This window comes from Streptomyces naganishii JCM 4654, assembly GCF_014650575.1.
Taxonomy (GTDB): Bacteria; Actinomycetota; Actinomycetes; order Streptomycetales; family Streptomycetaceae; genus Streptomyces; species Streptomyces naganishii.
Window position 1 is genome coordinate 112,855 of sequence record NZ_BMVF01000015.1, and the last position, 55,125, is coordinate 167,979.

Here is a 55,125-nt window from a genome sequence, read left to right on the forward strand (position 1 = left end):
GAACCCCGTTCACCCTTCGGTGAACGGGGTTCGGGCTGGACGTGGGGGTCGGCCTCTACTCGGAGAGGACTGCCTCCGCGTCCAGGGTGGTCGCCACGGCCTGGATCACCGCGGCTATCTTGAAGGCTTCCTGGACGGTCTCGCGTTCGACGCCCGCCTTGCGGAGGACCTGCTCGTGGGAGTCGAGGCACATCCCGCAGCCGTTGATGGCGGAGACCGCGAAGGACCACAGCTCGAAGTCGGCCTTGTCGACGCCGGGGTTGCCGATGACGTTCATCCGCAGGCCCGCGCGCAGGGTGCCGTACTCATGGTCGGACAGCAGGTGCCGCGTGCGGTAGAAGACGTTGTTCATCGCCATGATCGCGGCGGCGGACTTGGCCGCCGTGTACGCCTCCGGCGACAGGTTCGCCTTCGCCTCCGGCTCCAGCTCGCGCAGCACGATCGGCGAGCGCGCGGCGATCGCCGTGGCCAGGACCGTGCCCCACAGCTGCTGGGCCGGCAGGTCGCTGTTGCCGATGACCGAGCCCAGGTTGAGCTTGAGGTCCTTGGCGTAGTCGGGCAGCGAGGACTTCAGAGTGTCGAGAGACATCTCGTCACTCACCGGCCAGCAGCGCGACCGGGTCCAGGGTCTCGTCGCCCTTGCTCCAGTTGCAGGGGCACAGCTCGTCCGTCTGGAGGGCGTCCAGGACCCGCAGGACCTCCTTGGGGTTACGGCCGACGGAACCGGCGGTCACCATGGAGAACTGGATCTCGTTGTTCTGGTCGACGATGAAGACCGCGCGCTTGGCGAAGCCCTCCTCGTCCTCGATGCCGAGGTCGCGCATCAGCTCGTGCTTGGAGTCCGCCATCATCGGGAACGGCAGCTCACGCAGGTCGTCGTGGTCCTTGCGCCAGGCGTGGTGCACGAACTCCGAGTCGCCCGAGAAGCCGAGCACCTGGGCGTCACGGTCGGCGAACTCGTCGTTCAGCTTGCCGAAGGCGGCGATCTCCGTCGGGCACACGAAGGTGAAGTCCTTGGGCCACGCGAAGACGACCTTCCACTTGCCCTCGTAGGTCTTGTGGTCGATCTTCTCGAACTCCTTGCCCTTCTCCAGCGAGACGCAGGCGGTCAGTTCGAACTCGGGGAACTTGTCACCAACAGTGAGCACACGCTCTCCTTGCAGCGAGGAAACGCCGATTTTGTCGGCGTTTCCCATGGGTTGGACTCTGTCGATGTTGGCACAGGGTGCATTGATTGCGGAAATAGCTACACTCGGTCGAGTTGATCGGAGGTGGCTATCAGTGACACTGGGTAATAAGCGCAGGCAGCCGAGTCTCGCACAGCTGCGCGCCTTCGCCGCGGTCGCCGAGCACCTGCACTTCCGCGACGCCGCCGCGGCCATCGGCGTGAGTCAGCCGGCCCTCTCCGGCGCCGTCTCCGCCCTGGAGGAGGCACTGGGTGTCACCCTCCTGGAGCGTACGACGCGCAAGGTGCTGCTCTCACCCGCGGGCGAGCGCATCGCCGTGCGGACCAAGGCGGTGCTCGCCGAGGTCGGCGCCCTGCTGGAGGAGGCCGAGGCCGTCAGCGCGCCGTTCACCGGCGTACTGCGGCTCGGGGTCATCCCCACCGTGGCGCCCTACCTGCTGCCCACGGTGCTGCGCCTCGTCCACGACCGCTATCCCGACCTCGACCTCCAGGTCCACGAGGAGCAGACCGCCAGCCTCCTGGAGGGCCTCGCCGCCGGCCGCCTCGACCTGCTGCTGCTCGCCGTACCGCTCGGCGTCCCCGGGGTCGTCGAGCTCCCCCTGTTCGACGAGGACTTCGTGCTCGTCACTCCGCTGGACCACTGGCTCGGCGGCCGCGACGGCATACCGCGCGAGGCCCTCAAGGAACTAAACCTGCTCCTCCTGGACGAGGGTCACTGCCTGCGCGACCAGGCCCTCGACATCTGCCGCGAGGCCGGCCGCGAGGACGCCCCGGTCACCACGACCGCGGCCGGGCTGTCCACCCTGGTCCAGCTGGTCGCCGGGGGCCTCGGCTGCACCCTGCTGCCCCGCACCGCCCTCACGGTGGAGACCTCCCGGAGCACCCGCCTGCTCACCGCCCGCTTCGCCGACCCCGCCCCGTCCCGCCGCATCGCCCTGGCCATGCGCGCAGGCGCCGCCCGAGCCGCCGAATACCAGGAACTGGCCGCAGCCCTCCGAGAAGACCTGAAAGAACTCCCGGTGAGAGTCGTGCACGGCCCCCCGCCCGACAACCACCCCAGATGACCGGCATACGCCCCCCTGGGAGTGCGGGGGAGCAGAAACAAGGCTGGGGGTGCAGGGGGCGGAGCCCCCGTCGGGGTTCGGGGCGGAGCCCCGTGGCGGGGCCTTGTGTCCCACCGAGTCGGGCGGGCGGGTGCGAGACGGGGGGCGCAGCCCCCCCGCGTGGGGTCCGGGGCGGAGCCCTGCGGGGGGACCTCCCGTCCCACCGAGACGGGCGGGCGGGTGGGCGAACAGCCGGCGCCCGCCTACTCCGTCCGCAACCCCTCAGGCCGCATCAACCGCACCAACGGCGGCAGACTGAGCAACGTCACCGTGAGAACGACCCCCGCCCCGATCCCGGCCATGGTCACCACACTCACCCAGTCCACCCCCACCGGCGTATCCGTCATCTTCAACAGCACCGCACCCAGCGCCAGCCCCACCGCCGACGCCAGCGCCAGCCCCAGCGCGATCGGAATCGCCGTCTGCCACAGCACCGACAGCCCCAGCGTCCGCCTCCGCGTACCGAACGCCACCAGCGACGACAGCAGCTTCCTGCGCTCCCGCAACTGCTCCAGCTGCGACACCAGCAGACTCGCCCCGATCAGCGCCAGCACGCACGCGGCGCCCACGTACAGCCCGGTCCGGATCGACGTGAACTTCTTCGACTGCTCGGTCGAGACCCATAGCGCGGCGTTGGCCATCGGATCCACCGCGGCCGCCGTGTTGCGCACGTACTCGTGCACGTCCGGCACCGACTCGTCCAGCGACAGGTACACCGTGCCGGAGACCGCCGCCGCGATCCTCGGCGGCACCGCGCCCGGCGTCATCAGGAACCCGCCGCGCGTGGCCCCGGCCGGGTCCTTCACCGAACGGGCCGGCTTCAGGGTACGCGGCACGGCCCAGGTGATCCGCGGGCTCTTCCCGACGTCGTAGGACGTGCTGACGTACAGCCTGCGGCCGGGCTTGGCCAGCTTCGCGGTGTCGGTGTCGCCGTCGGCGCCGCTGACGACGAAGGCGTCGCCGTCGCGGCAGGAGGACAGGCTCGCCACCTCGCGCAGGGCCGCGCAGTCGCCGATCGTGACCTGGGCGGAGAGGGCGGGACCGTTGTCGGTGTTCCACGGCCCGTCGCCGACGTCGGCCGAGGCCAGCGCGACGGCCTTGCGTACGCCTTTGGTGGTGGAGAACCTCTCGGCGGCCGGTGCGAGCGCCACCCCGCGCGGAACGTCCACCTCCATCTGGGCCCGCGTCAGGTCGTTGCCGGGCCGCCTGGTGTAGTCGCCCTGGACGCCGGCGAACAGCATCTGCAGCGCGATCGCACCGGCCACCGCGACCGCGATGCCGTTGACCATGCGGGCCGCCGTGCCGCTGCTCAACTGCAGCCGACGCACCGCCAGTTGCCAGGCCACCGCGCCCGCACCGAGCCGGGCGACGACCGTTTCCACGATCCACGGCAGCAGCGCGGTCACGCCGACCAGCAGCAGCATCACACCGCCGATGACCAGGTACTGGTTGAAGTTCCCGTTGGCACGGCCCTGCCCGATCATCGGGTAGAGCATCGCCAGTCCGGCCAGCGGCAGCAGCACCCGCCACCACAGCCGGCGCCGGGCGGGCTTGGCGGTCCGCACCACACCCAGCGGCTCGATGACCACCCCGCGCAGCGCGAACAGCGTGACCAGCACGGCCGCCGCGGGCACCGCGAGGGCGACCAGCGCGGCCAGCGCCGGCGTGGGGTTGAGGTAGCTGGGGAAGACGCTGATGCCGAGGATCTCGACCGAGCCCGCCAGTTCACGGCCCAGCAGGAAGAAGCCGGTGCCGAAGACCAGGCCGAGCAGCGAGCCCGCGAGGGCCTCGCCGGCCGCGATCCGGCGGGTCATCCGGCTGTCGGAGCCGACCAGCCGCAGCGCGGCGAGCCGGCGGTCGCGCCGCTCGCCGCCGAAGCGCACGGCGGCGGCGATGAACACCGCGACCGGCATCAGCAGCACCACGAACACGACCAGCACCAGCAGGATCAGCACCGGGTCCGGCCGGTCGGAGCTGGGATGCGGATCGCCGAAGGCGCTGATCCGGCCGACCTGCCAGCCGTTCATGCGCTGCTCCAGGCCCTTCGCCCCCGCGTAGTAGGCGAGTTCCTGCGAGCCGATGAGCCCGGTCTCGCCGATGGTGCCCACGACCTTGTACGGCAGCCGCTCGCGCAGCAGCTTCCCGGAGCCGGAGTCGAGCAGCTTCTTCAGCGCCGGGGAGACCACCATCTCGCCGGGCGCCGGGTACGTGGTCAGGCCCGGCGCGACCGGCGCGCGCGGCCCCTCCGGCTCCACCAGCCGGCCGCGTACGTCCTTGTCCTGGTACGTCGTGTCGATGTCCGCGATCAGCAGCGTGTCGTCGCCCTTGGGGCGGGGGTGCTGCTCGTAGGTGTAGTCCAGGCGCGCCTGGTCCCGGTGGTGCCGTACCGAGAGCGCGCTGGGCAGCGCGGTGGTCAGCAGCAGCAGCGCCACGCCGAGACCGACGCCCACCGCCGTCAGCAGCACCCTGATCCAGCCCTCGCGTCCGCCGGTGAACGCGAACTTGGCCCCCATGCCCAGATCCCGGGCCCTCCCCCAAGCTCTCGACTGCGCTCGAGCAGGGAGGTGCCCCCCTCGGGCCCTCATACGATCCGCTCCATGTCCCGGGACTTGCCGTCCCGTACGACGATCTCGCGGTCGGAGTAGGCGGCCACCCGTGCCTCGTGCGTGACGAGGACGACGGCGGCGCCGGCCGAGCGGGCGGCCTCGGTGAGCAGTTCCATCACGCGCTCGCCGTTGAGGGAGTCCAGCGCGCCGGTCGGCTCGTCGGCGAACAGCACGCGCGGCCCGGTGACCAGCGCACGCGCCACCGCGACCCGCTGCCCCTGGCCGCCGGAGACCTCGCCCGGCCGCTTGCCGCGCAGGTCGTCGACCTCCAGGCGCTCCATCCAGGCCAGGGCGGCCCGTTCGGCCTCCTTGCGGGAGGTGCCGTTCAGGCGCAGCGGCAGGGCCACGTTCTCCACGCACGTCAGCTCGGGCACGAGCTGGCCGAACTGGAAGACGAAGCCGAACTCCGAGCGCCGCAGCGCGCTGCGCTGGGCGTCGTTCATGGCCGACAGCTCGCGGCCGTCGTAGGTGATCGAACCGGAGTCGGGGGTGACGATGCCGGCCAGGCAGTGCAGCAGGGTCGACTTGCCGGAGCCGGAGGGGCCCATCACGGCGACCATCTCGCCGGGGTGGATGGAGAACTCGGCGCCGTCCAGCGCGGTGGTCGGGCCGTAGGCCTTGCGCAGGTTCTCGGCGGCCAGCAGGGAGCCGGGGGGAGGGGTCACCGGGTCACCGCCTCACGGAGCTTCTCCAGGCGCGCGGCGGTCAGTTCGAGCCACCGCAGGTCGGCCTCGAGGTGGAAGAGGGCGTGGTCGCAGATCAACTGGTCCGCGAGGTCGCCCCGGCGCTTGCGGTCGGTGAGGATCCGCATGCTGCGCAGGTGCTCGGCGCGCTGGGTGTCGAGGACGTCGGCGGCGTCGCGGTGCGTGAGCAGCGCGAGGACGACCTTGGTGTAGAGCGTGGACTGGAGGTACGGCTCGGGCTTCTCCGGCGTGGCGAGCCAGCGCTCGACGTCGGTGATGCCGGCCTCGGTGATCGCGTACCGCTTGCGCTCCGGACCGCCGCCCGCCTCGATCCCGTCGACCTCGACGAGACCGTTCTTCAGCAGCCGCGACATCGTCGAGTAGACCTGGCCGTAGTGCAGCGGCCGGTCGTGACCGAACTTCTCGTCGAAGGCCCGCTTCAGGTCGTAACCGTGGCGTGGCCCCGACTCCAGGAGTCCCAGAAGGGTGTGACCGATGGACATGCCGAGCACTCTACACATCGTGTATACGCGGTATGTATACGCCGAGTGTTCAGTTCATGGCGGCCCGTGCCACCCCGCAGGTGACGGCCGTTTGTCACGGTTGTGCTACGGAGCTCACCGCGGCCGTGCGCCGGGCTCATCGCGGCCGTGTCGCCCGGCTCATCGCGGCCGTGTCGCCCGGCTCACCGCGGCCCGGGCGGGCTTCCCGGGGGGCTTGCCGGCGGGCGGCCCCGGCGGGGCAGGGGGCCGGTCTCGCGGGGCAGGCGGCCGGCTTCCGCCAGGGCGCGGCGCAGGAGGAACTCGATCTGGGCGTTGGCCGAGCGCAGTTCGTCCGAGGCCCAGCGCGCCACGGCCTCGTACACCGACGGGTCCAGCCGCAGCAGCACCTGCTTGCGCTGCTGCGGCCGGCGCCGCGGGGTGGCCCCGTCGTCCTCGGGCCCCTCGGGGGAGTCCGTCACTGGTAGAGCGTCCCCGTGTTGAGGACCGGCTGCGGCGCGCGGTCCCCGCACAGCACCACCATCAGGTTCGACACCATCGCCGCCTTGCGCTCCTCGTCCAGTTCCACGATGTCCCGCTCGGCGATCCGGGCGAGGGCCGCCTCGACCATGCCGACCGCGCCGTCCACGATCTGCCGCCGGGCCGCGACGACCGCGCCGGCCTGCTGGCGCTGGAGCATCGCGGAGGCGATCTCGGGAGCGTACGCGAGGTGGGTGAACCGCGACTCGATGATCCGCACCCCGGCCGCGTCCACGCGCGCGTGCAGCTCGACGGCGAGCTTCTCGGTGATCTCCTCGGCGTTGCCGCGCAGCGACAGGCCGGCCTCGTCGTGGGCGTCGTAGGGGTACTCGATGGCGATGTGACGCACGGCCGCCTCGGTCTGCGTGGCGACGAACTCCAGGTAGTTGTCAACCTCGAAGGTGGCCTGCGCGGTGTCGTTGACCTTCCACACGACCACCGCGGCCAGCTCGATCGGGTTGCCGTAGGCGTCGTTGACCTTCAGGACCGCCGTCTCGTGGTTGCGCACGCGCGTGGAGATCTTCGTGCGCGAGGTGAACGGGTTCACCCAGCGCAGCCCGTCCTCGCGGATCGTGCCCCGGTAGCGCCCGAAGAGCTGCACCACGCGCGCCTCGCCCGGCGCCACCATGTTGAGCCCGGCCATCGCGAGCAGCGCGGCGATGCCCACCAGCACGCCGAGGACGATCAGGGCGGCCTTGGGCCCGGCGGCGGTGAGGGTCGAGCCGCCCGCGACCAGGGCCACCGCGATCAGCAGTCCGAGCAGTCCGAGCAGCAGCGCGAGCCCGCCCCCGATGCTGCGGGCCGCGAACTCCCGCACCCGTGGCGCGGGCATCTCGGGTACGTCGGGCGAGTCCTGGTGCGAGGCGTGGTGCGGGTCCTGCTGCGAGTCGTGCCGCGAGTCGTGCCGCGGGTGCGGTGCGTCGTGTGCGGACATGGCGGTCCCCCCCGTTCCGGGCCGCGCGTCCCTGCCGTGCGGCCCATAGCTTGTGTCTAGCCAAGTGATAACACTTTTTCGGGCCGTGGCAACCCCGTGCCCCTCTCGTACGTCGGTTCCGGTGGAGTGGGTGCCCATTGTCACGTCCGCAAAGAGCGGATCGGGGGCCCTTTGTCACAGAGGGCGGTGTTAGTTTTCTGAGCTGACCCGAGCCACGTAGCCGAGTGACAGACGAGACAGCCGACACAGGCCGACACAGGCCGAGACAAGCCGAGACCGAAGCGGAGCGGACGGACGCATGGGACGAGCGGAAGAGAGACGAGCGCGACAGCGCGGCGGCCGCCGCACGGCGCCCAGGCGCTCGTCCGGGACACCGTCGGTCGGTGCCGGGGACGGCGCCGCGGGCGCGACCCCCGGCGGCCGCGCCGCGGCCCGGCGGGCGGCGGCCCGGCCGGCCAAGGCCCGCAAGAGCGGCATACGCGCGCTGTTCACCTGGAAGAAGATCCTCGGCACGTTCTTCGCCGTGTGCCTGCTCGGCATAGGCGCGTTCATCGTGCTCTACCTGATGGTGGACATCCCCCAGGGCAACGCGGTCGCGCAGCGCGAGAGCAACGTCTACAAGTACAGCGACGGCTCCGTCCTCGCCCGCGCCGGCACGGTCAACCGCGAGAGCGTCTCCCTGGACCAGGTGCCCAAGGACGTCCAGCACTGCTTCGTCGCGGCCGAGAACAAGACCTTCTACCACGACTCCGGAGTCGACCTGAAGGGCACGGCCCGCGGCCTGCTCAACACCCTCAGGGGCAGGGGCACCCAGGGCGGTTCGACGATCACCCAGCAGTACGTCAAGAACTACTACCTCGACCAGAACCAGACCGTCACGCGCAAGCTGAAGGAACTGGTCATCTCGTTGAAGGTGGACCAGAAGTACACCAAGGACCAGATACTCGCCGGCTACATCAACACCAGCTACTACGGCCGCGGCGCCTACGGCATCCAGGCCGCCGCGCAGGCCTACTACCGCGTCGACGCGCGGAAGCTGACGGTGGAGCAGGGCGCGTACCTCGCCGCGCTGCTCCAGGCGCCCAGCCAGTACGACTGGGCGGTGGCCTCCACGACCGGCAAGCAGCTCGTCAAGGCCCGCTGGAACTACGTCCTGGACAACATGGTCAAGCAGAACTGGCTCGACGCCGGCAAGCGCCGGACCATGACGTTCCCCGTCCCGAAGGACCCCAGGGGCACGCCGGGCCTTGAGGGCCAGAAGGGCTACCTGATCGACCTCGCCAACAAGCAGCTCGAGCAGAAGCTGATGAAGGACGAGGGAATCTCCCAGTCCCAGGCCGAGGCCGAGGTCGTGGGCCGGGGCTGGACCATCACGCTGAACATCGACAAGAAGAAGCAGGCCGCGCTGGAGAAGGCGGTCAAGGCGCAGCTGACCAGCAAGCTGGACCCGAAGAGGCGCAAGGTGGACGGCGACGTCCAGGCCGGCGCGGTCTCCGTCGACCCCAAGACCGGCAAGATCGTCGCTCTGTACGGCGGCCAGGACTACTTCAAGCACTACACCAGCAACGCCACCCGCACCGACTTCCAGCCCGCCTCCACCTTCAAGCCGGTGATCCTCGCCGCCGCCCTGGAGAGCGGCGCCAGGACCCAGGACGGCCTGCCGATCAACGCCAACACCATCTACGACGGCACCAGCGGCCGCCAGGTCGTCGACCACGGCTCCAAGGTCGGCTTCGGCCCGCCCAACGAGGACGACAGGGACTACGGGCCCATCACCGTCCAGACGGCGATGAACCAGTCCGTCAACTCCGTCTTCGCGCAGATGGGCGTCGACGTGGGCATGCAGAAGGTGATGAGCACCGCCGGCGACCTCGGCATGGACACCAAGGGCATGCAGGCCGTGCCCGCCCAGACGCTGGGCTCCATGGGCGCCAGCCCGCTGGAGATGGCCGGGATCTACGCCACCTTCGACAACCACGGCAAGAAGGTCACCCCGACCATCGTCGCCAAGGCCGAGGGCAAGAGCCGCTCGGTCACCATGGCCGACGCCATCGGCGACCAGGTCATCAGCCGCCAGGCCGCCGACACGGTCACCTCCGTGCTGACCGGCGTCGTCGACGACGGCACGGCCCGGACGTCGGTCGCCGCCAACGCGGCCCGCGACGGCCAGCAGGTCGCGGGCAAGACGGGAACCTCCGACGAGAACAGGTCCGCCTGGTTCACCGGCTACACCCCCGACCTGGTCACCTCCGTCGGCCTCTTCGGCGAGCAGCCCCAGCCCCCGTACCGGCATGTGAGCCTGACCGGCGCCACGGGACTCCTGCCGCCGCCAGGACGCGTCAACGGCGGCGGCTACCCGGCGCAGATTTGGGCGGCCTACACCTTCGGCGTCACGGACAGGGCCGAGTTCGAGCTGGACACCAACCAGGGCGCGGCCGTGCAGCCGCCGGCCTCCCAGTCGCCGTCGCAGTCGCCGAGCCAGTCGCCGTCCAAGTCGGCGTCCAGCTCACCGCCGCCCTCCAAGTCGCCCAGCCAGTCGCCCTCGAAGTCCCCGAGCCAGTCCCCGTCCAACTCGCCCAGCCAGTCCCCCTCGCAGTCGCCGAGCAGGACACCCTCGGGCGGCCCGAGCATCGAGAACCCGCTCAACCCGGGCGGCCGGCAACAGCTCGACAGCAGGCAGCCGGCTCAGTAGAGCCTGCACGCACACGGCGAAGGGGCGCCCGGTCCGACCGGGCGCCCCTTCGCCGTACGCGCCGTACGCGCCGTACGCGCCCCGTGCGCCGTCAGCGCCGTTCGTGCCCTCGCGCCGTCACCGGCTCAGCCCCGCTTCAGCCCCGGTTCAGCTCGAACCAGACCACCTTGCCGGTGCTCAGCCGGGTCGCGCCCCAGCGCCGGGCCAGCCTGTTCACCAGGTACAGCCCGCGGCCGCCCTCGTCCGTGGCCCGCGCCTGGCGCAGCCGCGGCAGCTGCCCCACGTCGTCGCCGACCTCGCAGCGCAGCACGTCCGTGCGCAGCAGCCGCAGCGTGACCGGACGCGTCGCGTACCGCACCGCGTTGGTGACGACCTCGCTGACCAGCAGCTCGACCGAGTCCGTGAGCTCCTCCAGACCCCACCGGTCCAGCGCCCGCCGGGCCAGCCGGCGGGCCCGTCCCGGCGCGGAGTCCTCCGGGTCCAGGATCCAGTACGCCACATCGCTCGGCGCGATCCCGTCGAACCGGGCGGCGAGCAGCGCGATGTCGTCGTCCCGGTCGCCCGGACCGAGCATGTCCAGCACGTCGTCGCACAGCGCTTCCAGGGGCGGCGGATGGTCCGGGCCGGTGAGCTGCGCGGTCGCCGCGAGCTTCTCGCGCAGCTGCTCTATCCCGGTCCACACGTCCCGCAGGCGCGACTCGACCAGGCCGTCGGTGTAGAGCAGCAGGGTCGCGCCGGCCGGCGCGTCCAGCTCCACCGCCTCGAAATCGACCCCGCCCACGCCGATCGGCGCGCCCGGCGGCACCCGCAGCACCTCGGCCTCCCCGCCCAGGTGCAGCAGGACGGGCGGCGGATGGCCGGCGTTGGCGATGGTGATGCGGTGCGACACCGGATCGTAGACCGCGTACAGGCAGGTCGCCATCCGGTCGGTGCCCAGGCGCTGCGCCTGCTCGTCCAGGTGGTGCAGCACCTCCTGCGGCGGCAGGTCGAGTCCGGCGAGGGTCTGCGCGGTCGTGCGCAGCTGGCCCATGATCGCCGCCGAGGTCATGGAGTGGCCCATGACGTCGCCGACGACCAGGGCGACCCGGCTGCCGGGCAGCGGGATCGCGTCGTACCAGTCGCCGCCCACCCGCGCGGTCTCGGCGGCGGGCAGATAGCGGGACGCCAGCCGGACGCCCGTGGGGCGGGGCAGCGTCTCCGGCAGCATGGTGCGCTGCAGTTCGTCGGCGATGTAGGCCTCGCGGCCGTACAGCACCGCCTTGTCGATGCCGAGCGCGCTGTGCGTGGCGAGCTGGGCGGCGACCAGCAGGTCGTCGGGCTCGAACGCGAGGCGCTCGGGGCGGCGCAGGAACAGCGCGGCGCCGATCACGCGGCGCCGGCCGCGCAGCGGGGCGAGGATCGTGCGCTGCCCGGGGGGTACGGACAACTCCGAGTCCTCGCCGAGCAGTTCGTCCAGCGCGACGCGGGCCGGCTCGGTGTCGGTGAACACCGGCCGCACGCCGCGCAGCACCTCTCCGAGCGCGCTGCCGGGCCGTACCTCGCACAGCTCGTTGGTCACCACGGACAGCTCGGCCGGCTGCTCCGGGACCGGCGGGGGCACGTAGACGCCCTCGGTGTCCCGCTCGTCCGGTATCCGGTCGGTGCGGCGCAGCCGCAGCACCAGCGGGCCCACCGGACGCTCGTCGCCCACCGGCAGCGGCTCGCGCAGATACACCAGGATCGCGTCGGAGAAGGTGGGCACGGTGGCCCGGCACAGCCCCATGACGATCTCGTCGAGGTCCATGCCGCGCGCGATACGGCGCGTCGCCGCGCCCACGAACCTCAGCCGGTCCCCGTCCCGCCGCATCGGCATGGGCCGCCCGAACGGGACCCCCTGGCCGGTCCGGCGCTCCTGCCCGCCCGGCGGCGGCGCCTGGGCCGCGCCCCGGCGCTGCTGCTCCCCGGCGCCGGCCTTCAGGCCGGAACGGTCCTTGCGCCGCTCGGGCCGCTGTACCGGTGCCTGCGACTCCGTCCCCTCTCGCGCCTCGCGGCCGGCGCGCAGGGCCCGCTCGGCGGGCGCGGCCGCCGAGCGGGGCGCTTCGGCGGCGGTGCGGGGCGCTTCGGCGGCCGTGCGCGTTGCGTCGGCGGCCGTGCGGGGTGCGTCGGCGGCGGCCGCGCGGGCGGCCTCCGGGCCCGCCTGCGCCGGCGTGTCCGCGTCCCCGGTCTCCGGGTCCCGGCCGGCGCCCTGGGGCCCGGCCGCCCGCGCCGCCGCGTCCGGCTGGGCCGGGATGGCCTCCGGCACGGGCCGCGGCCGGTGCGCGCCCGGCTCGGCGGAACCGGACTGGGCGTGCTCGGCCCCGGCGACGACCGCACCGCTTCCCGGGTCGGCCGGTGGCCGGGGCACGGCCGGGCACGGCGGTGTGTCGCCCTGACGCGACTGCAGCGGTAATGCGGGCGCCCCGGGAGCCTGAGGAGGCTCGGAGGCACGCAGGAGCGCCCCACGGGCGTCCGCGGGGTCGGCGCCCGAGTGGGGGCGATCGAAGGAGGTCGGCTGCTCCGTCACGCGTGTCGAATCCATCCGTCCGGGGCTGCGCGGCGTGCGCGCAGTTGGTCCCGCCGAAGACCCGATACCCGGAATACGTGCCCCAGGAACGGATTTACGGCGTGGTCAGAGGCTGTTCCTGTGCCACCGGCGAACCGTCTGCGGCCCGCACGGGTCGTGCCCTGGTACCCCTCGCTCACGTCCTGCCGCCCCTCGGTGACGTTCGGTCAGACTCGGCGCCCACTCCTGGAGTTGCCCCTGAGACCTGCCCCTGCGCGCCCTTGCGGAGGACGATCCTACGTTTCTTGCCCGGGGGCGCATCAAGGGTCTCATGAGGACACGTGCGCGGGCGTATGGTCCCAGTCCTGTGGCAGTGACGGTACCGCCCAGGCGGGGTCCGGGCGCCAGTGCTGCCAGCCGTCCGAGAACGGGGCCCGCCAGGCACGGATCGCCCGCACCGCCTCCTGGCCGGCCGCCCGCACCCGTCCGGCGAGGCGCTCGTCCACCAGGCCGTCCCGCTGGGCCTGCGCGAACTCGTCCTCGTCGTGCCAGCGCCAACTGCGGTCGGGGTCGACAGAGATGTCCAGAAAGTGATCCTCGGAGTCCACTCCGCCCGCCCAACGCACCAGCGGTTCCTCGAGATTGACGTACCAGTTCCTGAACTGCCAGCCCGGCTCCCAGAACAGCCACACCGACCACGGCTCGCCGGGCCGGGCCAGCTTCAGCACTCCCGTGCCGGACCAGCGGTCGCGCCGCACCGTGCGCGGTTTGGTGTAGCGCGAGGCGAGCGGCTCCGCGTGCACGGGCGTGCCGTCGGCGAGCACGGGCCGCACGCACTCGGTGCCGGGCGCCATCCACACGGCCAGCAACTCGGCGTCGTCCCGTACGACGGTGACGGGGCGCGCGATGTGGAAGCGCGTGCCGCCGTTCTCCCGGTAACGCCACAGGATCTGCGTCCCGGGCGCCCAGTGGTCCGCCGTACCGCCCGCCCTCACGTCTCTCGCCGCTCCGTCGACCGCCATGCACAGATATTAGGTGCCCAGGGCATACGACGTCGTGGCGCACCCCCGCGATTCACACCCGGGACACGAACTGTCACGGGTGGGTCATCCGCAGCACGTCCAGCGCCTCGTCCAGCTGCTCCGCCGTGAGGGCGCCGCGCTCGACGTAACCGCTCTCCTCGACCACCTGACGGATCGTCTTCTGCTCGGCGAGGGCCTTCTTGGCGACCTTGGCGGCCTCCTCGTAGCCGATGTACTTGTTGAGCGGGGTGACCACGGACGGGGAGGACTCGGCGTACTCGCGGGCCCGCTCCCGGTGGGCGACGATCCCGTCGACCGTCCGGTCCGCGAGCAGCCGGGAGACGTTGGCCAGCAGGCGGATGGACTCCAGGACGTTCTTGGCGATGACCGGCAGCATGACGTTGAGCTCGAAGTTGCCGGCGGCGCCGGCCGCGGCGACGGTCGCGTCATTGCCGACGACCTGGGCGGCGACCATCAGCACGGCCTCGGGGATGACGGGGTTGACCTTGCCCGGCATGATCGACGAACCGGGCTGGAGGTCGGGCAGCGCGATCTCGGCGAGCCCGGTGCGGGGCCCGGACGACATCCACCGCAGATCGTTGGCGATCTTCGTCAGGCTCACCGCGATCGTCCGCAGCTGCCCGCTGGTCTCCACGATGCCGTCCCGCGCGCCCTGTGCCTCGAAGTGGTCGCGGGCCTCGGTGAGCGGCAGCCCCGTGACGCGGGCGACCTCCTCGATCACGGCGGCGGAGAAGCCGGGCGGGGTGTTGATGCCGGTGCCCACGGCCGTCCCGCCGAGGGGGAGTTCGGCCAGGCGGGGCAGGGACGCGTTGAGCCGCTCGACGCCGTAGCGCACCTGGGCCGCGTAACCGGCGAACTCCTGGCCCAGGGTGACGGGGGTGGCGTCCATCAGATGCGTACGGCCGGACTTCACCACGTCCTTGAACTCCTCCGCCTTGCGGGCGAGGGCGCCGGCGAGGTGGTCGAGGGCGGGGATCAGGTCCCGGGTGACGGCGGCCGTGGCGGCGATGTGGATGGAGGAGGGAAAGACGTCGTTGGAGGACTGGGAGGCGTTCACATGGTCGTTGGGGTGCACGTCACGGCCGAGCCGCTCGCCGGCGAGGGTGGCGACGACCTCGTTGGCGTTCATGTTGGACGAGGTGCCGGAACCGGTCTGGAACACGTCCACCGGGAAATGCTCGTCCCACCTGCCCTCGGCGACCTCGGCCGCCGCCTCCTGGATCGCGGCGGCGACGTCCTTGTCCAGCACACCGAGCTCGGCGTTGACCTTGGCCGCCGCGCCCTTGATCCGCGCGAGCGCCTCGATGTGGGCGCGCTCGATCCGCTGCCCGGACACGGGGAAGTTCTCCACCGCCCGCTGCGTCTGCGCACGCCACTTGGCGTCGGCGGGGACCCGGACCTCACCCATGGAGTCGTGCTCGATGCGGTATTCGCTCATACCGGGTACAGCGTGCGGGGGTCGGCGGATGTTCCGGAACTGGGCCGAACGGGTGGTGGGAGCCCGCGGCCCACGGCCGACTCCCGGCCGGAGCCGGGCAGTGTTCGGCGCGGCTTCATCCACAGGACACGAAGACCTCGGGAGCGCCCCCTACCCTCCTACTGCCCGAAGCAACGACGACTGCCTCAGCAGTAGACACTCCCCGCGCTGCCCCAACCGCTCCCGCAGGAGGTCCACCGTGTCCTTGCTGTCCCGCATGAAGCGCTCACGCCGCGCGCTCTCCCTGGCCGCCCTCCCCGCCGCCCTGGCCGGGCTGTGGGCCGCCGCCCCGGCCGCACAGGCCGCCGCTCTCCCCACCCCCGACCACGTGGTCGTGGTCGTATTCGAGAACCACGCCTACGAGCAGGTCGTCGGCAGCACCAGCGCCCCGTACCTCAACAACACCCTGGTGGCCGGCGGCGGCAACCTCACCCAGTCGTACGCCATCACCCACCCCAGCCAGCCGAACTACCTGGACCTGTTCTCCGGCAACAACCAGGGCGTCACCACCGACAACTGCTACACGCCGCAGTTCAGCAGCGCCGCGAACCTCGGCTCCGAACTCATCGCCGCCGGCCGGACGTGGGGCAGCTACAACGAGGGCCTGCCCTCCCAGGGCTCCACGGTGTGCACCAACTCCGCCACCAAGTACGCCCGGAAGCACAACCCGTGGTTCGCCTTCGGCAACGTGCCGCTGAACACGGCGCACACCTTCGCGCAGTTCCCGGCGGACTACACCACCCTGCCCAAGGTCTCGTTCGTCATCCCGAACCTGTGCGACGACATGCACGACTGCTCGATCAGCACGGGTGACACCTGGCTGCAGAACAACCTCGGCGCCTACGCCACCTGGGCCAAGACGCACAACAGCGTCCTGGCCGTCACCTTCGACGAGGACGACAGCTCGCACGGCAACCACATCGCCACCGTCTTCTACGGCGCGCACGTCGCCCCGGGCAGCTCCACCTCGACCCACTACACCCACTACGACACCCTGCGCACCCTCGAGGACCTGGCCGGGCTGACCACCCACGCGGGAGCCGCGGCCAACGCCTCCGACATCACCGGCATCTGGAACTGACCCTCGCCCCACCTCGACAGCAGCAGACCCCCCGGCGACGCCGAGGGGTCTGTGAGTCTCCTGAGGACGGCTCAGGACAGCCCGGGCCCACGCACCGGGATCGACGTGAACGTCGGCTGCGGGGCCGGGTCCTGGAAGAAGTCGTTGCCCTTGTCGTCGACGACGATGAATGCCGGGAAGTCCTCCACCTCGATCTTCCAGACCGCCTCCATGCCCAGCTCCTCGTACTCGAGGACCTCGACCTTCTTGATGCAGTCCTGGGCGAGCCGGGCCGCCGGGCCGCCGATCGAGCCCAGGTAGAAGCCGCCGTGCGCGTCGCAAGCGTCGGTGACCTGCTTGCTGCGGTTGCCCTTGGCCAGCATCACCTTGGAGCCGCCCGCCGCCTGGAACTGCTCCACGTAGGAGTCCATCCGGCCGGCCGTGGTCGGGCCGAAGGAGCCCGACGCGTAGCCCTCGGGCGTCTTGGCCGGGCCGGCGTAGTACACCGGGTGGTCCTTGAGATACTGCGGCATGTCCTCGCCCGCGTCGAGCCGTTCCTTGATCTTCGCGTGGGCGATGTCGCGGGCCACGACCAGCGGACCGGTCAGGGACAGACGGGTCTTGACCGGGTACTTGGTGAGCTCGGCCAGGATCGACTCCATCGGCTGGTTCAGGTCGATCCTGACGACGTCGCCGTCCGACTCCAGGTGCTCGTCGGTCGTCTCCGGCAGGAACCGCGCGGGGTCGGTCTCCAGCTGCTCCAGGAAGACGCCCTCCGCCGTGATCTTGGCGACCGCCTGGCGGTCCGCCGAGCAGGAGACGGCGATGGCGACCGGGCAGGACGCGCCGTGCCGGGGCAGGCGCACCACGCGCACGTCGTGGCAGAAGTACTTGCCGCCGAACTGCGCGCCGATGCCGATCCGCTGCGTCAGCTCGAAGACCTTCTCCTCCAGCTCCTTGTCCCGGAAGCCGTGGCCGAGCGGCGAGCCCTCGGCGGGCAGGTTGTCCAGGTAGTGCGCGGAGGCGTACTTGGCGGTCTTCAGCGCGTACTCGGCGGAGGTGCCGCCGACGACGATCGCAAGGTGGTACGGCGGGCAGGCGGCCGTGCCCAGCGAACGGATCTTCTCCTCCAGGAACTTCATCATGGAGGCCTCGTTCAGCACCGCCTTCGTCTCCTGGTAGAGGAAGGACTTGTTGGCGCTGCCGCCGCCCTTGGCCATGAACAGGAACTTGTACGCGCCGCCGTCGGTGGCGTACAGCTCGATCTGGGCGGGGAGGTTGGAGCCGGTGTTCTTCTCCTCCCACATGGTCAGCGGCGCCATCTGCGAGTACCGCAGGTTCAGCTTGGTGTAGGCGTCGTAGATGCCGCGGGAGAGGGCCTTCTCGTCCTCACCTTCGGTGAGGACGTTCTGCCCGCGCTTGCCCATGACGATGGCGGTGCCGGTGTCCTGGCACATGGGCAGCACGCCGGCCGCCGCGATGTTCGCGTTCTTCAGCAGGTCCAGGGCGACGAACTTGTCGTTCGAGCTGGCCTCCGGGTCGTCGATGATCCGGCGCAGCTGGGCGAGGTGGGCGGGGCGCAGGTAGTGCTGGATGTCGTGGACGGCCTCCTCGGCGAGCTTGCGCAGCGCCCCGGGCTCGACCTTGAGGAACGTACGTCCGCCGGGCCCCTCGACGGTGGAGACGCCCTCGGACGTCACCAGCCGGTACGGGGTGGTGTCCTCACCCTGGGGGAGCAGATCGGTGTACGCGAATTCAGGCATCTCAGCCCATTCCTCACTCGGCAGACGACTGCCCGCCTCCATTGGCGGGCACCGACCAGCGTAGAACCTGCTGCGGGCGGCGGACCTGTGAGGTCCCGCTCACCCGGCGGCCGGGCGTCCGCCCGCCGGCGGCGGGCCGGTTGGCGGGCTCGTCCCGCACCGGTCCGTCCACACCCCTAGTCGCGATCTATCGCGTTTCGGTACGCTGCTGCCGTGGACCTTCAGAAGCAGCAGACCGGACAGCGTCCGGCCGCCCCCGCGGGCGTCGCCGAGCTGCGCGCCTCCGACGCCGACCGTGACCGTATCGCCGACATCCTGCGCGAGGCGCTCGCCGAGGGCCGGCTGACGGCCGACGAGCACGCCGAGCGCGTCGAGGGGGTGCTGAACGCCAAGACGGTCGGTCAGCTGGAGGTCTTCATCCAGGACCTGCCCGCCGGCCGGCGCGGCCCCGCCGCCACCCAGGCCTACGCCCCGAACCGGCCGGCCGCCGGCGCGATACCCCACGAGGCCGACGAGAACGTGGTGGCGGTGTTCAGCGCCGCCACCCGCAGGGGCCGCTGGCGCGCGGGCCGCCGGCTGCACGCGTACTCGGTCTTCGGCAGCGTCGAGATCGACCTCAGCGAGGCGATCTTCGAGTACCAGCAGGTCGTCATCAAGGCCGTCTCCGTCTTCGGCGACATCCAGATCCGCGTCCCGGAGAACGTGTCGCTGCGCGGCACCGGCGGCGGCGTCCTCGGCAACTTCGAGGTGGAGCCGCTGGACGCGGAGGACACCGACGCGCCCGTGGTCTACGTCGACGGCTGGGCGGTGCTGGGCAACGTGGAGGCGCGGCCCAAGCGCGGCAAGCTCGTGGCGGACATCCTCGACCGCGTGCAGCGCAAGGTCGACAAGCGTTTGCGCAAACACCTCTGACCCGTCCGGCGGTTCGGGACTCAGTGCATAGGCGCGCGCACAGCGGGTAGGCCTTGCTGCATCGTCTGTCTCTCGCTCGCGAAGCCGTCGTCAGGAGAAGACCGTGCTGCAACCGCCGCATTCGTCCCTGCAGGTCGCTGCCGTCCCGGCCCAGCGGGTGCCAGTGCGGGACAGGGACCAAGACGCCCCCTGGCACACCGAGGCGGTGTGCCGGCGCGACGAGGCCGGCCTGTTCTTCGCACCCTCGAAGGAGCCCACCGCCGCACGGCTGTCCCGCGAGGAGGCGGCCAAGCGGGTCTGCGCCCGCTGTCCGGTGATGGTCGAGTGCCGCGAGCACGCGCTGCTCCAGCCCGAGCCGTACGGCGTCTGGGGCGGGCTGACCGCCGCCGAGCGCCGCGTGGTCCTCGCCCGGCGGCGCCGCCGCGACGTGGAGCTGAAGAAGGCCGCCGGCGCGGGGCGCATAGCCCAGGCGGGCTGAGCGGGCCGGTAGCGGGAGCCGCGTGCGTACGCGGCTCCCGCGCACGTACGCGGCTCCCGGGTACGCACGCGGCGAGCGTGCGCATACGTGGCGAGCGCGCACGTACGCGCTCCGTGCCCTGAAATACGCGCTTCCCGCACGGAAACGGGGCGTCCCTTCCGCACAAGGGACGCCCCGTCGCCGTGGCGGGCCGGCAGCGGGCTACTTCGCCCGGTCGAAGTCGATCGCGCTGTACGCGCGCAGCTTCCTCAGCCGGTGTTCGGAGTCGATCCGGCGGACCGTGCCGGACTTGGACCGCATGACGATCGAGTCGGTGGTCGCCGTCTCCGAGCGGTAGCGCACCCCGCGCAGCAGCTCGCCGTCGGTGATGCCGGTGGCGACGAAGAAGACGTTCTCGCCGGAGACCAGGTCGTCCGTGTTCAGCACCCGGTCCAGGTCGTGCCCTGCGTCGATCGCCCGCTGCCGTTCCTCGTCGTCCTTGGGCCACAGCTTGCCCTGGATGGTGCCGCCCAGGCACTTCACGGCACAGGCCGAGATGATGCCCTCCGGGGTGCCGCCGATGCCGAGCAGCAGGTCGACGCCCGTGCCCTCGCGCAGCGCGTAGATCGAACCGGCGACATCGCCGTCGGAGATCAGCTTGATGCGGGCGCCGGCCTCGCGGATCTCCTTGATGATCCCTTCGTGGCGCGGCCGGTCCAGGATGACGACGGTGACGTCCTCGGGCGTGGAGCGCTTGGCCTTGGCGACGCGCTTGATGTTCACCGACACCGGCGCGTTGATGTCGACGAAGTCGGCCGCGTCCGGGCCGGTGACCAGCTTGTCCATGTAGAACACGGCGGACGGGTCGAACATCGCGCCGCGCTCGGCGGCGGCCAGCACGGCGATGGCGTTCGGCATGCCCTTGGCGGTCAGGGTGGTGCCGTCGATCGGGTCGACGGCGATGTCGACCTCGGCGCCGGTGCCGTCGCCCACGCGCTCCCCGTTGAAGAGCATCGGGGCCTCGTCCTTCTCGCCCTCGCCGATGACGACCACGCCGTTCATCGACACGGTGGAGACGAGGGTGCGCATGGCGCGCACGGCGGCGCCGTCGGCGCCGTTCTTGTCACCGCGCCCGACCCAGCGGCCGGCGGCCATCGCGGCGGCCTCGGTCACCCGGACGAGCTCCAGGGCGAGGTTGCGGTCGGGGGCCTCGGAGGGGACATCGAGCTCGGACGGCAAGTGATGATGCTCGGTCATCGGAGCGCACCTTTCTGATACGACGACGGCCGGATGAGGGTCTTGGCCATGACTCTATCGCCGGGCAGACAAAATGAGCAGGGGACCCCACGGATGAGCGGGCCGGACACCTGCGACGATAGGGGGCGTGGCAGGTTCGAACGGCAAGCAGAAGACAGTGCGCGGCATGCTCCTCTCCCTGGGCGTGACCGCGCTCGCGGCGGGGTCCGCGTACCTCTTCATCCCGCACGACGATCACGCTCCCGACCTCAAGCGGGTCGACTACCGGGTCGAACTGCTCACGGCCCGGCGCGCGGCGGCGTACCCGGTCGCGGCGCCCCAGGGGCTGCCGGACACCTGGAAGGCCACCTCGGTCCGCTACCAGGCCGACCAGAACGACCGCTGGCACCTGGGTTTCCAGGATCCCGAGGGTCAGTACGTGGCGGTCGAGCAGTCCACTCAGGACCGCGCGGACTTCATCGACGACGCCAGCCAGGGCGCCCAGGCGACGAAGGTGACCCAGAAGATCGACGGGAAGACCTGGACCCGGTACACCGGCGGCCGCTACGACGCCCTGGTGCTGAAGGGCCCCAAGGGCTCCACCACGGTGGTGGCGGGGACGGCGTCCTTCGACCGCCTGACGGCGATGGCGCAGGCACTGAAGACGTCCTGACGCCCCCTCGACCGGCCGCGTGGGCGGGGGCCGCCTCCCGGCCTCCCGACGGCACCCGGCCGACTCGGAAGGCCTCCACGGCTGCCGGGACGCCTCCGCGACTGCCGGAGGGCCCTCCGCGGCTCCCGGGAAGCCTCTGCTCCCGGGAAGCTTCCGCGGGCTCCCGGGGAGCCCCCGCGGCGCGCTACTGGGCGGCCTCCGGGCCGTCCTCGCCCTCCTCCGCCGCCAGCGCCGCGTCCAGGCGGGCGCGGGCGCCCTCCAGCCACCGCCGGCACACCCCGGCCAGCTCCTCGCCCCGCTCCCACAGGGCGAGGGACTCCTCCAGGCTCGTACCGCCCGCCTCCAGGCGCCGGACGACCTCGATCAGCTCGTCGCGCGCCTGCTCGTAGCCCAGCGTCTCTTCCGCCGGTGCCGCCTTGCTCGTCATCCGCCCACCCTATGTGTCGACCCGAACCGTGAACTCGCCCTCGGCGACCCGCGCGCGCAGCGCCTCGTCCGCCGTCACCTCGGCCGGGTCGCGCACCACGTGCCCGTCGGCCTTCTGCAGCACCGCGTACCCCCGGCGCAGCGTCGCGGCGGGGGAGAGGGCCACCACGCGCGCGTGCGTGTGCGCCACCTCGGAGTCGGCGCGGTCCAGGTGGTGCCGCAGGGTGCGCCGGGCGCGGTCGAGCAGCGAGGCCACCTGGTCGGCCCGCTCGTCGACCATGCGGTGCGGGTCCTCCATGCAGGGCCGGGCCAGCGCGTGGGCCAGGCCCCGCTCCTCCCGCTCGACGTGGGCCCGCACGCACCGGCGCGCCCGGTCGCGCAGCTGCCGTACCCGCTCGTACTCCTCGCCGACGTCCGGCACGACCTTCTTGGCGGCGTCGGTCGGGGTGGAGGCGCGCAGGTCGGCGACGTAGTCCAGGAGCGGGGTGTCCGGCTCGTGGCCGATCGCGGAGACGACGGGCGTACGGCAGGCGGCGACCGCGCGGACGAGCTGCTCGTCGGAGAACGGCAGCAGGTCCTCCACGCTGCCGCCGCCGCGCGCGACGACGATCACGTCCACCTCCTCCAGCTCGTCGAGCTCCTTGACGGCCTGGACGACCTGCGCGACCGCGTGCACGCCCTGCACCGGGACGTTGCGCACCTCGAAGCGGACGGCGGGCCAGCGGTGCCGCGCGTTCTCCAGGACGTCGCGCTCGGCGGCCGAGGCGCGGCCGCACACCAGGCCGACGAGCTGCGGCAGGAAGGGCAGCGGCTTCTTGCGCTCGGGTGCGAACAGGCCCTCCGCGGCGAGGGTCTTCTTCAGCTGCTCCAGGCGGGCCAGCAGCTCGCCGACGCCCACCGGCCTTATCTCGGCGGCCCGCAGCGACAGCTGCCCGCGCGGGGCGTACCACTCCGGCTTGGCGTGCACCAGGACCCGGGCGCCCTCGCCGACGACGTCGGCGATCGCGTCGAACACCTGGCGGTAGCAGGTGACGCTGACCGAGATGTCGTACGACGGGTCGCGCAGCGTCAGGAAGACCACGCCCGCGCCGGGCCGCCGCGACAGCTGGGTGATCTGCCCCTCGACCCACACCGCGCCGAGCCGGTCGATCCACCCGCCGATCAGCCGTGAGACCTCGCCGACGGGCAGGGGGGTCTCGGGGGACGTGGTGAGAGCCATGTCCGCGAGCGTAGCCCCCGGCACCGACAACGCCCCAGCGGCGCGGGCCCGTGATCACCGCATCCGTGGGGGATCTTCGGCGCCCCGGAGGCGGCCTTACGATGGGTGCCATGACTGCTTCGTCTGGCCGCCGTGTCCTGCTCGCCGCCCCCCGGGGCTACTGCGCGGGTGTGGACCGCGCCGTGATCGCCGTCGAGAAGGCCCTGGAGCAGTACGGGGCCCCGATCTATGTCCGGCACGAGATCGTCCACAACAAGTACGTCGTACAGACCCTGGAGAAGAAGGGCGCCGTCTTCGTCGAGCGGACGGAGGAGGTGCCGCCGGGCAACATCGTGATGTTCTCCGCGCACGGCGTGGCGCCCGTCGTCCACGAGGAGGCCGAGCGCGGCCGCCTCACCACCATCGACGCGACCTGCCCGCTGGTCACCAAGGTGCACAAGGAGGCGGTCCGGTTCGCCAAGGAGGACTACGACATCCTCCTGATCGGGCACGAGGGCCACGAGGAGGTCATCGGCACCACCGGCGAGGCCCCCGAGCACATCCAGCTCGTCGACGGCCCCGAGGACGTGGCGAACGTCGAGGTGCGCGACCCGTCCAAGGTGGTGTGGCTGTCGCAGACCACGCTGTCGGTCGACGAGACCATGGAGACGGTCGACGCGCTCAAGGACAAGTTCCCGCAGCTGATCTCCCCGCCGAGCGACGACATCTGCTACGCCACGCAGAACCGCCAGCTCGCCGTGAAGCAGATGGGCGCCCAGGCCGACCTGGTGATCGTGGTCGGCTCCCGCAACTCCTCCAACTCCAAGCGGCTGGTGGAGGTCGCGAAGATCGCCGGCGCGGCCCAGGCGTACCTGGTCGACTTCGCCGACGAGATCGACGAGGCCTGGCTGGAGGGCGTGACCACGGTCGGCGTGACCTCGGGCGCGTCGGTGCCGGAGGTGCTGGTCGAGCAGGTACTGGAGTGGCTGTCGGCGCGCGGCTTCGAGGACGTGGAGATCGTCAAGGCCGCGGAGGAGTCCATCACCTTCTCGCTGCCCAAGGAGCTCCGCCGCGACCTGCGCGACGAGGCGACGGCGCTGGCGGCCGAGCGCGGGGGGTCGGGTACGGCGGGGGAGTGACCCTCTGCCGGGTGCCGGGTGCCGGGTGCCGGGTGCCGGGTGCCCGCGGGCCTGGGCCTGGGGGCCGCAGGGCGCCGGATCCGGGGGCGGGACGTGACTGTCAGTCGTAGGCCGTAACGTGGAGCCATGCAGATCTTCGGCGTGGACATCGGCGGTTCGGGCATCAAGGGCGCCCCTGTGGACCTGGACAAGGGCGACCTGGCCCAGGAGCGCTGCAAGGTGCTCACCCCGCAGCCGGCGACGCCCGACGGGGTGGCCGAGGGTGTCCGGCAGGTCGTGGAGCACTTCGGCTGGAAGGGACCGGTCGGCCTGACCTTCCCGGGCGTGGTCACCGGCGGCGCCACGATCCGCACGGCGGCCAACGTCGACAAGAGCTGGGTCGACACCGACGCGCGCGTGCTGTTCGGCGAGCGGCTGGGCGGCCTGCCGGTGACGGCGGTCAACGACGCGGACGCGGCCGGCGTCGCCGAGATGCACTTCGGCGCCGGCCGGGACCGGCGGGGCACGGTGGTCCTGCTGACCTTCGGCACCGGCATCGGCAGCGCGGTCTTCACCGACGGCCGCCTGGTCGCCAACACCGAGCTGGGCCACCTGGAGCTGGACGGCCACGAGGCGGAGAAGCGCGCCTCCAGCAAGGCCAAGGACGACCACGAGCTCACCTGGGAGCAATGGGCCCGCCGGGTGCAGAAGTACCTGGCGCACGTGGAGATGCTCTTCAGCCCCGAGCTGTTCATCATCGGCGGCGGCGTCAGCCGCAAGGCCCACAAGTTCCTGCCGCTGATCGAGGGCGTGAGGGCTGAGATCGTCCCCGCCCAGCTTCAGAACAACGCGGGGATCGTGGGGGCGGCGATGAGAGCGGCGGAGCTGCGCTGAGCCGGCGGCCCGGGTCACCCGCCGTCCGGGCTCACCCCCTGGCTCAGGCCGTGGTGCGCCCGCCGCGCCCGGTGCGGCGTTCCCGCAGGCCGCCTCCACCCCGTACGCCCCCTACGCCCCGTACGTCCCGCTCAAGCGCCGGTCGCCGTACCACGGCCGTCCGCCGTCGCAGGGCCCCCCGGCGCACCAGCGCGGTGACCCCCGCGAGCAGCGTCCCCCCGTACAGCCAGACCGCCTGGGTGGCCAGCGCGGTCACCAGGCCCATCGCCGTGCCGAGGATCCCCCCGTCCCCGTCCGCCACCGGCAGTGCGCCGACGGCGAACCCGATCGGCACCACCACGGGCGCGGTCAGCAGGTCGCCCCTGCGCACCCACAGGGCGGTCAGCACGGACACCGGCAGGAACAGCACGCCGTAGACGGCCGGCGAGCCGTCGAAAAGCAGCAGGTCGAGACAGCCGACCGCGAGCATCACCGCCGCGCACACCACCCCGCTGCCGAGTCCGGTCAGCCGCGGCCCCGCCGGAGGTGCGGTCGGGGGGCCCGTCCGGGGGCGCTGCGGCCTGCCCCGGGCCCCCTGTGAGGGCACCGGGCGCCCAGCGCGTCGCGGTCCGTGCTGCTGATGTCGCGTCCTGCGTTCCTCCACTGGACCAACCTAGGTCTGCTTATGTGTTGAATAGGCCGTTTGACACGCCGTGCGACCAGACCTGGCCAAGCGTTCGAACCGTCGCGGGGACGGGGTGCGACACGCCGTAGACTGGTGGATCGGCCGCCCGGCCCCCCAGTCTCCTCATGTACGGGAAGTCGCAACGTGTCGCTCACGATCGGAATCGTCGGCCTGCCGAACGTCGGCAAGTCGACCCTGTTCAACGCCCTGACCAAGAACGACGTGCTCGCGGCCAACTACCCGTTCGCCACGATCGAGCCCAACGTCGGCGTCGTCGGCGTGCCCGACGGCCGGCTCGCCCAGCTCGCCTCGATCTTCAAGTCGGAGCGGATCCTCCCGGCCACGGTCGACTTCGTCGACATCGCCGGCATCGTGCGCGGCGCCAGCGAGGGCGAGGGCCTGGGCAACAAGTTCCTGGCCAACATCCGCGAGTCGGACGCCATCTGCCAGGTCATCCGCGCCTTCAAGGACGAGAACGTCGTGCACGTCGACGGCAAGGTCTCGCCCAAGGACGACATCGAGACGATCAACACCGAGCTGATCCTCGCCGACCTCCAGACCATCGAGAAGGTCCTGCCGCGCCTGCAGAAGGAGTCGCGGATCAAGAAGGACGTGGCCCCGAAGGTCAAGGCCGTCGAGGAGGCCAAGGAGATCCTGGAGAAGGGCGACACGCTCTTCGCGCACGGCATCGTCCAGGGCACCGAGCGCAACGAGCTCCTCCACGACCTGCACCTGCTCACGACGAAGCCGTTCCTCTACGTCTTCAACGTCGACGAGGAGGAACTGGTCGACGAGGACTTCAAGAACGAGCAGCGCGCCCTGGTCGCCCCCGCCGAGGCGATCTTCCTCAACGCCAAGCTGGAGGCGGACCTCGCCGAGCTGGACGAGGACGAGGCCCTCGAGCTCCTGCAGTCCGTCGGCCAGGAGGAGCCGGGCCTGGCGACCCTCGCCCGCGTCGGCTTCGACACCCTCGGCCTCCAGACCTACCTCACGGCCGGCCCCAAGGAATCCCGCGCCTGGACCATCAAGAAGGGCGCCACGGCCCCCGAGGCCGCCGGCGTGATCCACACCGACTTCCAGAAGGGCTTCATCAAGGCCGAGGTCATCTCCTTCGACGACCTCCTCGCCACAGGCTCCGTCGCCGAGGCCCGCTCCAAGGGCAAGGCACGCATGGAGGGCAAGGACTACGTCATGCAGGACGGCGACGTGGTGGAGTTCCGCTTCAACGTGTAGGGCGATTTCCCTTGCTCGCTGAGGGGGCAGGTCAAGGAGCGTAACCGCAGGTGAGAGGCCGGATCTTCGGATCTGGCCTCTCCTCGTTCGTCCCCGGGCGGCGCCGGACTGGGCGCCCGTCCGCGCACCGGCAGCCAGCACATCGGTGCCCGACCGCACCCGGAAAACGTACAGGTCACATGGGGTCGGCCCCCGCGAGGTCAGGCCCCTGGTGACGCAGGGCGGGCGTGGGTGGCCGGTACGGCCTAGGTTGGGCGCAGGGCACCGGTGGCAGCGGGTACGAGGAGCGGCGAGATGGCGGCGCAGGTGGATCATGCGGCCCTGTTCGCCGCCACGCCGAGCCCGTACCTGGTGCTGGGCCCGGATCTGATGATCGTGGACGTCAACCGTGCCTATCTGGAGGCGACCGGGCGGACCAGGGAGGACCTGGTGGGCCAGCACATCTTCCAGGCCTTCCCCGACAACCCCGGTGATCCGGACGCGGACGGGGTGCGGAACCTGAACGCTTCCCTGCACCGGGTGCTGGCCACGCGCAGCCCGGACACGATGGCGCTGCAGAGGTACGACATCCCGGTGATGGGCCGGCCGGGGGTGTTCGAGGAGCGGTGGTGGTCGCCGGTGAACACTCCTGTTCTGGGGCCGGACGGGCAGGTGGCGTGGATCATCCACCGAGTGGAGGACGTGACCGCGTTCGTCGAAGCCCACCAGGGCGACCACCCCGCGAAGGCCAGTGTCGACAAGCGTCTGGCGGTGGCCGAGTCGCTGGAGGCGGAGCTGTACGCGCGGGCGCGGGAGCTGCAGCGGCTGAACGAGGAACTGCGCATGGCCCACACCCGCGAGCGCGAGGTCGCCGTCACTTTGCAGGAGGCCATGCTCCACGCCCCTGACCTCGCCCACCACCAGGATGTCGCGGTGCGCTACCTGCCCGCGGTCGGTTCACTGAACGTGTGCGGCGACTGGTACGACGTCGTCGACATCCCCCCGGACCGGCTGGCCCTGGCCGTGGGCGACGTCATCGGCCACGGCCTTCAGGCCGCCGCGGTCATGGGCATGCTGCGCAGCGCCCTGTCGGCCGCCATCCGCGCCCTGGAACGCCCCGCGCAGGCCCTGGAGGTCCTCGGCCTGTACGCGCGTTCGATCGAGGGCGCCCTGGGCACGACGGCCGTCAAGATGGTCGTGGACCGGCGCAGCAAGCTGATCAGCTACAGCAGTGCCGGGCACCCGCCCCCCGTCCTATTGCACCCCGACGGGCGGACCGAACTGCTCGACCAGGCGACCGACCCGCCGCTGGCCGCACGCCCCGAGCACGTGCCCCGGCCGCAGGCGAGCATCCACTACAGGGCCGGCGACACCCTGGTGCTCTACAGCGACGGGCTGATCGAACGCCGCGAGGAGGACATCGACACCGGCCTGGCACGCCTGACCGGTGTCCTCGCCGACTGCAGCCACCTGGGGCCCGAGCGGCTCGCCGACACCGTGCTGGCCCGCCTCGGGGTGGCCAGCGGCGGCAACGACGACATCGCCCTCGTCGTCCTACGGCTCTGAGACGTCGTCGCCGGCCGGGCTGGAGAGGACTCGACGGGGCCGGGCAGCCTGGTCGCCTTTCGGCTCCGCGTCGTCGCCTACGACGAGCAGGGGCCCGACGGGGAGCGAGGCCGCCGGTATGCGTTCCAGGACTCCGCCCGCGAAGGTGTCGTACAGGGGCAGGGTTTCGAGGTGGACGTAGCCGATGTGGCAGTCGCAGGTGGTCAGGGGGCAGGGGCGGGGGCGCAGCGACCGGCGGTAGGAGCCGTCGTAGAGGTTGCCCAGCTCCGACTTGACGAAGTGGCAGCGGCGGACCGTGCCCTCGCCGTCCACGGAGATGACGGACTCGCCGGTCCGGCAGGGCAGGCCCGCGCTGCGGTGCGGGTGGCGGCTGTAGGGGAAGAGGGGGTCCAGGGCCGTCCAGTCGCCGGCCTCGGCGTCGGTGTAGGTGTGGCCCTCGGCGGCGTTGATCCACAGGTAGACGTGGGCGGGGAGGTCGGCGCGCAGGCGGCGGGCGTGCTCCAGGTGTGCGGGCAGACCGACCACGCCGACGCTGTGGCGGACGCCCCGGGCGGCCAGGTCGCGGCACTTGGCGAGGAAGCGGTCGTACGGGGTCTGCCCGGGGTGGAAGGTGCACCACAGGGCGAGGGTGTCCAGCTCGGCGGCGGCCGTCCAGTCCGTGCGGCAGCTCAGGTTCGTCTGGATCGCCACCCGGTCGATGTGCGGCAGGTGGCTCAGTTCGGTGAGCGCGCGCCGGTACCAGGAGCGCACCAGGCCCTCACCCCACGGGGTGAACAGCACGGAGAGCCGGTCGCCCCGCTGGGCGGCCGCCCAGCCGGCGAACCTCTCCAGCGCGGCCCGGTCGGCGGTCAGCTGGGCGCGGCTGTCACGGCGCTTGGCGAAGGGGCAGTACGGGCAGTCGTAGTCGCACGAGGCCAGGGGGCCGCGGTAGAGGATCGTGAGGTCCATGCAGGGCTGGGCTTTCGTCACTTGAGTTCGTAGGCGGCCATGCGCTCGCGTACGGCGGCGGAGAAGAGCTCGGGACCCAGCGCGTCGGAGTGGGCCAGTCCCTCGGGGGAGAGCCGCAGCAGCCCCGGGCCCGCGGAGTCGTCCAGCCAGCCGCGGTCGGCGAACCGGCCGAGCTCCGTCGCGAAGTCGTCCGTGGGGCTGGTGCCGAAGCGGGCCGTGTAGTCCACCACGGGCATGCCCCCGGCCTGAAGCAGCGACTGCAGCAGATGGCGGCGCCGGGCCTCCTCCGCGTCCGTCCACCAGCCGAAGTCGGCGTGCCGGAAGTCCTCGGTGCCGCGTGCCGTGTAGTCGTCGACGATGCCGCGTATGCGGTGCATGTCGACGGCGTAGTCGAAGGAGTAGTGCAGCGCCGAGGTGTAGGAGCGGGCGCCGCAGCCGAGGCCGACCATGCCGTCCGTCTGGCACGCGTAGTCCTCGCCGCCGGTGGCGGGGGCGTCCGCGCGGCGGAACATCCGCATCGACACCTGCTCGTAGCCGTGCGCGAGGAGGTGGTCGCGGCCGTGGCGGTACAGCCGCAGCCGCTGCTCGTCCCACTCGGCCTCGCCCTGCCCGGGAGCCCGGTCGCGGTGCCTGCCGAGGCCGGTGAGGGGGCGGACGTAGAGCGGGTAGAGGTACAGCTCCTCCGGCCGCCAGGCGAGCGCGGCGTCCAGGGAGTGGCGCCAGGACCGCTCGGTCTGGCCGTCGATGCCGTAGATGAGGTCGATGTTGAGCAACGGGATGGCGGCGGCGCGGATCCGGCCGAGGGCCGCCTCGACGTCGGCGCGGCGCTGGGGGCGCACCGCCGTGCGCGCCTCGGCGTCCACGAAGCTCTGCACGCCCAGGCTCAGCCGTGTGGTGCCGCGCTCGGCCAGCACGGCCAGCCGGTCGGTGGTCGCCGTCGCGGGTGAGGCCTCCACCGACAGCGGTACGGCAGTGAGGTCGGCGCCCAGGCCCTGCTCGGCCAGGTCGCACAGCCGCTCCAGTTCGGCGGCCTCCAGGAACGTCGGAGTGCCGCCGCCGAAGGCCGCGTTGGCGAAGCGGGCGCCCTCGCCGAGTGCCTCGCGCACCGCCGCCGCCTGGCGTTCCAGCGCGTCCAGGTAGGCGGTGGTCAGGCCGTCCGGGGCGCCGATGCGGGTGAACAGGTTGCAGAAGCCGCAGCGGACCTCGCAGAAGGGGATGTGGAAGTAGAGCGAGAGGGCGCCCTTCGGCTCCTGTGCCCACAGGGCGCGCAGGGACGCCTCCTCCCGGCGCAGCGGGCGGTAGGCGGTCTTGTGCGGGTAGGCGTAGACGTAGTGCTGGTAGGGGCGCACGAGCCGCGGGGCCGGTGCTTCGGTGAGGGTCATCGGGCCTCGCGGGTGACGGGGGCGGAGTCCAGGAAGAAGTGGGCGTAGGGCACCGTCCAGACGACGTCGTGGCCGATGCGGTGGCCGGTGTAGCCGTCCTCGCCGTACGCCGTGCCGTGGTCGGAGCAGACCACGGCGAAGCACGGGCCGCGGCCGGCGACGGCGGCGAACAGCCGCCCGATGTGCCGGTCCACGTACTCCAGGGCGGCGGCGTGGGTGGCCCGGGAGTCGCCCGCCTCGCGGGTGGCGCCGGGCAGGTGGAACCAGTTGGGCTGGTGCAGCGCGGACACGTTGACGAAGAGGAACAGGCGCTGTTCCGGGTCGAGTCCGGCGACCACCTTCTCCGCGCACGCCACCTGCGCCTCGAAGGAGGTGGGTGAGGCGACGCCGAACTCCGGCTCCCAGTGGCTCTCCTGGAACATCCCCGGCAGGACCGAGCCCAGCGCGCCCTGTTTGTTGAAGAAGCCGACGCCGCCGACGCACACGGTGCGGTAGCCCACGGCGGCCAGGCCCGACACCAGGTCGGGGGTGTCGTGGACGAAGGTGCCGTCCGCGGTGGACTCGCTGCCGGCGAAGCGGGCGGCGAACAGGCGCGGATGCGGGCCCGGCGCGGCCGGGGTCGGCAGGAAGCCCGCGAACATCGCCTGGTGGGAGGCGTAGGTGAAGCTGCCGGGGGCGTGCCGGCGTTCCCAGCCGCCCTCGGGCAGATGCCGGGCCAGGTTCGGGATGCGGCCTGCGGCGGCGAGTTCCTGCGCCACGTCGTAGCGCAGCGTGTCCAGGGTGACCATGAGGAGGTCGTGGCTGCCCACGACCTCGTTCATGTCGATGCCGGTGGGTGCGGTCATGAGGCGGTTCCTCGTGCTGAGTGCGGCGGCCATGCCCCGCTCGCCGCGGCGGCGACCTGGGCGGCGTACGTGTCGAGGCCCTCGGCGCCGCTGCCGGGCAGGCCGGTCAGGCCGGGCAGCAGGTCCCCGAAGGCGTTCACCTCGCCGACGGCGAAGCGCCGCCAGCCGGTGCCCGGCAGTACGTCGACGCCGACGCACAGCGTGCCGGGGAAGCAGGCGGCGGCCCGCTCGGCGGTCTCCAGGGCGTCGCCGAGGCTGCCGCCCGCGCCTGCGATCGCCTCGCGGGCCGCGTCCAGGTCGCCGCGGGCGCCGCCGAGGTGCAGGTTGGTCATCGGGTGCCGGCTCGTACGTACGACGGCGTGCGTGGCACGTCCGGCGACCACGACCACGCGCAGGTCGGCGGCGCGGCCGGCCTGGGCGGCCTTGGGCAGCCACCGCTCGACGTGGAGCCCGTCCGGGGCCAGCGCGTCCACGAGGGCGGCGACCTCCCGCTCCGAGGTGTACTGGCGTACCCGCAGCGAGTTGAACAGCCGGCCGTCCGGGGCGCTCTCCACGGAGGTCGTCGCCCTGACCCGGCCGGGGCCGGCCACCGTGAGCGCCATGACGCCGGAGGCCGACGAGCCGTGCGCGGGCTTCACGAACGCCCGTGACATCCCCGCGTCCGCGAGCCGCCGCCGCAGCTCCTCCCAGCCGCCGACCGGACCGGTCAGGGCGGGCGGCACCGGGACGCCGGCCGCGGCGAGCCGGGCGTGGCAGAGCCGCTTGTCGAACATCACCGCGACGTCCTCCGCGTCGGCCGACGGCGCCGCGCCCACACGGCGCGCCGCGCCCGTCACCTCCCGGAGGGCCGCCGTGAAGCGGTGGTACCACAGGGCCGTACCCTCCACCCGGGACGGGTCGTCGGCGTCCCGCAGCAGCCGGTCGACGTCCGCGTTCTCGCCGGGGGAGTCGATCCGTACGAACTCGCCGGGCGTGAAGGCGAACCGCCCGTGCAGCACGTCGTGCCAGGCCAGGACGCGGGGCGCCGCGTGCCCGGCCGCGCGGACGGCGGCGGCGAAGAGGGTCGTGCGCCGGTTCTCCGGGTTGCCGACGACGGCGAACCGCGTAACAGGGACGGCGAACCGTGTACCAGGGACGGCGACGGCGGGCGTGGTGCTATTCGGAGACGGCGACATAGCGCCACTCCTCTTCCCGCCATCTGTGCGGGGTCTGGCTCTCCGACAGGTCCACTTCGGTCCCGGCGGAGGCGAACGCCGTGCGGAGCCGGCCGGTCATGGCGTCGCTGAGGAAGTGGTGGTGCAGGTCGAGCCGCTTCAGGTGGGTGAGCGGCTGGCCGTGGAGCAGGGCCTCGGCGCCGGCGTCGGTGAGGGTGCCCATGGACAGGCTCAGCGACTCGAGCCGGGCCACCACGGGCGCGGCGGCCACCGCGGCGGCGATCTCGTCCTGCAACTCGCTGTCCTGGAGCCCGAGATGGCGCAGGGCCGGGAAGCGGTCCCCGTCGGCCAGGAGGGGAGCGAGGTCCGCGACCGTGGAGTCGCCGCCGTACGCCGAGACGCCGAGCCAGAGGTCCAGGTGCTCCAGGGCCGGCAGTTCGCAGGCGCCCACGGCCCGCACCACCTGCCCGGGCAGACCGCCCGACTCGAACCGCAGCACGCGCAGCGCCTCGTGACGCACCGGGCGCAGCGCGAGCGGCTCCTCGCCGAGCCCCTGCGAGTCACCCCCGCGCACCCACAGCTCCTCCAGCAGCGGGAAGGTCTCCAGTACGGGGGTCACGTCGGTGAGCGGCAGCCAGGAGATCTCGCACTCCTCGCCGGTGACGTCGGCGAGGAACAGGGCGCGCAGCGCGGGCAAGCGCTCCGCGTCGGCGAGGATCAGCTCCAGCACCGGACGGAGTTCGCTGTAGTCGTCCTCCCACCAGGGCCCGACGATCAGGGCGCGCACCCTGTCCGTGTCCACGGCCCCGGTGAAGTCGCGCCACAGTTCCTCGAAGGGCACCTCGGCCGCGTGGCAGTCCAGCCGCCAGGCCACCGCGCCGGGTTCGTGCGCCCGGACGTCGGCGGGGGCGGACAGGGTGCGCACGGGCAGCCCGTGGAAGGTGTCCGGGTGTTCGGCGAAGGTCATCTCGGCGTCCTCACTCGGCCACGGCGGTGTAGCGGTGGATCTCGCCGTCCCACTCGTCCTCGTCGCCCGGCTCGGAGAGGTCGACCTCCACTCCGGAGGGCTCGAGCGCGGCCCGCACGCGGTCGGCCACCGCGTCGCTGACGAAGTTGTGGCGCAGGTCCAGCCAGGTCAGGTGGCTGAGCGGCTGGCCGCCGAGCAGCGCCGTGACACCCTCGTCGGTGAGCACGCCGAGGGACAGGTCGAGCGACTTGAGCTGGGCGACCACGGGGGCCGCGGCCAGGGCGGCGGCGATCTCGTCCTGGATCTCGCTGTTGCGCAGGCCCAGGTGGCGCAGCGCCGGGAAGTGCCCGCCGGACAGTATCGGTTCGAGGTCGGCGACGCCCGCGTCACCGCCGTACTCCTCGACGCCCAGCCACATCTCCAGGTACTCAAGCGAGGGCAGTTCGCTCGCGGCGACCCCGCGGACGACCTCGCCGGGCAGGCCGCCGGCCTCGAAGGACAGCGTGCGCAGGTGCTTGTGGCGTACGGCGGGGAAGCGGAGCCCGGTGCCGCCGCGGACGCCCAGCTCCTCCAGCCGCGGATAAGCGTCCAGCACGGGAGTCACGTCGGACTGCTCGATCCAGGAGATCTCGGCCTCCTCCTGCACCAGGTCGCCGATGAAGACCGCCTGAAGCGCCGTCAGCCGGTCACGGGCGTCCACCAGCCGCTGGACGATCACGGCCGAGTCGTTGTCGTACGGCTCGCCCCACTGGCCGACGACGATCGCGCGCACCCCCGCGGGGTCCACCGTGGCGAAAAAGCGGTCCCACAGGCCGGCGAAGTCCTCCACGGAGTCCGAGCCGTAGGGGTCGACCGCCAGCCGCCAGGCCACGGCGCCCGCCTCCGGCAGCTCCCTGCGCTCGCCGGGCGCGGGGAAGTCGAAGGCCGGGAGGCCGTGCAGTTCGCGCAGATGCTCGACGTGGGACATTCACTGGCCTCCTGGGCTGGGCGGACGAGCCGATTGCCGTTGCGCTCGCGCGAGAAGTTGTACCAAGGCGCACCGACAACGCCCCCGGCGGCCGTTGCGCCCACGGCGGTGGAAGCGGTGAATCCGCAGGCCGGATGCGTTGTCAGACCCCTGCCGTAGCTTCGTGGTCATCGGGTCGGCGAGGCGCCGACGGCGAAGGGAGACACGCATGTACCGGCAGGGGGACGTCCTGATCGTGCCCGTGGCGAAGGAGGCCGTGCCGCCGGGCGCGGACCGGTTGCCGCGGCAGCCGCGGGACGCCCGGGGCAGGCTGGTGCTGGCGCTCGGCGAGGTGACCGGACACGCCCACGCGGTGGTCGGGCCGGGGACGCTGGTCCGGGAGTCCGGGCCGTTCGGCGCCTCCTACCTCCATCTCCCGGACGGCGGGCGGGTGGTGCACGAGGAGCACGCGGCGATACCGCTGCCGAAGGGCTGGTACCGCGTGGTGCGGCAGCGCGAGTACGCGCCCGGCGCGGTGCGCGTCGTGGCGGACTGAACGGGCGGGGGAAGCGGGACGATGACGGTACGTACGGATACGGCGGCGCCGAAGGCGACCGCACTGCCGGACACGGCACTCGGGGACTCCGGATCGGCGCAGGGCGCGCCGGCGGACGCCGCCGCGGTGTGGCGCGAGGTGGCGGCGGCGACCGGGGCGGCGGACCGCGCCGCCGCGGAGGAGGGCGTGTGCCTGGCCTACCGGCTGGCTGGCCTGCCCGAGCCGGAGCGGATCCTCTGGGCGGACTCGCCACTCGAGGGCGCCGTGCTCGCCGCGCGGCTCACGGCCGAGGGCACGGCCGGGCGCAGCGTCCGCGACGAGGTGCGCACCCGGCAGTGGGCCACCGCGCGCGAGAGTGTCTCCGGGCGGCTCGGACCGGCCGGGTGGGCCGGGCGGTGGGCCGTGACGGGTGCCGTGTTGTGGCCGGTCACGGCCGGCCTGAGCGAGCGCATCAGGACGGGTGTGGTGGAGGCCGCGACCGGCGTGACCGGTGGCACCGGCGTGACCGGTGGCACCAGTGTGGCGGGCGCGAGGTCGGAACAGGCCGTCCGGCTCGTGCTGCTCGACGCGGTGCTGGGCCAGCACGACGCGGCCTGGCTGGCGGCCTTCGACGCCCTGGAGGGCGGGGAGGCGCTCGCCGGGATCGCCGCGGTCGCGCGTGCGGCGGGCTGGTGGTGGCCGTACGAGAGGACGGCGATCGTCTCGGAACGGCCCCTGGAGCTGCACCGCGACGAGGCCGGCCGGCTGCACCGCGGGGACGGCCCGGCGCTCGCCTTCCCGGACGGGTTCGCGCTGCACGCCTGGCACGGCATGCCGGTGCCCGCCGAGTTCCTCGACGGCCTCGCCGCGCTCACCCCGCGCCGCATACGCGAGGAGGAGAACGCCGAGTTGCGCCGCGTGATGCTGGAACACTACGGCTACGAGCGCTATTTGGAGGAGTCGGGTGCGCAACCCGTGCAGCGCGACGAGGCCGGGGTGCTGTGGCGCATCGAACTGGCGGGGGACGAGCCGCTGGTGATGGTCGAGGTGGTCAACTCGACTCCCGAGCCGGACGGTTCGCACCGTACGTACTGGCTGCGGGTTCCGCCGCGCACCCGGACGGCCAAGGAGGGGGTGGCCTGGACCTTCGGCCTGGAGGAGGCGGAGTACACGCCGGCGCGGGAGACCTGAGTTCCCGGCCTGTCCGGCAGCCCTGAGTTCTGTAGACCCGCCGCCCCCGCTGCTCCCGCGGCCGTCGGGGCGGTGGGGGCGGCGGGGGCGGCGGGCGGGTCGGTCACATCGGGGGGTTGCCGTGCTTGCGTTCCGGCAGGGCGGCGTTCTTCGCGCGGAGCATGGCCAGGGAGCGGATGAGCACCGCACGGGTCTCGGCCGGGTCGATGACGTCGTCCACGAGGCCGCGCTCGGCGGCGTAGTACGGATGCATCAGTTCGGCCTTGTACTCCTTGATGAGGCGGGCGCGGGTGGCCTCCGGGTCGGGGGAGGCGGCGATCTCCCGGCGGAAGACCACGTTGGCCGCGCCCTCCGCGCCCATCACCGCGATCTCGTTGGTGGGCCAGGCGAAGGACAGGTCGGCGCCGATCGAGCGGGAGTCCATCACGATGTACGCGCCGCCGTAGGCCTTGCGGACCACCAGGGAGATGCGCGGCACGGTCGCGTTGCAGTAGGCGTAGAGCAGTTTGGCGCCGTGCCGGATGATGCCGCTGTGCTCCTGGTCCACGCCCGGCAGGAAGCCCGGCACGTCGACGAGGGTGACCAGCGGGATGTTGAAGGCGTCGCAGGTCTGCACGAACCGCGCGGCCTTCTCCGAGCCGTGGATGTCGAGCACGCCCGCGAGCGCGGCGGGCTGGTTGGCGACCAGGCCCACCACGTGGCCGTCGAGCCGGGCCAGCGCGCACACCACGTTCTGCGCCCAGCCCGCGTGCACCTCGAGGAAGTCGCCGTCGTCGACGATCTCCTCGATCACCGCCCGCATGTCGTACGCCTGCTGCGGGTCCGCCGGCACCAGCGAGGTCAGCGCCTCGGTGCGCCGGTCGGCGGGGTCGGAGGCGGGGACGGCGGGCGGCAGCTCGCGGTTGTTCTGGGGGAGGAGGGACAGCAGGTGGCGCACGTCGGCCAGGCAGTCCTCCTCGTCGTCGTAGGCGAAGGCGGACACGCCCGACAGCGAGGCGTGGACGTCGGCGCCGCCGAGACCGTCATGGGTGATCCGCTCGCCGGTCACGGCCTGCACCACGTCCGGGCCGGTGATGAACATCTGCGCGGTGCCGCGCACCATGAACACGAAGTCGGTGAGAGCGGGCGAGTAGGCGGCGCCGCCCGCGCACGGGCCGAGGATCACGCTGATCTGCGGGATCACCCCGGAGGAGCGGGTGTTGCGCAGGAAGATGCCGCCGTAGCCGGCCAGCGCGGTGACGCCCTCCTGGATGCGGGCGCCGGCGCCGTCGCTGAGCCCCACGACGGGCGCGCCCGCCGCCTCGGCCAGGTCCATCACCTTGTGGATCTTCTGCGCGTGGGCCTCGCCCAGGGCGCCGCCGAAGACGCGGAAGTCGTGGGCGTACGCGAAGACGGTGCGGCCGTGCACCAGGCCCCAGCCGATCACCACTCCGTCGCCGTGCGGCTTGCGGTCCTCCAGGCCGAATCCGGTGGCCCGGTGCCGGCGCAGCGGCTCGAGTTCGGTGAACGTGCCCTCGTCGAAGAGGAGCCGGAGCCGTTCGGGGGCGGTCAGCTTGCCCTTGGCGTGCTGGCGGCGGGTGGCCTCGGGGTCGGGGCCCCGGCTCAGCTCCTCCTTGAGCCGTTTCAGCTCGTCGGTGGAGCGGCGCAGATCGGGTGCGGGGGCGAGGGCGAGCAGTTCGTCGAAGGTCGTCATTGCGGCACCGTAGGGACGGCCCCTCAAAGGCCCCGGCACACCGCGCGGAGAACGGCTCGCCCGCCGCTCGGCCGTCGCTAGCCCGCCGCTCGCGCGCCGCTGGACCGCCCGCCGCTGGACCGCCCGCCGCTGGACCGCCCGTCCCGGACTGCCCGTCCGTGGACTGCCCGTTCCTGGGCCGCCCGTCCGTGGACTGCCCGTTCCTGGGCCGCCCGTTCCCGGACTGCCCGTCCCTGGGCCGCCCGTCCCCCGACTGCCCGTCCCTGGGCCGGAGAGGACCTGCTCCCTAGTCCGCCGCGGCCGGGTGCAGCATGTGGTCCGGGTCGCCGGCGAGGACCGCCTGGTGGAGTTCCTGGAGCGCGGCCGAGGGCTCCAGGCCCAGCTCGCGCACCAGGGAGCCGCGCAGCCGCTGGTAGGCCTCCAGCGCCCGCCAGCTGCCGCCGGTGCGGTGCAGGGCGCGCATCAACTGGGCGCAGAAACCCTCGTGCAGCGGGTGGCGGGCGGCCAGCACCCGCAGTTCGGGCACCACTTCGGCGTGGCGGCCCAGCCGCAGGTCGGCCTCGATGCGCCGCTCCAGGGCGGTGGTGCGCTCCTCGTTCAGGCGCAGCACCTCCAGCTCCAGTACGGCGCCGGCCGGCACGTCGACCAGGGCCGGGCCCTGCCACAGGGCGAGCGCCCGGCGCAGCAGGTCCGAGGCCGTGCGGTGGTCGCCGAGCTCGAAGGCGGTGCGCCCGCTGTCGGAGAGCCGCTCGAACTCGTGGGCGTCGACCTGTCCGGGCTGCACCCGGAGCATGTAGCCGCCGAGCCGGGTGACCAGCACGTCCTTGGCGTCCAGCAGCGGGTCACCGGCCAGCGCGGCGGCGATCTTGCGGCGCAGCTGGAGGATGTACGTCTGCAGGGTGGTGGAGGCGCTGCGGGGCACGTTCTGGCCCCAGATCTCCTCCATCAGCGTCGGTACGGCGACGACGCGGTCGGCGTGCAGGGCGAGCAGGGCGAGCAGCTGGCGGGGCTTGGCGGCGGTGGGTACCACCGGGACCCCGCGCTCGTGCGCTGCGAGCGCCCCCAGGACCTTGATCTCCATATGCATCTCCCCCTCGGGCGCGGCCGCCCCGGTGCTCCAGTGGCGGCACCTACGGAGTCCGGCTACCGAGACTCGCACCCGGGGGCCGGGCCGGCCCAGTGAGTCACACATGCGCTCAATCATGAAAATGTCATGGGTCTCCCGTGAGCGTGGCACTGTCCGGCCGGCCGTGGCCCGATCCAGACTCTCGAAGCACACACCGACGGGGTTCGAACCGGTGCAACTGCCTTCGAACCGGAACGCTTTCCGTTCGTTTCCGTCCATGTGATCGACGTTCGCCCGAACCCGTTCGTCCGGGATTCGATGGTCCCGGACGGTTCACACAGAGGAGCCCCCATGAACGTGGCAGAGGAAATCATGCGATTCGCCGAACTCGCGGCCCGTACCGGTCTGGAGCCGGAGCTGGCCCGGCGCTTCGAGTCGGACCCGGCGGCGGTCCTGCGGGAGTTCGGACTGCCCGCCGGCGAGGCCGGGGCCCCCGCCGTACTGGTGGCCGCGAACAGCACGGGCGCCGGGACGGCCGCCGCGGCCGGCGGGGACCGTGTCGTCGAGAGCCTCGGCGCCGTGGGCACCGACTCGCCCGCGGGCTGGTGCGTGTGCTGGGCCCCGGAGCTGCCGGTCCCCGGAGTGAGTGAGTGACCGGGGCGGACCGCCCCGCCGGCCCCTTCGTGGCCTTCAAACGCCATGTGCGGGCCGAGTCGGTCCCCGGCGAGGCCGTGTTCGTCTGGTCGGACAAGGACGTGACGGCGGTCCGGGGAGCCGGGGTGGAGACCCTGGCCTCCCTGCTCGACGGCAGCCGCACGCTTCCTCAGCTGCTGCGGGAGGCCGCGGCGGCGATGCCCGTGGCCGAGGCGGGGCGCCTGGTGCGCCGCCTGGCCGAGGCCAACCTCGTCGGATACCGGTCCGACGGCCGGCGCGCGGAGGACGCCGGCGCCGAGGGCCGGTCCGCGGAGGCCTACTGGGACCGCGCCGGACTCGAGGGCGCAGCCGCCCAGGAACGGGTCCGCTCCACCCCGGTGAGCCTGATCACCGTGGGAGACGTCGACGGCGACGAGGCGCACGCGGTGTGCCGCGCCGCCGGGCTGGACACGGTCGGCGCCGACGTGGACGCGCCGTTCGCTCTGGTGCTGTGCGAGGACTACCTGCACCCACGGCTCCGTTCCCTGGCCGCGCTTCTGCGCGGCCGGGGGCGGCCCTGGCTCCTGGCCAGACCGTACGGCGCCGAGCCGTGGACGGGACCGGTCTTCACACCGCCCGGTCACGGGGAGGGGAGTCCGGCAGGCAGCCGGCCCCAAGGCCCGCCCGGTCACGCGCCCCACGGCTCTCCAGGTCACGCGCCCCATGACTCGCCCGGTCACCGGCCCCAAGGCTCCCCCGGTCACGCGCCCCGCGACCGGGCCGGCCAGGCGCCCCGCGACCGGGCCGGCCAGGCGCCCCGCGACCGGGCCGGCCAGGCGCCCGGCGGCCCGGCCGGCCAGGCGCCCGGCGGCCCGGCCGGCGCCCGGTGCCTCGCCCCCGACGCCGACCCCGGCCCCTGCTGGACGTGTCTCGCGCACCGCCTCCGTGCCCATCGGCGTGCGGAGCTGGAGGTGGAGCGGGTGCTCGGGCTGGACGGACCGGTGGCCCGGCCCGCGCCGTCGCTGGCCGCCGTACGCACCCTCGGTCTGCACAGCGCGGCCCTGGAGGCGTCGAAGTGGCTGGCGGGGCTGCGGGTGCCGGAGCAGCGGGCGGTGTGCGTGCTGGACAGCCTGACCCTGCGCAGCACCCACCACCCGGTCACCCGGCGCCCGCAGTGCCCCGACTGCGGGGACCCCGGACTGGTGGCCGCGCGGACCCGGCGGCCGGTGGTCCTGGTGTCCCGCCCCAAGGCGGCCGGCGGCGGGAGCAACGACCGGGCGCTGTCCGCCGAGGCGATGCTCGACCGGCACGCGCACCTCGTCGGGCCGCTCACCGGCATCGTGACCGGCATCCGGCCGGTGGCCGGGCTGCCGGAGGGCCTGTACGCCTACGACTCCGGCCACAACCTCGCGCTGCGGGCGCACTCCCCGGCCGGGGTGCGCCGGGTGCTGCGGGCGCGCAGCGGCGGCAAGGGCGCCACCGCGGTGGAGGCCAGGGCCAGCGCGCTGTGCGAGGCGGTGGAACGGTACTGCGCCGCCCGGCAGGGCGACGAGCCGACCGTCCGCGACACCTGGGCGGGGCTCGGCGCCGCGGCCGTGCACCCGAACGACTGCCAGCTCTTCCACGACCGGCAGTACGCCGTGCGGGACCGCTGGAACGCCGTCCACGGCCCGTTCCACCAGGTGGCCCGGCCCTTCGACACATCGGCGCCCACCGACTGGACACCGCTGTGGTCGCTCACCGGGCGCACCCGGCGGCTGCTGCCCACCTCCACCCTCTACTTCGAGACCTCGCCCGGCGGCGCCCCCGACGGGCTGTGGGCGGACTCCAACGGCAACGCGGCCGGCAGCAGTCCGGAGGACGCGGTGGTGCAGGGGTTCCTGGAGCTGGTGGAGCGGGACGCGGTGGCGGTGTGGTGGTACAACCGGCTCAGGGTGCCCGCCCTGGACCTCGACGCGTTCGACGCGCCCTGGCTCGCCGGACTGCGGGAGGCCTTCGGCCGCGCCGGCCGTACGCTCGCGGCGCTCGACCTCACCACCGACCTCGGCGTACCGGCCGTGGCCGCGGTGTCCATGCCCGAGGGCGACGGGCAGCCCGACTTCGTGTGCGGTTTCGGCGCGCACCTCGATCCGCGGCTCGCCCTGCGCCGGGCGGTGACCGAGGCGGCGCAGCTGCTGCCCGCCCCGCAGCCCATGCCCGGCGGCACCCTGCTGTCGCAACCCCAACTCCTCGCGGACCAGGGGGAGCCGGCGCGCGGACCGGGTGCCTGGCCCGCTCACCGGCGGCGGGAGGACCTGCTGGCGGACGTCGAGGACATCACCGCGCTGGTGGCCCGGCACGGGATGGAGCTGCTGGTGCTGGACCAGACCCGGCCGGACGTCGGCATTCCGGTGGTGAAGGTCGTGGTGCCCGGACTACGGCCCTTCTACGCCAGGTTCGCCCCCGGCAGGCTCTACGACGTGCCGGTGCGAACCGGTCACCGCTCCCGGCCGACGGCGTTCGAGGAACTGAACCCGGTTCCCCTCCCCGTGTAGAACGCCTGTATCTATCACACACCTCCTGTGTCGTGCCGGTACCGCCTATAGTTCAGTCCCAGATCTTCCCGAGTCCCACACGAGGATTCAGGGCGGTGCCGACCGAACAGCACCCTTTTTTCTGCCACTTGAAGGGCTGTCCCGCGTTCTGGGGTGAGGATCCGGACTACCGGACAAGGGGGAATGTGTGATGCGCAGCCCTGTGGGCGGGCGAGACGGCTGGGGGGCCGATCGGAGGTGCCGGCGCCGCGCCTCGCGCAGGGCATCAGCATCACCGTCATATCGGGCTTCGGCGTCATCACGCTGCTCAACGTGCAGAGCGTCGTCTCCTCCGGGCTCCTGCTCGCCGTCTGCCTGGGCGGGGTGCTGGTGCTCTACGCCGTGCAGTTCCTGGTCGTCTCCCCGGGCGCCCGGCGGTGGTCCGTCCGCCGCCGGGCGCTGGCGGTGTCCGCGCAGGCGCTGCTCACGTACGTGCCCATGGCGTGGTTCGGCGTCGCCTGGGGCAGTATGGCGGGACCTCTCGGCGGATCGATTCTGCTGCTGTTACCGGCCCGGCTGGCCTGGCCGTGCTACGGAGCGGTGATCCTCTCCGTCCTCGGCTGGACGGCCTCCGATCACGTAACCGCCCTGGAGGTCGGCTACCTGACCATCTCCACCGCGCTGACCGGGCTCGTCGTCTACGGCCTGACCCGCCTCACCGACCTGGTGCACGAAGTGCACGCCACCCGCGCCGAGATGGCCCGCATGGCGGTGACCCAGGAGCGGCTGCGGTTCGCCCGGGACCTGCACGACCTGCTCGGCTACAGCCTCTCCACCATCACCCTCAAGAGCGAACTGATCCACCGGCTCATCCCGGCCAACCCCGACCGGGCGCGCGAGGAGGTGGCGGGGGTGCTCGGCGTGTCCCGCCAGGCCCTCGCCGACGTGCGGCTGGTGGCCAGCGGCTACCGGGAGATGTCGCTGAAGACGGAGGCCGACGCGGTCGCCGAGGTCATGGCCGCCGCCGACGTGAAGGTCGAACTCGACGTGGACTGCGGCCGGCTGCACCCGCTCGTGGACACCGTGCTCGCCACTGCCCTCAGGGAGGGTGTGACGAATATCCTCAGGCACAGCAAGGTGCAGTCGTGCGAGATCTCGGCCTCGGTGGAAGGGGAGACGGTGCGTCTGACGCTGGTGAACGACGGCGTGGTGCCGCAACGGGAGGCGGTGCCCGCGGGCGGCGCCAGCGGCAGCGGGCTCGGCAACCTGCGCACCCGGCTCACCGACATCGGCGGCCGGCTGACCGCGTCCACGGCCCGGGGCGGGCGGTTCCGGCTCGTCGCCGAGGCGCCCGTCAAGCCCGTGACCGTCGACTGCCCGGCCGGCCGGGAGCCCGGCGCCGGAAGGCCGGCCGCGGGGCAGCCGGACGCCGGTGAGCCGGACGCGACGGTGGCCTGAGCGCGCACGTGCGGGCCCTGCGGGCCCTGGCGGGAAACTCATCGGGGGAACAGGGGGATACGAATGCTTTCGGTGCGGGTGCTGCTCGCCGAGGACGTCCACATGATCCGGGGAGCGCTGGTGGCGCTGCTGGAGCTGGAGCCGGACGTGCAGGTCGTCGCGTCGGTGGACCGGGGCGACCTCATCGTGAAGACCGCGCTGGAGGTACGGCCCGACGTCGCCGTCATCGACATCGACCTGCCCGGCACCGACGGGCTCACCGCGGCGGCGGAACTGCGCGCCAGGCTGCCCGAGTGCCGCAGCCTGATCCTCACCAGCCTGGGCCGCCCCGGCACCCTGCGCAGGGCGATGGCGGCGCAGGTCTCCGGATTCCTGCTGAAGGACTCGCCGCCGGACCGGCTGGCGCAGGCGGTGCGGACGGTGGCCGGAGGCGGCCGCGTGGTCGACCCCGAACTCGCCCTCAGCGCCTGGGAGGCGCCGGACAACCCGCTCTCGCCGCGCGAGACGCAGGTGCTGCGCCTGGCGGCGGGCGGCGCGGACGCGGCGGAGATCGCCGACCAGCTCTTCCTGACGCCGGGGACCATCCGCAACTACCTCACCGCCATCGTGGACAAACTCCACGCCCGCAACCGCGTGGACGCCATCCGCATCGCGGAGGAGGCGGGCTGGGTGCCGTAGTCCCCGGCGCGTGTGTCAGGTGCGCCGGGAGGTGTCCTCGTCCTCCGAGAGGGGGCCCGCGTTCAGGGCCGAGAGCGTGCCGGCGAGGTCCACCGCGTTGGTGCGGGGGCCGCGGCACATGGGCAGGCAGCGGGGGCCGCGGGTGCCGCCCATACGGCGCAGGAAGGCGGTGAGGACCGCCTTGGGGCCGATCTCCACCACATGGCTCGGGCGCCGCTCGCCGAGCAGGGCCCGGGCCGCGTCGGCGAAGCGGACCGGCGAGGTGATGTGCCGGCTCCAGTACGCCGGGTCCAGCGGGCCGTCGTAGCGGCGGCCGTAGACCGTGGAGTAGAAGGGGACCCGTGACGTCCCCGTGGGCATGCGGCGGACCAGTTCCTCCAGGCACGGCGCCACGGGCTCCATCAGCGGCGAGTGGAAGGCGTGCGTCACCTTCAGCATGGTGCTGGCGATGCCGGCGTCCGCCAGCCGCCTGGAGGCCCGCTCCAGGCCCGCCAGATCACCCGAGAGCACCGTCGCCCGCGCCGCGTTGACCGCGCCGATCGACACCCCCGGCTCCGCCGTCGCCGCCTCGGCGGCCTCGTAGGGATTGGCGCAGGTCGCCATCATCCCGCCGCCGGGCGGCAGTTGCTCCATCAGCGCGCCCCGGGCCACGACCAGTTCCGCGGCCGCGCCCAGCGGCAGCGCCCCGCCCACGGTCGCCGCCGCGAACTCCCCGATGCCGTGCCCCAGCAGCGCCACCGGCTCGACGCCCTCCTCCAGCAGCGTCATCGCCAGCGCGTACCCGACGGCGAACAGCGCGGGCTGGGTCAGCGCCGTGCGGTGGACCAGTGGGCTGCCCTCCAGGACCAACTCGACCACGGAGCGGCCCAGATGGGGCGACAGTGCCTCGTCGGCGGTGGTGAGGTGGTGCCGGTAGGCCGTGCAGTGCCCGTGCAGCCCCGCGGTCATCCACGGGTGCTGGCAGCCCTGCCCGGTGAAGACGAAGGCGGTACGGACCCTGCCGTCGGGCCACGTCACCCGGTCCCGGTCGGCCAGTCTGCGGGCGAGCCCCCGGATGGTGAGGTAGGACCAGACCTCGACCGGATGGTCCGGCAGCGGGCCGAACGCCTCCTCCGCGTCGCCGTACAGGCCCAGCAGCGCGACCGAGTCCAGACCGCACTCGATCAGCGGCATGTCCTCGCGCACCTCCCTGCGGACGTGCTCGGCGACCCGTTCCGTGAGCCACTCGACATAGCCCTGCTCGTCCGGCAGACCTCGCCCCGATCCGCTCACCTTCTGCTCCTCTCCGACGCGTTCACCTGGCGCGTGCCGCGGCGCCGGACCGCCGTCCGGTCGCAGCCGGCACCAACTCCTTGCCGAGCCGCTGGTGCAGGGGCCTGATCTCACCGCTGAGGAACAGCCGGCGCGTCGCCGCCCGCTCCACCTTCCCGCTGGTCGTACGCCGGATCGTCCCCGGCCGTACGAGCAGCACCCCGTCCACGGCCACCTCGAACTCCTCGGCCAGGCAACGCTCCACGTCCGCGGTGAGCCCGGGCAGGTCCAGGCCGTAGCGGCGGTGGGTGCGCAACTCCTGTACGAGCACGACCCGTTCGCGCTCGCCGGGCACCGCGAAGGCCGTGCCGGGGCCGAACATCGAGCCGATGCGCTGCACCGCGTGCTCCAGGTCCTGCGGATAGACGTTGCGGCCGGCCACGATGATCACGTCCTTGAGCCGGCCCGTCACGTGCAGCCGGCCCTCGACGAGCGCGCCGAGGTCGCCCGTGCGCAGGAAGCCGCCCTCGCCGTCCCCGGTCACCGCCTCGAACACCTCGGCCGTCGCCGCCCGGTCACGCCAGTAGCCCCCCGCCACCCCGGTGCCCCGGACCCAGATCTCGCCGACCTCGCCCTCCGGCAGCGCCCGCAGCGACTCCGGGTCGACGATCCGCACCTCGCTGCCCGCCGGGCGGCCGCAGGCCACCAGGCCGCGTTCCGGGCGGCCCGGCCGCGGCTCGCGCAGCAGGTCCCGCTCCAGTGCGGCGCCGTCCACCCGGCGCACGGTGAAGGGCTCCCCGGTGCGCTGGGCCGCGACCAGCAGGGTCGCCTCGGCCAGGCCGTAGCACGGCGTCAGCGCGCCGGGGCGCAGGCCGGCGGGGGCGAAGCGCTCCGTGAAGGCCCGTGCGGTGCTCGCCGAGACCGGCTCGCCGCCGGTCACCGCCGTGCGCCAGCCCGACAGGTCCAGGCGCCCGGCCTCCTCCTCGGGGACGCGGCGCACGCACAGTTCGTAGGCGAAGTCCGGAGCGCCGCTGACCGCCACCTCGTAGCGGCCGATCGCCTCCAGCCAGCGGGCCGGGCGCTTCAGGAACGCCTCGGGCGAGAGCAGTACGGAGGTGCCGCCCAGGGAGAGCGGCAGCAGCAACTGGCCCACCAGGCCCATGTCGTGGTGGAACGGCAGCCAGCCGCCGATCCGTTCGCCCGGCCCGGTGTCCAGGGCGTGCGCGATCGAGCGCAGGTTCGCCAGCAGGTTGCCGTGGGTCACCACCACGCCGCGCGGGGCGCCGGTGGAGCCGGAGGTGTACTGGAGGTAGGCCACGGTGTCCGCGGACAGCTCGGGCATCCGCCAGGGGCTGCGGGCGGGCACCGCGTCGGCGGCCAGGCAGGGCACGGAGCCGTGGCCGCAGCCGGCGAGGAGCCGTGAGACGTCGGGGGCGAGGGCCGCGTCGGTGAAGGTCGCGCAGGGCGCCACGTCCTTGACGATGCCCGCGACGCGCATCGCGTGGTGACGGCCGCCGCCGGTGGGCGGGGCCGGGACGGCGATCGCGCCGGCGTACAGGCAGGCCAGGAACGACACGGCGAACTGGCGGCGGGAGGTGTGCATCAGCAGCACCCGCTCGCCCAGGGCGCCGCGCGCCTGGAGCCAGCCCGCGAGTTCGCGGGCGGCGGAGTCCAGGGCGCCGTAGGAGACCGGGCTCGGCCGGCCGCGTTCGTCGCTGTCGGGCAGGAGCAGCAGGGCCTCGCGGTCGGGGGTGCGCGCGACTCTGTCGCGTATCAGTTCTACGAAGGTGTGGTGATCGCTCATGTGGGGTCCCCCTGGCAGGTCGTCGTGCCGGGCGCCCGACCCGTCTTCGTGCGCCCGGAACCATCCTGTTTTCGAACGTAGGACGGGGGGCCTAGAGGGAAGCTCGACGCGGGCTGGCCGGGCTCACGGCCGGGCTTGTGCCCGGGACCACGCGACCGGGGGGCGGCGGCGGGGCCGGGTGGGGGTCCAGGGGGCGCGGGCGGGGGCGTCCTCGGGGGGTGTGTCCGGGGTGGCCGCGCGCAGGCGGGCCAGGAGTACGGCGGTCAGGGCGGCCAGTTCCTCGGGGGTGGGGTGGCCTCGGACTATGGAGAGGGACAGCGGGTGATCCATGCCGGGAGGGTGGCGGTGGCGGCTCGAGGGGGGCTCGGGGGGTGGTCCGGCGTCGCCCGCGGTGCGTCGTGGGTCGGCCCGCTTCCGCCGGAGGGCGCGTGCGGACCGTGGGGGCGCGGTCCTTGTCAGTCCAGGCGGGTTGCCTGGGACTCCGTGATGGTGGCCGTGGTGGTCAGCTTGGTGCGGCGGTCCAGGTAGCCGGGGGTGGACAGGGCCCGGACGCAGTGGGGCCGGGTGTGCCACCAGAGGATGCCGGTGTAGGCGCGGGGGTCCACCACCGAGCGGAGGAGGTCGCTGCCGCCGTAGCCCTCGGCGGTCACGCACTGGCCGACCAGGGCGCCGAAGTCCATCTCGAAGCGGGCCGGTTCGCTGTCCACCACGGCTCGCACCAGGATGAGGTGGGCGGCCTCTGCGAGGGGGACGGTGGCCGGCATGCGGCCGACACTGACGGCCAGTTCGTGGTCGGTGGGGGAGGGCACCGCGGCCAGGTGGGGCAGGAAGCTGTCGTCGTGCGTCGCGCGCAGCAGGGCGTCCATGCCGTGCCACAGGTCGAGGCGGACGTAGCCGGAGGTGGGCTCCAGGAGGCGGAGGGTGACTCCGCTGTCGTAGCCGCGCAGGCCCTCGCGGTAGCGCGCGTAGGCGCGCAGTGCGGGCTCCAGCGCCTCGCCGGGGCGTGCCGGCGCGAAGCGCTGCACCACGGTCACCCGGCTGAGGGTATTCCGCTGGGGCATCGGCCCGCCTCACCTCCTCCCGCCGTTCCGCGCGCACACGCCGTCGTACGCGCGCCCAGTTGACCATGCCGCGCTCGAATCCCGCTCGAACGCCGGTGCCGCGAGGGTTCCTCGAGGGCGTGCCGAGGCCGGAGGGCGACCCTCCCCGTCCCGGCGCGGTGCCGGGAGGAACCGACGGAAGGGACGTTCATGACCATCACCGACGACGTCGGCCGGCTCGCCGGCGGCTCCGGGCGCACGGCCCGGCTCGCGATCGACCGCATGGTCCGGCCCGTCTGGTACGCGCTCGTCGCGTACGGCGGACTGTGGCTCGGGGGCGTCGACTTCGCCGCCGACGGCACACCCGTACCGCGGCTGCCGTTCGACGAGGACCCTGCCCGGCAGGACTTGAGGGCCTCTTGAGTCACGCCGGTTATGCAGGGCCCCAGCGGGATCCGATCGAGGACGGAGACAGCCATGACCACGACGGTGAACAGGGCGGAGAGCACCGAACAGGCCGTGCGGGAACGTATAGCGCGGCTCGAACACGACCTCGGTGATCTCGACGACCCCGGCAACCCGCTGGGCGCGGACCACTTCCTCGCCGCCGACGGCAGGCAGCACCTGCTGCCCGCCGCCGAGCGGCTGCTGGACGACTTCGGTCTCAACGCCGAGTTCGTGCCGCGCGAACTGGGCGGCCGGCTCGACCGGCTCGACGTGCTCGCCCGGGTGCTGAGGGCGGTCTTCCGCCGGGACGCCGCCCTCGGGCTCGGCTACGGGATGACGTCGTACCTGGCGGCCGTCGTGGTGTGGGCGGACGGGAACGAGGAGCAGCGGCGACGGACGGCCGAACTCCTGCTCGGCGGCGGGCGGATGGCAGGCGCCTATCCCGAGCCGGTGCCGGGCAACGACTTCCTGCACAACCGGCTCACCGCCACCCGGGTCCCGGGCGGCCACCGGCTCGACGGCCGCAAGGAGGCCCTCAACAACGCCGCGCGCGTGGACTCGCTCGTCGTGTTCGCGCACACCCCCGAGGCCGGGGAGGACGCCCACACCGCGTTCCTGCTCCCCGGCCCCGGGGCGGCAGACGTCGACCTGCTGCCCCGGCGGCGCACCAGCGGCATCCGCGGGTGCGTCATCCAGGGGCTGCGGTTCTCCGGTCACCGCATCGGCGCGGACGGGCTGCTGGGCGCCGAGGGCGGCGGCGCGGTCCTGGCCGAGCGGGCCTTTCCCGTGACCCGCAGCACCGGTCCCTCGATGGCGCTGGGCTGCGCGGACACCGCGCTGCGCACCACCGTCGCCTTCGCCCGCGCGCACCGCGCCCGCAGCCGTGCCTCGCTGCGCAGCGCCCGTACGCGGTCGGCTCTGGTGGACGCCTTCACCGACCTGCTGGTGTGCGACTGCCTGTCGCTGGTCGCCACCCGGGGTGTGCACCTCCTGCCGCGCGAGAGCCGCACGCTGAGCGCGGTGGTGAAGTACCTGCTGCCGACCGTCCTCACCGAGATGGTCTACGACCTGTCGGTCGTCCTCGGCTCCGAGTCGTACGCCACCAGCGGCAGTTACGGCATGTTCCAGAAGGCGGCCCGGGACCTGCCCATGATCGGGCTCGGCAGCGCGGGCACCGCGGCCAGCCGGGGCGTCATCATCGAACACCTGCTGCGCGCGACGGAGCCGGGTGCCGCCGACGGTTCGGAGGGTGACTTCGGCCGGCTGTTCCGGCCGCACGACGACGACCTGCCATCCGTGTCGCCGCAGGAGTTGACGTCGGCCGCCCCGGGCGACTCGCTGCTCGCCTCGCTGCCCGCCGCGGTGCGCAGCGCCCGCGCCGCGCGCGGCGAGTTCGCGGGCGCGCTCGGCGAGGCGGCGGACGCGCTCGCCACCGAACTGCGGCTGCTGCGCGAGGACTGCGCCCGGCTCGCCGAGCGCCGGCCCGCCGGCGGCCTGAGCCCCCGCGTCTACGCCCTGGCCGACCGCTACGCCCTGATCGCCGCCGGCGCGGCCTGCCTCGGCGTGTGGCAGCACGGCGCCGGCCCGGACGGCGGGCTGCTCGCCGACCCGGCCTGGGCGGCGATGGCGCTGGCCCGCATCGTCGGCCGCCTCGACCGCACCGCCGTACGCGCCCCCGAGGCCGGCGCCGAACACCTGCTCGCCGAGGTGCTGGACCGCTTCGACGACGCCCGCAGCTACGACCTGTACGCCACACCGATAGGCCGATGAGCACACAAGGAGTACGCCATGGACGACAACGCGACCACATCCGGCGGCACCGCGCTGGCCGTGCTGGTCGAGGAGGCGGCGCGCATCCTCGGCAGGCCGCCCGGCCGGCTCGAGCCGGGCCAGCACCTCCAGCACGACCTGGGCTTCGACTCGGTCATGCTGCTGCAGCTCAAGGGCCGCCTGGAGGCGCGCTTCCCGGTGCTGCGCGAGGTGTCCCTGCCCGACCTGCTGCTCGGGGTCCACACGCTCGGCGCCCTGGCCGGCCGGCTGGAGCGCACGACCGGACTGCCGGTGGCGTGATGCGGCCGCTGCGCAACCGCGGCCCCGCGGACTCCTGGCTGCCGGTGCGCCGCGAGGTGGAGTCCTCCGGCACGTCGGTCCTCTACGCGGCCGTGGCCGACTGGCTGCCCGACGACCTCGAGCGGCCCGGCCTCGCGGCCGCCCTCGGCCGGGACCACAAGCGGCTGCTGGAGATGAACCACGTCCCCAACCGCTCCCGCTTCGTCGCCTCCCGGCTGCTGCTGAAGTCGGCGGCCGCGGCGGTGCTGGGCGCCGAGCCCGACGAACTGGAGCTGGCCTACAAGCCCGGCGGGCGCCCGCACCTGCGCGGAGTGGACCAGCTGGACGTCAGCCTCAGCCACACCGAGGAACTCCTCGTCGTCGGCCTCACCCGGAACGGGCGGATCGGCGTCGACGCGGAGAACGCCGGCCGGCGGATGCTCGGCCTGGGCACGGAGCGCCAGGTGTGCACCCCGTACGAGCTGGAGGCGGTGCTCGCCGTCCCCCGGGAGCGGCGCAACGGCGAACTGGTGCGGCTGTGGACGCTGAAGGAGGCGTACAGCAAGGCCATCGGGCAGGGACTGAGGTTCCGCTTCACCGAGTTCGGGTTCACCCCCGAGGACCGGCAGGTGCAGATGCTGCGGCCCGACGGCACCCCGGGCGCCGGCTGGGAGTGGTCCTTCCACAGCTGGCTCGTGGACGACTCGTACATGGTCAGCGCCGCCGTCTACGACCCCGGCTTCGGCGGGCGCGGGCCCGCCGCCGCGGCCCGGCCGCTGCTGCCCGTGGTGCCCGACCCCCGTTTGAGCGCGCGTTGAGCGGGCTTCCAGGTGCTGCGGTGACGCTCGACACCCGCACCCGCCGAGCGGTGCGGGACCGAAGGGGGGTCCGCGTGCACCGATACCTCGCGGTACGGCCCGGGGCCGAGGGCTCCGGGACGCGGCTGCTGTGCTTCCACCACGCCGGCGCGGGCGCCATGGCCTTCGCCGGGTGGCGGCAGCGCGCCGGAGCGGACGTGGACGTCCTGCCCGTACGGCTGCCGGGCCGGGAGACCCGGACGCGCGAGCCGCGGCTCACCGACCCCGCACGCCTGGTCGCGGACCTCCAGGAGGACCTCGGGGACCTCCTTCAGGAGCCGCACGCCTTCTACGGGCACAGCATGGGGGCCCTGGTGGCTCACCGGTTCGCCCAGGCCCGCGTCGCGGCCGGGCTGCCCGCGCCGCGGCTGCTGCTGGTCGGCGCGTGCGCCGCCCCGCAACTGCCCTCGGACCTGCTGGACCGCACCGACCTGGACGAGCTGACCGACGAACGGCTGATGGAGGCGATGGCGGACGAGGAGAGCCTGCCGGAGGCACTGCTGCGCCGCCCCGGCTGGCTGCGCGCCACCCTCGACACGCTGCGGGCCGATCTGCTGCTGGCCCGGGGTCTGCGCGGCGCGCCGGCCCGTCCGCTGACCTGTCCCATCCAGGCGTTCGCCGGCCGGGACGACCGCATGGTGACCGTGGCCCAGGTGGACGCCTGGCGGCACTGCACCAGCGCGGGCTTCCGGCTGCGGACCGTCCCCGGCGCGCACTTCTTCGTCCGCGGGCGTGAGGTGCCGCGAGCAGTCGGGCAGGTGCTGCGCGCCGCGGCGCCGGTGCCCGCCCGCTGACCACATCGTTCCGATTGGAGTTACGCGGATGGACATCAGCGTCCTCGGCCCGTTCCGGGCCACTCTGGCCGGCGTGCCGGTGCACCTCACCGCCGTCAAGCCGCGCAAGGTCTTCGCACTGCTCGCCCTCCAGGCCGACGAGGCCGTCTCGGTCGCCTCGCTGGTGGAGGAGGTGTGGGGGGAGAGCCCGCCACGCAGTGTGCAGACCACGCTGCAGACCTACATCCTCCAGATACGGCACGTCATCGCCGCCGCGCTCGGCGAGGAGGAGGCCGAGCTGCCGAACGGCGCCAAGAGCGTGCTGCGCACCGAGCCGGGCGGCTACCGGCTCGACACCCACGGCGGGCTCATCGACGCCCGCGAGTACGACGCCCTGGCGTCGGTCGGGCACCGGGCCCTGGAGCAGGGCGACTGGGCGGAGGCGTCGTCGTACTTCGGCCGGGCGCTCGCCCTGTGGCACGGCCGGGCGCTGGCGGACGTGCAGTGCGGGGCCCTGCTGGAGGTGGAGGCCACGCGGCTGGACGAGTCGCGGATGAGCGTTCTTCACGGCCGGATCGAGGCGGACCTGAGGCTGGGCCGCCACCATGAGCTCGTCGGCGAGCTGTGCGGGCTGGCCGCCCGGCACCCGCTGCACGAGGGGCTGCACGAGCAGCTGATGCTCGCGCTGTACCGGGCCGGGCGGCGCAGCGACGCGCTGGAGGTCTACCGGCAGCTGCGCACCGCGCTCAACCAGAGCCTCGGCCTCGACCCCTCGCCCGGCATCGAGTACCTGCACCGCGCGGTGCTCGACTCCTCGCCCCACCTCGACCCGGCCGGCGCGGCGCCCGGCGGCGCCCGCCTGCTGGCCGGCCGGCACTGAACCCGCCGGCCGTGACGGGCACGGCCGGCCGCCACGGGCGGGACCGGCGTTCCGTCCGCACGTCCCACACCCCTGCCGAAGGACCGAAAGGAACCATCGTGAGCGACATCACCCTGTCCGAGCTCGGCGAGCTGCTCCTGGAATGCGTCGGCGCCCCGGAGGAGGGCATGGCCTTCGAGGGCGAGAACGCGCTGGACACCCCCTTCCTGGAGTTCGGCTACGACTCCCTCGCGCTGCTCCAGGTCACCAGCGTGATCAACCGCAAGTACGGCATCGTGCTGGACGACGACGCGGTCGCCGAGGCGGAGACGCCCCGCATGCTGCTCCAGATGGCCGCCACCGCGCCGCGGGCCGGGGCGGTCCGGTGACCGGTGCGCCCCCCGCGCGGGCCGAGGCGCCGGGTTCCCTCGCGGGCCGGCGGGTGCTGGTCACCGGGGGCACCCGGGGCATCGGCCGGGCGACGGCGCTGGCCTTCGCCCGGGCCGGGGCCCGGCTCGCCGTCGCCCACCGCGGCGACGGCCCGGCCGCCGGCCGGCTCACCGCCGAACTGACCGTGCTCGGCGCCGACTTCGCGCTCGTCGCGGCCGACCTGACCACACGGGCGGGGGCCGAGCGCGCGGCCGAGGCGGTGCGGGAGCGCTTCGGCGGTCTCGACGTGCTGGTGAACAACCTCGGCGTGGACGGACACGTGCCGTTCGAGAAGCTCACCGAGGACGAGTGGCACCGCGTCCTCGACCACAACACCACTTCGGCCTACCTGGTCACCCAGGCCGTGCTCGACCTGCTGGGCGAGGGCTCGTCGATCGTCGGCATCGGCGCCTCGGTGGCCCTGCGGGGGCGGCCGCTCGGCGTGCACTACAGCGCGTCGAAGGCGGCGCTCGCCGGGTTCACCCGCGCGCTCGCCAAGGAGCTCGGCGGCCGGGGGATCCGCGTCAACCTGGTCGCGCCCGGGGTCACCGAGACCGAGGACGAGGGCCTGCCGCCGCAGCTGACCGCCCGGCTCACCGCGCTGACCGCGCTCGGCCGCCTCGGGCGCCCCGAGGACGTCGCCGGGGCGGTGCTCTACCTCGCCGGGGACTCGGCCTCGTACGTCACCGGCACCACCATCGAAGTAGACGGAGGAATCTGATGCCCTACGCCGCCATCACGTACCGGATGAAGCCCGGTCACGAGGACGAGATCGCCGAGATCTTCGCCGGTTTCCAGCGGGTGGACCGGCCCGACTTCGCCGGCGACGACGGCGACGCGGCCGGGAAGCTGCTCGGCACGGGCGTGTTCATCAAGGACGACGTCCTGGTCCGGGTCATCCACTACGAGGGCGACTTCGCGGCGATCGGCCGGCACATGGCCGCGCAGAAGGGCGTCCACATCCTGGAGACCAAGCTGGCGCCCTACCTCGCCGAGCCGCGGACGGTGGACACGACGACGCCGGCCGGGTTCGCGGAGCACTTCCGCGAGTCGACGATGCGGACGATCGCCCAGCTCACCGTGGACACCCACCCGGCGGAGGCCGGCAGGTCATGACCGGGCCCGAGACAGTCCTCGCGGTCGCCGCCCTGCTGGGGGGCGGCG

General features: G+C 73.1%; 53 protein-coding genes (1 of these 53 only partly in view). 26 read left to right on the forward strand and 27 right to left on the reverse strand.

The genetic code is table 11. The features are described from left to right. Positions 1-55 precede the first annotated feature (55 nt). Both IE217_RS25220 and IE217_RS25225 read right to left on the reverse strand, forming a co-directional pair. On the reverse strand, positions 56-589 hold the full coding sequence (locus tag IE217_RS25220) for an alkyl hydroperoxide reductase (RefSeq protein WP_190180235.1): 534 nt from the start codon (positions 587-589) through the stop codon (positions 56-58). 4 nt (positions 590-593) lie between these two features. Then, positions 594-1,148, reverse strand: coding sequence for a peroxiredoxin (locus tag IE217_RS25225; protein WP_190180236.1), 555 nt, complete (start codon positions 1,146-1,148; stop codon positions 594-596). 139 nt (positions 1,149-1,287) lie between these two features. Between IE217_RS25225 and IE217_RS25230 the strand changes: the two genes are divergently transcribed. Next, positions 1,288-2,250 carry a LysR substrate-binding domain-containing protein gene (locus tag IE217_RS25230; protein ID WP_229865610.1) on the forward strand — a complete coding sequence of 321 codons (963 nt, stop codon included), beginning with the start codon at positions 1,288-1,290 and terminating at the stop codon, positions 2,248-2,250. Between the two features lie 242 nt (positions 2,251-2,492). Here the strand turns inward: IE217_RS25230 and IE217_RS25235 are convergent, their stop codons facing one another. From IE217_RS25235 to IE217_RS25255, 5 genes are all read right to left on the reverse strand, one after another. Next, on the reverse strand, positions 2,493-4,802 hold the full coding sequence (locus IE217_RS25235) for an ABC transporter permease (RefSeq protein WP_190180238.1): 2,310 nt from the start codon (positions 4,800-4,802) through the stop codon (positions 2,493-2,495). 68 nt (positions 4,803-4,870) lie between these two features. Next, positions 4,871-5,560 carry an ABC transporter ATP-binding protein gene (locus IE217_RS25240; protein WP_190180239.1) on the reverse strand — a complete coding sequence of 230 codons (690 nt, stop codon included), beginning with the start codon at positions 5,558-5,560 and terminating at the stop codon, positions 4,871-4,873. After that, positions 5,557-6,081, reverse strand: coding sequence for a PadR family transcriptional regulator (locus IE217_RS25245; protein ID WP_189703622.1), 525 nt, complete (start codon positions 6,079-6,081; stop codon positions 5,557-5,559). The genes IE217_RS25240 and IE217_RS25245 overlap by 4 nt, the downstream gene beginning before the upstream one ends. Before the next feature lie 182 nt (positions 6,082-6,263). Further along, on the reverse strand, positions 6,264-6,539 hold the full coding sequence (locus IE217_RS25250; protein ID WP_190180240.1) for a type II toxin-antitoxin system antitoxin: 276 nt from the start codon (positions 6,537-6,539) through the stop codon (positions 6,264-6,266). Continuing rightward, complete coding sequence (locus IE217_RS25255) at positions 6,536-7,429, reverse strand: SPFH domain-containing protein (protein ID WP_229865612.1); 894 nt, start codon at positions 7,427-7,429, stop codon at positions 6,536-6,538. Before IE217_RS25255 ends, IE217_RS25250 begins: the two co-directional genes overlap by 4 nt. A gap of 400 nt (positions 7,430-7,829) precedes the next feature. Here IE217_RS25255 and IE217_RS25260 point away from each other — a divergent pair, with 400 nt between their 5' ends. Then, complete coding sequence (locus tag IE217_RS25260; protein WP_190180242.1) at positions 7,830-10,223, forward strand: transglycosylase domain-containing protein; 2,394 nt, start codon at positions 7,830-7,832, stop codon at positions 10,221-10,223. A gap of 136 nt (positions 10,224-10,359) precedes the next feature. Here IE217_RS25260 and IE217_RS25265 read toward each other — a convergent pair whose 3' ends face one another. The 3 genes from IE217_RS25265 to IE217_RS25275 all read right to left on the reverse strand — a co-directional run bounded on the left by IE217_RS25265 (position 10,360) and on the right by IE217_RS25275 (position 15,225). Next, a complete protein-coding gene (locus IE217_RS25265) occupies positions 10,360-12,606 on the reverse strand; it encodes a SpoIIE family protein phosphatase (RefSeq protein ID WP_229865594.1) in 2,247 nt (748 codons plus the stop codon). A 467-nt stretch (positions 12,607-13,073) separates the two neighbouring features. After that, complete coding sequence (gene fomD / locus IE217_RS25270) at positions 13,074-13,766, reverse strand: cytidylyl-2-hydroxypropylphosphonate hydrolase (RefSeq protein WP_190180243.1); 693 nt, start codon at positions 13,764-13,766, stop codon at positions 13,074-13,076. A 73-nt stretch (positions 13,767-13,839) separates the two neighbouring features. Further along, positions 13,840-15,225, reverse strand: a complete 1,386-nt coding sequence (locus IE217_RS25275) for a class II fumarate hydratase (RefSeq protein ID WP_190180244.1) — start codon at positions 15,223-15,225, stop codon at positions 13,840-13,842. Positions 15,226-15,481: 256 nt separating this feature from the next. Here IE217_RS25275 and IE217_RS25280 point away from each other — a divergent pair, with 256 nt between their 5' ends. Continuing rightward, complete coding sequence (locus tag IE217_RS25280; RefSeq protein WP_190180303.1) at positions 15,482-16,345, forward strand: alkaline phosphatase family protein; 864 nt, start codon at positions 15,482-15,484, stop codon at positions 16,343-16,345. A 71-nt stretch (positions 16,346-16,416) separates the two neighbouring features. Here IE217_RS25280 and IE217_RS25285 read toward each other — a convergent pair whose 3' ends face one another. Then, entirely contained in the window at positions 16,417-18,087 is a 1,671-nt protein-coding gene (locus IE217_RS25285) for a fumarate hydratase (protein WP_190180245.1), read from the reverse strand. A gap of 213 nt (positions 18,088-18,300) precedes the next feature. Between IE217_RS25285 and IE217_RS25290 the strand changes: the two genes are divergently transcribed. After that, positions 18,301-18,999 carry a DUF1707 SHOCT-like domain-containing protein gene (locus tag IE217_RS25290; RefSeq protein ID WP_190180246.1) on the forward strand — a complete coding sequence of 233 codons (699 nt, stop codon included), beginning with the start codon at positions 18,301-18,303 and terminating at the stop codon, positions 18,997-18,999. Positions 19,000-19,102: 103 nt separating this feature from the next. Continuing rightward, positions 19,103-19,477, forward strand: coding sequence for a WhiB family transcriptional regulator (locus IE217_RS25295; protein WP_190180247.1), 375 nt, complete (start codon positions 19,103-19,105; stop codon positions 19,475-19,477). A gap of 201 nt (positions 19,478-19,678) precedes the next feature. On the opposite strand, the gene glpX is transcribed toward IE217_RS25295, so the two are convergent. Beyond that, complete coding sequence (glpX, locus tag IE217_RS25300) at positions 19,679-20,713, reverse strand: class II fructose-bisphosphatase (RefSeq protein WP_190180248.1); 1,035 nt, start codon at positions 20,711-20,713, stop codon at positions 19,679-19,681. Positions 20,714-20,840: 127 nt separating this feature from the next. On the opposite strand from glpX, the gene IE217_RS25305 reads away from it, so the two are divergent. Further along, positions 20,841-21,365: a DUF4245 domain-containing protein gene (locus tag IE217_RS25305; protein WP_190180249.1), complete on the forward strand. Its 525-nt coding sequence runs from the start codon at positions 20,841-20,843 to the stop codon at positions 21,363-21,365. Positions 21,366-21,549: 184 nt separating this feature from the next. On the opposite strand, the gene IE217_RS25310 is transcribed toward IE217_RS25305, so the two are convergent. Together IE217_RS25310 and xseA are read right to left on the reverse strand one after the other, a co-directional pair. Beyond that, positions 21,550-21,792, reverse strand: coding sequence for an exodeoxyribonuclease VII small subunit (locus tag IE217_RS25310; protein WP_190180250.1), 243 nt, complete (start codon positions 21,790-21,792; stop codon positions 21,550-21,552). Positions 21,793-21,801: 9 nt separating this feature from the next. Next, on the reverse strand, positions 21,802-23,010 hold the full coding sequence (gene xseA / locus IE217_RS25315) for an exodeoxyribonuclease VII large subunit (RefSeq protein ID WP_190180251.1): 1,209 nt from the start codon (positions 23,008-23,010) through the stop codon (positions 21,802-21,804). A 101-nt stretch (positions 23,011-23,111) separates the two neighbouring features. Here xseA and IE217_RS25320 point away from each other — a divergent pair, with 101 nt between their 5' ends. After that, on the forward strand, positions 23,112-24,128 hold the full coding sequence (locus IE217_RS25320; protein ID WP_190180252.1) for a 4-hydroxy-3-methylbut-2-enyl diphosphate reductase: 1,017 nt from the start codon (positions 23,112-23,114) through the stop codon (positions 24,126-24,128). Between the two features lie 126 nt (positions 24,129-24,254). Beyond that, positions 24,255-25,001, forward strand: a complete 747-nt coding sequence (gene ppgK, locus IE217_RS25325; RefSeq protein WP_190180253.1) for a polyphosphate--glucose phosphotransferase — start codon at positions 24,255-24,257, stop codon at positions 24,999-25,001. A gap of 43 nt (positions 25,002-25,044) precedes the next feature. Here the strand turns inward: ppgK and IE217_RS25330 are convergent, their stop codons facing one another. Beyond that, positions 25,045-25,470: a DUF6542 domain-containing protein gene (locus IE217_RS25330; RefSeq protein ID WP_373298132.1), complete on the reverse strand. Its 426-nt coding sequence runs from the start codon at positions 25,468-25,470 to the stop codon at positions 25,045-25,047. Positions 25,471-25,809: 339 nt separating this feature from the next. Between IE217_RS25330 and ychF the strand changes: the two genes are divergently transcribed. Further along, the gene (ychF, locus tag IE217_RS25335; protein ID WP_190180254.1) at positions 25,810-26,898 is read left to right on the forward strand and encodes a redox-regulated ATPase YchF; all 1,089 of its coding nucleotides are present in this window, start codon (positions 25,810-25,812) and stop codon (positions 26,896-26,898) included. A gap of 294 nt (positions 26,899-27,192) precedes the next feature. Beyond that, complete coding sequence (locus IE217_RS25340) at positions 27,193-28,443, forward strand: PP2C family protein-serine/threonine phosphatase (RefSeq protein WP_190180255.1); 1,251 nt, start codon at positions 27,193-27,195, stop codon at positions 28,441-28,443. Here IE217_RS25340 and IE217_RS25345 read toward each other — a convergent pair. The 6 genes from IE217_RS25345 to IE217_RS25370 are packed head-to-tail and all read right to left on the reverse strand — an operon-like array spanning position 28,432 to position 34,706. Next, the gene (locus IE217_RS25345; protein ID WP_190180256.1) at positions 28,432-29,391 is read right to left on the reverse strand and encodes an STM4011 family radical SAM protein; all 960 of its coding nucleotides are present in this window, start codon (positions 29,389-29,391) and stop codon (positions 28,432-28,434) included. The two genes, IE217_RS25340 and IE217_RS25345, sit on opposite strands and share 12 nt — an antisense overlap. A 17-nt stretch (positions 29,392-29,408) precedes the next feature. Continuing rightward, on the reverse strand, positions 29,409-30,773 hold the full coding sequence (locus IE217_RS25350; protein WP_190180257.1) for an STM4012 family radical SAM protein: 1,365 nt from the start codon (positions 30,771-30,773) through the stop codon (positions 29,409-29,411). Next, positions 30,770-31,594 carry an STM4013/SEN3800 family hydrolase gene (locus IE217_RS25355; RefSeq protein ID WP_190180304.1) on the reverse strand — a complete coding sequence of 275 codons (825 nt, stop codon included), beginning with the start codon at positions 31,592-31,594 and terminating at the stop codon, positions 30,770-30,772. Before IE217_RS25355 ends, IE217_RS25350 begins: the two co-directional genes overlap by 4 nt. Positions 31,595-31,614: 20 nt before the next feature. Beyond that, positions 31,615-32,793: an STM4014 family protein gene (locus tag IE217_RS25360; protein ID WP_190180258.1), complete on the reverse strand. Its 1,179-nt coding sequence runs from the start codon at positions 32,791-32,793 to the stop codon at positions 31,615-31,617. Beyond that, positions 32,774-33,739, reverse strand: a complete 966-nt coding sequence (locus IE217_RS25365; RefSeq protein WP_190180259.1) for an STM4015 family protein — start codon at positions 33,737-33,739, stop codon at positions 32,774-32,776. The genes IE217_RS25360 and IE217_RS25365 overlap by 20 nt, the downstream gene beginning before the upstream one ends. Positions 33,740-33,749: 10 nt before the next feature. Further along, positions 33,750-34,706 carry an STM4015 family protein gene (locus IE217_RS25370; RefSeq protein ID WP_190180260.1) on the reverse strand — a complete coding sequence of 319 codons (957 nt, stop codon included), beginning with the start codon at positions 34,704-34,706 and terminating at the stop codon, positions 33,750-33,752. A 208-nt stretch (positions 34,707-34,914) separates the two neighbouring features. Here IE217_RS25370 and IE217_RS25375 point away from each other — a divergent pair, with 208 nt between their 5' ends. Both IE217_RS25375 and IE217_RS25380 read left to right on the forward strand, forming a co-directional pair. Beyond that, positions 34,915-35,241: a DUF8820 family protein gene (locus IE217_RS25375; protein WP_190180261.1), complete on the forward strand. Its 327-nt coding sequence runs from the start codon at positions 34,915-34,917 to the stop codon at positions 35,239-35,241. A gap of 21 nt (positions 35,242-35,262) precedes the next feature. After that, on the forward strand, positions 35,263-36,411 hold the full coding sequence (locus IE217_RS25380; protein ID WP_229865596.1) for a DUF6745 domain-containing protein: 1,149 nt from the start codon (positions 35,263-35,265) through the stop codon (positions 36,409-36,411). A 103-nt stretch (positions 36,412-36,514) separates the two neighbouring features. On the opposite strand, the gene IE217_RS25385 is transcribed toward IE217_RS25380, so the two are convergent. Both IE217_RS25385 and IE217_RS25390 read right to left on the reverse strand, forming a co-directional pair. Then, positions 36,515-38,104 (reverse strand): acyl-CoA carboxylase subunit beta, encoded by a 1,590-nt coding sequence (locus IE217_RS25385; RefSeq protein ID WP_190180262.1) that lies wholly within the window; start codon positions 38,102-38,104, stop codon positions 36,515-36,517. A gap of 286 nt (positions 38,105-38,390) precedes the next feature. Next, on the reverse strand, positions 38,391-39,185 hold the full coding sequence (locus tag IE217_RS25390; protein WP_190180263.1) for an AfsR/SARP family transcriptional regulator: 795 nt from the start codon (positions 39,183-39,185) through the stop codon (positions 38,391-38,393). A 336-nt stretch (positions 39,186-39,521) separates the two neighbouring features. Here IE217_RS25390 and IE217_RS25395 point away from each other — a divergent pair, with 336 nt between their 5' ends. The 4 genes from IE217_RS25395 (at position 39,522) to IE217_RS25410 (ending at position 44,452) form a co-directional block, all read left to right on the forward strand. Beyond that, positions 39,522-39,824 carry a hypothetical protein gene (locus tag IE217_RS25395; RefSeq protein WP_190180264.1) on the forward strand — a complete coding sequence of 101 codons (303 nt, stop codon included), beginning with the start codon at positions 39,522-39,524 and terminating at the stop codon, positions 39,822-39,824. Then, positions 39,821-42,337 (forward strand): TOMM precursor leader peptide-binding protein, encoded by a 2,517-nt coding sequence (locus tag IE217_RS35130; RefSeq protein WP_268249172.1) that lies wholly within the window; start codon positions 39,821-39,823, stop codon positions 42,335-42,337. Before IE217_RS25395 ends, IE217_RS35130 begins: the two co-directional genes overlap by 4 nt. A gap of 237 nt (positions 42,338-42,574) precedes the next feature. After that, positions 42,575-43,774, forward strand: a complete 1,200-nt coding sequence (locus IE217_RS25405) for a sensor histidine kinase (protein WP_229865598.1) — start codon at positions 42,575-42,577, stop codon at positions 43,772-43,774. A 63-nt stretch (positions 43,775-43,837) separates the two neighbouring features. Next, complete coding sequence (locus tag IE217_RS25410; RefSeq protein WP_190180266.1) at positions 43,838-44,452, forward strand: response regulator transcription factor; 615 nt, start codon at positions 43,838-43,840, stop codon at positions 44,450-44,452. Between the two features lie 15 nt (positions 44,453-44,467). Here IE217_RS25410 and IE217_RS25415 read toward each other — a convergent pair whose 3' ends face one another. The 4 genes from IE217_RS25415 to IE217_RS25430 form a co-directional block, all read right to left on the reverse strand. Further along, positions 44,468-45,724: an acyltransferase domain-containing protein gene (locus tag IE217_RS25415; protein WP_190180267.1), complete on the reverse strand. Its 1,257-nt coding sequence runs from the start codon at positions 45,722-45,724 to the stop codon at positions 44,468-44,470. Between the two features lie 22 nt (positions 45,725-45,746). Further along, positions 45,747-47,507 carry a fatty acyl-AMP ligase gene (locus tag IE217_RS25420; RefSeq protein ID WP_190180268.1) on the reverse strand — a complete coding sequence of 587 codons (1,761 nt, stop codon included), beginning with the start codon at positions 47,505-47,507 and terminating at the stop codon, positions 45,747-45,749. A gap of 123 nt (positions 47,508-47,630) precedes the next feature. Beyond that, the gene (locus IE217_RS25425) at positions 47,631-47,837 is read right to left on the reverse strand and encodes an acyl-CoA carboxylase epsilon subunit (RefSeq protein WP_190180269.1); all 207 of its coding nucleotides are present in this window, start codon (positions 47,835-47,837) and stop codon (positions 47,631-47,633) included. Positions 47,838-47,962: 125 nt separating this feature from the next. Continuing rightward, a complete protein-coding gene (locus IE217_RS25430; RefSeq protein WP_190180270.1) occupies positions 47,963-48,568 on the reverse strand; it encodes a hypothetical protein in 606 nt (201 codons plus the stop codon). Between the two features lie 189 nt (positions 48,569-48,757). Between IE217_RS25430 and IE217_RS25435 the strand changes: the two genes are divergently transcribed. From IE217_RS25435 to IE217_RS25480, 10 genes are all read left to right on the forward strand, one after another. Continuing rightward, a complete protein-coding gene (locus tag IE217_RS25435) occupies positions 48,758-48,970 on the forward strand; it encodes a hypothetical protein (RefSeq protein ID WP_190180271.1) in 213 nt (70 codons plus the stop codon). 54 nt (positions 48,971-49,024) lie between these two features. Beyond that, complete coding sequence (locus IE217_RS25440) at positions 49,025-50,764, forward strand: acyl-CoA dehydrogenase family protein (RefSeq protein WP_190180272.1); 1,740 nt, start codon at positions 49,025-49,027, stop codon at positions 50,762-50,764. An 18-nt stretch (positions 50,765-50,782) separates the two neighbouring features. Next, on the forward strand, positions 50,783-51,064 hold the full coding sequence (locus IE217_RS25445; protein ID WP_190180273.1) for an acyl carrier protein: 282 nt from the start codon (positions 50,783-50,785) through the stop codon (positions 51,062-51,064). After that, positions 51,064-51,861, forward strand: coding sequence for a 4'-phosphopantetheinyl transferase family protein (locus IE217_RS25450; RefSeq protein WP_190180274.1), 798 nt, complete (start codon positions 51,064-51,066; stop codon positions 51,859-51,861). Before IE217_RS25445 ends, IE217_RS25450 begins: the two co-directional genes overlap by 1 nt. Positions 51,862-51,935: 74 nt before the next feature. Then, on the forward strand, positions 51,936-52,694 hold the full coding sequence (locus tag IE217_RS25455) for a thioesterase II family protein (protein ID WP_229865599.1): 759 nt from the start codon (positions 51,936-51,938) through the stop codon (positions 52,692-52,694). A 28-nt stretch (positions 52,695-52,722) separates the two neighbouring features. Further along, complete coding sequence (locus IE217_RS25460) at positions 52,723-53,553, forward strand: AfsR/SARP family transcriptional regulator (protein ID WP_189703652.1); 831 nt, start codon at positions 52,723-52,725, stop codon at positions 53,551-53,553. A gap of 98 nt (positions 53,554-53,651) precedes the next feature. Continuing rightward, positions 53,652-53,921: an acyl carrier protein gene (locus IE217_RS25465; RefSeq protein ID WP_190180275.1), complete on the forward strand. Its 270-nt coding sequence runs from the start codon at positions 53,652-53,654 to the stop codon at positions 53,919-53,921. Beyond that, positions 53,918-54,682, forward strand: coding sequence for an SDR family NAD(P)-dependent oxidoreductase (locus tag IE217_RS25470; protein ID WP_229865601.1), 765 nt, complete (start codon positions 53,918-53,920; stop codon positions 54,680-54,682). Before IE217_RS25465 ends, IE217_RS25470 begins: the two co-directional genes overlap by 4 nt. Then, a complete protein-coding gene (locus tag IE217_RS25475; protein ID WP_189703655.1) occupies positions 54,682-55,077 on the forward strand; it encodes a SchA/CurD-like domain-containing protein in 396 nt (131 codons plus the stop codon). Before IE217_RS25470 ends, IE217_RS25475 begins: the two co-directional genes overlap by 1 nt. After that, positions 55,074-55,125, forward strand: the 5' portion of a protein-coding gene (locus IE217_RS25480; protein WP_190180276.1) for an anthrone oxygenase family protein. Its footprint extends 410 nt past the window's final position; only the first 52 of its 462 coding nucleotides appear in the window; it begins with the start codon at positions 55,074-55,076; the stop codon falls past the right edge of the window. The genes IE217_RS25475 and IE217_RS25480 overlap by 4 nt, the downstream gene beginning before the upstream one ends.

Excerpts from the sequence above, each read along its gene's own strand:
- IE217_RS25255 (WP_229865612.1), bottom strand. The coding sequence starts at position 7,429 with ATGCCCGCGCCACGGGTGCGGGAGTTCGCGGCCCGCAGCATCGGGGGC.
- IE217_RS25365 (WP_190180259.1), bottom strand. The coding sequence starts at position 33,739 with ATGACCTTCGCCGAACACCCGGACACCTTCCACGGGCTGCCCGTGCGC.
- IE217_RS25340 (WP_190180255.1), top strand. The coding sequence starts at position 27,193 with ATGGCGGCGCAGGTGGATCATGCGGCCCTGTTCGCCGCCACGCCGAGC.
- IE217_RS25360 (WP_190180258.1), bottom strand. The coding sequence starts at position 32,793 with ATGTCGCCGTCTCCGAATAGCACCACGCCCGCCGTCGCCGTCCCTGGT.
- IE217_RS25330 (WP_373298132.1), bottom strand. The coding sequence starts at position 25,470 with ATGCTCGCGGTCGGCTGTCTCGACCTGCTGCTTTTCGACGGCTCGCCG.
- IE217_RS25445 (WP_190180273.1), top strand. The coding sequence starts at position 50,783 with ATGGACGACAACGCGACCACATCCGGCGGCACCGCGCTGGCCGTGCTG.
- IE217_RS25370 (WP_190180260.1), bottom strand. The coding sequence starts at position 34,706 with ATGTCCCACGTCGAGCATCTGCGCGAACTGCACGGCCTCCCGGCCTTC.
- fomD (WP_190180243.1), bottom strand. The coding sequence starts at position 13,766 with ATGGCGGTCGACGGAGCGGCGAGAGACGTGAGGGCGGGCGGTACGGCG.
- IE217_RS25260 (WP_190180242.1), top strand. The coding sequence starts at position 7,830 with ATGGGACGAGCGGAAGAGAGACGAGCGCGACAGCGCGGCGGCCGCCGC.
- IE217_RS25380 (WP_229865596.1), top strand. The coding sequence starts at position 35,263 with ATGACGGTACGTACGGATACGGCGGCGCCGAAGGCGACCGCACTGCCG.
- ppgK (WP_190180253.1), top strand. The coding sequence starts at position 24,255 with ATGCAGATCTTCGGCGTGGACATCGGCGGTTCGGGCATCAAGGGCGCC.
- IE217_RS25450 (WP_190180274.1), top strand. The coding sequence starts at position 51,064 with ATGCGGCCGCTGCGCAACCGCGGCCCCGCGGACTCCTGGCTGCCGGTG.
- IE217_RS25310 (WP_190180250.1), bottom strand. The coding sequence starts at position 21,792 with ATGACGAGCAAGGCGGCACCGGCGGAAGAGACGCTGGGCTACGAGCAG.
- IE217_RS25425 (WP_190180269.1), bottom strand. The coding sequence starts at position 47,837 with ATGGATCACCCGCTGTCCCTCTCCATAGTCCGAGGCCACCCCACCCCC.
- IE217_RS25440 (WP_190180272.1), top strand. The coding sequence starts at position 49,025 with ATGACCACGACGGTGAACAGGGCGGAGAGCACCGAACAGGCCGTGCGG.
- IE217_RS25350 (WP_190180257.1), bottom strand. The coding sequence starts at position 30,773 with ATGACCCTCACCGAAGCACCGGCCCCGCGGCTCGTGCGCCCCTACCAG.
- IE217_RS25390 (WP_190180263.1), bottom strand. The coding sequence starts at position 39,185 with ATGGAGATCAAGGTCCTGGGGGCGCTCGCAGCGCACGAGCGCGGGGTC.
- IE217_RS25435 (WP_190180271.1), top strand. The coding sequence starts at position 48,758 with ATGACCATCACCGACGACGTCGGCCGGCTCGCCGGCGGCTCCGGGCGC.
- IE217_RS25320 (WP_190180252.1), top strand. The coding sequence starts at position 23,112 with ATGGGTGCCATGACTGCTTCGTCTGGCCGCCGTGTCCTGCTCGCCGCC.
- IE217_RS25420 (WP_190180268.1), bottom strand. The coding sequence starts at position 47,507 with ATGAGCGATCACCACACCTTCGTAGAACTGATACGCGACAGAGTCGCG.
- IE217_RS25235 (WP_190180238.1), bottom strand. The coding sequence starts at position 4,802 with ATGGGGGCCAAGTTCGCGTTCACCGGCGGACGCGAGGGCTGGATCAGG.
- IE217_RS25275 (WP_190180244.1), bottom strand. The coding sequence starts at position 15,225 with ATGAGCGAATACCGCATCGAGCACGACTCCATGGGTGAGGTCCGGGTC.
- IE217_RS25460 (WP_189703652.1), top strand. The coding sequence starts at position 52,723 with ATGGACATCAGCGTCCTCGGCCCGTTCCGGGCCACTCTGGCCGGCGTG.
- IE217_RS25345 (WP_190180256.1), bottom strand. The coding sequence starts at position 29,391 with ATGGACCTCACGATCCTCTACCGCGGCCCCCTGGCCTCGTGCGACTAC.
- IE217_RS25285 (WP_190180245.1), bottom strand. The coding sequence starts at position 18,087 with ATGCCTGAATTCGCGTACACCGATCTGCTCCCCCAGGGTGAGGACACC.
- IE217_RS25385 (WP_190180262.1), bottom strand. The coding sequence starts at position 38,104 with ATGACGACCTTCGACGAACTGCTCGCCCTCGCCCCCGCACCCGATCTG.
- IE217_RS25355 (WP_190180304.1), bottom strand. The coding sequence starts at position 31,594 with ATGAACGAGGTCGTGGGCAGCCACGACCTCCTCATGGTCACCCTGGAC.
- IE217_RS25410 (WP_190180266.1), top strand. The coding sequence starts at position 43,838 with ATGCTTTCGGTGCGGGTGCTGCTCGCCGAGGACGTCCACATGATCCGG.
- IE217_RS25475 (WP_189703655.1), top strand. The coding sequence starts at position 54,682 with ATGCCCTACGCCGCCATCACGTACCGGATGAAGCCCGGTCACGAGGAC.
- glpX (WP_190180248.1), bottom strand. The coding sequence starts at position 20,713 with ATGACCGAGCATCATCACTTGCCGTCCGAGCTCGATGTCCCCTCCGAG.
- IE217_RS25220 (WP_190180235.1), bottom strand. The coding sequence starts at position 589 with ATGTCTCTCGACACTCTGAAGTCCTCGCTGCCCGACTACGCCAAGGAC.
- xseA (WP_190180251.1), bottom strand. The coding sequence starts at position 23,010 with ATGGCTCTCACCACGTCCCCCGAGACCCCCCTGCCCGTCGGCGAGGTC.
- IE217_RS25280 (WP_190180303.1), top strand. The coding sequence starts at position 15,482 with ATGAAGCGCTCACGCCGCGCGCTCTCCCTGGCCGCCCTCCCCGCCGCC.
- IE217_RS25245 (WP_189703622.1), bottom strand. The coding sequence starts at position 6,081 with ATGTCCATCGGTCACACCCTTCTGGGACTCCTGGAGTCGGGGCCACGC.
- IE217_RS25430 (WP_190180270.1), bottom strand. The coding sequence starts at position 48,568 with ATGCCCCAGCGGAATACCCTCAGCCGGGTGACCGTGGTGCAGCGCTTC.
- IE217_RS25395 (WP_190180264.1), top strand. The coding sequence starts at position 39,522 with ATGAACGTGGCAGAGGAAATCATGCGATTCGCCGAACTCGCGGCCCGT.
- IE217_RS25375 (WP_190180261.1), top strand. The coding sequence starts at position 34,915 with ATGTACCGGCAGGGGGACGTCCTGATCGTGCCCGTGGCGAAGGAGGCC.